Here is a 57,264-nt window from a genome sequence, read left to right on the forward strand (position 1 = left end):
TCCGTTGTGACAATCAAACTGACAATGGCCTTATCGGAGTAGGCGGTTTCTTCCGCGCTGCCACGGATGGTAACAATACTCTCCGTCGGGTGGAGGAGTCCACGTAGGTCCTGGGGTGTACCTCTAATTTCTGGAGCTGCCAGGCAAGCACTAGATAAGAGCAAGCTGATAATTAGTAGTGGTAGTTTCATTTCACTATATCCTTATTAGGTTTTTACAGGTGTACTACTTATGCGGTGAAATATCGATTTATTTCATAGGTGTATATTGTTGCCAGGCCCTAATAGCTTGAAGAATGATAATTTTTGTTAAAAGCTGTATAACCTAGCAGCTTTCTATCTCAATCAAAGTATATAGCTTGCTTACTGAACATTAATAAGAAATACCTTGATTATTTGTTTGTCTACACTTTTATTGAATTGTATCTATGATCTTTTAATAAGTTCTCTTTTGGTGACTGCTCGCATCAATGTTCAATGCTTTGCATAGTATTTTTGTTCTCATGTTGCTTTATCAAGACCTTTTGTCTTTTGCAGTTTGATCTATGTCACGGTTTTTGCGGTGGATGCATCACGGAAAATCGATTGCATAGCTAATAAGGTCGCGTTGGCTTACGTGTATCTCAAACCAAATAATAACTATATTTGTAGCGACTTACGGGATGAAGAAAAATCATGGGAATTCTTTTTGACAAAAAAATATTGGCCCTGGCTCTTACTACTCTGCGGGCTTAACAATCATTAATAGAAATGATTGGTCTTTGAAAGTGAGTGGCTCAGATAACCGTGGCTGGGACTGGGCTTGCGGCAATGGTCACGTGGTCAGTTGGGCACAATTGCGATAAAAATTGAGTGGAGTGATTCATTCGAAGGCTATTTTAATCATTTTGTATCCTCTAATTCATCGATAGTATCCAATGGAGGAGGCCACACGGTGGTACCTCTAGATGAGGAGACCAACCTATCAGTTATTATTTCTCCTAAATACATAGAAGATTCAGATATGGAGCGCTACCTTCGTGATGAGGTTGGTGCTGATCTTAATGATGTAGATGCTTTTGATGAGGGATGTAGTTCAAATTGGGAGGTTAATTGTTTTCTCTCTTATAGGGCCCATAAGAGTGAATATGATAATGATGATTATCCCATTATAGAGCGCCAGGCTCTTTATTCCGGTAACGGACTGGATTCCTCTTTTTTAACTCGTGTGGGCATTACCAAGGTTAATGGTAGTGGCAGCATTGATGGTGAGGGCTTTAAATGGTTGGTTGAGGATAATAATTGCCAAATTAGTGATCCTCAGTTGATTGGCTTAAGAAATGGTCGTTATTTACTCGGTTATGCTAAATTTCAATGTATTTCGGATAATCTGAAATTTGATCGAATTAATATCCCTAACTCTCTGCGGTTATTAGTCCCAAAAGCGTATTATGTTTTAGATATCGATTCGGATTTGAATATTCTTGAGGGCCCAGTTCAACTTCCTAACCATGGTTGGGGAGGGCTAGATGAACCGATGTATTTAGGTGATGGTGAGGTAGCTTGGAGCTACATTAAGAACCCGAAAATTGAAAATTATGGTGGTGGTCAGCAGAATGTGTGGCAGGGAATAATTTATCATTCCAAGAGTACCAATTAAGCCCCTCCGTCAAAAAGGATAGTAAGTTTGTGCTCAGTAATGTTGCTGGGTCATTTTCTATAAATGGTGGAATAAGTTTCATATTTCTGCTTGAACTCTGCGAAACTAATTTTTTTGTTTAATAGGTAAGCAAAGTTTCAAGGTATATTTTCTAAATTAGACTGGCCTTCCTTTGCCAAAGCGGTGCCTGCTGAATATCTACTGTATTAGCCCGTGAAGCTCCAATCCTTTCCTTTCTGGAACTGCTGGTATCATTAAGTTAAAGCGGCAGGCGGGTAGTACCTCCTGGAACAAAATAGACTCCAGCTATGGAATCGAATACTTCGATTTTGCACAGACGTCTGCGAAGTAATTCATCTCATATTTTGGGTTTATATCCATATAGAGCGTTTGCCTAACACCCCATACCTTTACCCCGTCTTGAATATCTTCCTCAGGGGAATGCATAGTTGCCCTAATTTCTATAGCGTTTTTTTGAGAAGTCTAAGGATGTAAATGACTTGATGATACCTCGTAATCTTTACTAAATGGGCCTGGTGGAGGGTGAGCCTCAATAGGCTTGGGCAGACTTTCTTTCTTGAGAGAGGGGGGGGAATAGAGGGGAATAGTAACTTCAATATTCCTTGCATTGGGTTTATGGATCAGTACCGATCAAGGCAATTTTGATTTGAGTTAATTCGATTAGCAGCTGGTAGTCAAATGTATGTGACTGGCTAGTCCGCAAGCCTGTCGCCCCCGGTTCTCGTTTGGCGCCCTAAGTCCTATATCCGTTGAGCATCCCCGGATAACTTTCCCTGTCCAAAAATGACTCCGGCCAATAAAAATAATTTTTTGGGAAGTGTGATATAGAGCCGGGAAATAAATATAAGGAAACAACAATGACTCTTTGTAAACGACTAGGTGCGAGTCTCTCACTCGCACTGGCTGGCCTATTTGCTTCCGTATCTGCTGCGGCAGATAACTGCTATATCCTGGTTCACGGACATGGTACCGAAGGGCATATAAAACAGCGCACCAACTCCCAGGGTAAGTTAGAGCAACCAGCCCTAGATTATTGGAGTGAAGCTTTCTTTGATAAATATAACGGCAGTAATTTTATTGAGCAGCTGCGAATCAATGGCGGCAACTATGGAGTTGTAGGTTATAACTCCACCGATGAAGGTGAAATGCCTTACTGGCATGATGGCACAGCTGGCGAAATTGCCAGACAGATTATCGATATTCGCAGCGGTAAGGGAGATGGCTATCAACATGAGAATCAATGTAAATCCGATGATACTTTTTGGGTGGTTGCCCATAGCCAGGGCGCTGCACAAATGATGTACTTATCTGGTAACGCAGTGCCTGGGTCTCCTTATTACAATCGTGCTTATAATCAGTTTGATAGTAATACTATTACTGAGAGCAATAAGGTTTGTACTGGTCGCTGGTTTTGGAAGAGATGTAAAACGGAAACCAAAACCAGAAATGTTGCCGGTTTAGATGATCGCTATGCTGTAGAGGTCGACTTCGACAAAGCTATGAATGGTATTGCTGCGATTTTTACCACTGGAGGGGCTATTACAGGCACCGAGTTCGTCGATCGCCTGTGTAATGGTAGCTGGATCGAAAGCGTGGTTAACGACCTATTTATCGGTCGTGAATGCTCAGCGGTACGTTATCTGCAAACTAATGATGTGTACTCCGTGCGCAACTATGTGGGCACTAACTTGGCATCGCCCGTATATACCATTGGTGGTTATGCTGGTTTCCCTGGTGTTGCAACCGCAAGTTCTATATTGCTTGCTGGTGAGGACGATGGTTATATTAATCTCGCATCCCAGATGAACTGCTCCGGTTCTGCCAAGCGTAATCTCTATTCAGACCTGAAGGAATACAAAACCTTCCTGGGCATTGCCTATGGCAGCGCTATCTTCTCCTGTGACAACGATCACAAGGGCACAGCGCGTTCATATAACCTGGCAAGCCTCTATACTGACCACGATGCACAGCGTAATGGTGGCATTATGTCCCCAGATTATACCGGCATTCCTAATGGTCTGAACTGCGGTATTGGTAAGAACAGCGCTGGTCGTATTGCTGCCTGTACTCAGTAATTTTTAGATTTATTTTTGTGCCTTTTTTGGCTCATTAGGGGGCTTAATCGCTTCCTGCTTCCTCACAGGATAAAGCCCGCTTATTTATAGCGGGCTTTTTTTAGGGAAAGTTCAAGGTGGGTGGTATCAACCGCTGTTACTTGCCAGTGCCATTCGGTCATCTTTTCCTTGGAAATGGTGCGTATTCCAAAACGTTAGCTATCTATATTGTTTATTGTATGGGGCTTATCGGAATAGTTCGAAGAACTCATTCCTGGGAAATATATATCTGGCAGTGCCAGTCAGTAATCTCTCCAGATAGTCTCGCTCAGTGCAAATATATCCTTTAAAGAGTATCAAATAGAATAAAATTGATAAGAGTTACTTCATATACTCACCTGTTTTTAATATTTGATTTTTTTTGTCCGATTAGTCATAACTATAACTTCTATCATTGGAGAGTGGGCGATGTAGTCCTCCTTACATTTGGCTTCTCAAGTCAGTCGTGTTCTAAAGGGCTAGTCTTGATAGAGTGTCTTTGGCAGTAGTCTTATGGAGCGGCTTTATGGGCAATCTTAAGTTGGCAGCGGGTGTTGAAATCCCTGCTATTGAAGTGGCCAAGCTGGGTGGTGGGAAAATTCAGCTGGGTAAAACGGAAGGGAGCTTCCCCTGGCAAATGGTAGTGGTTTATCGAGGTAAGCACTGTCCGCTCTGTACCAAGTATTTACGGGAATTGAATGTGCTGCTGCCGAGATATCATGAAGAGGGCGTTTATGTGACAGCTGTGTCAGCGGATAGCGCCGAGAAAGCGTCTGAACAAATGAAGGAGGTCAAGCCAGATTTTCCGATAGGTTACAACTTATCCATCCCTCAGATGCAGCAACTGGGTGTCTATATCTCCAATCCCAGGTCTCCAGAGGAAACTGATAAGCCTTTTGCCGAACCCGGGATTTTTGTGATTAATGAGGCTGGTAAGCTGCAAATCGTTGATATTTCTAATGCGCCTTTCGCCAGACCAGACTTGCAGATTTTGTTGATGGGGATCGAGTTTATTCGAAATCCGGAGAATAACTATCCAATTCGGGGAACCTACTAAAGTCCCTAAGCTGGGGCCGAGTTTCCCAGAAAAACGCAATAAAAACCCCATTGGGATGTGAGATTTTTATTGCGAGTTAACGGTTAACTTTGTAGCTATTTATCAATTCTTTTTAGAGTGTCAGAGGTTTGCCATAGAACCCAGTTTGAGGCCAGTGACATTAGAAATTATTCAACTCTTCACGTAGGTCGTGTTCCAGCTCCTCAGTGCCAGTAATCCATACGCTTTTATCTGGTGCGGGGAATACACCAACTTCAATATTATCTTTTCTCAAGCCGGGGAGCCATTTCTTCAGAAACTGTGGGAGGGGAATACTTTTAGGCGTGAGTTCGGTTTCATCTTTAGCATAAGCGCTAGCAAATTCTGACGTAGGCCATACGGGTAAATATTCAAAACCTCCGTCCTCATCGGTATGTATTTTGAGGAAGCAGTTTTGGTTATCGACTAATATCCAAATTTCCCGCTCTTCACCGATTGCACTCAAGAAATATTCGTATCGGTCTTCACAACTCTGGTTAATTACTTCATTTAGATTGGGAGTACTCATATATAAATTCGCAATGGCTGATTGGTAGGAGGCTGACATTTACAGGCCTGCTCGAATAAGTGTGTAACAGTAACACAGTCAATGCGAGGCATTATGCGCGAATACAAGATACTGTCCAGATGGTTTGATGTGTTGCCCGGTAGTAGAGAGGAGCGGGAGGGATTCTGTGGAATATAAGTCTATGACTGGTTTGGAGAGTAAATCGAAGTACTCTCAATAAAAATCGGCTTGAAGGCTTGTTTCCAGTACCTCTCTCTATGAGCGACAACTTTTCTTTTTGTGGTAATTCATTAGCCCGAAACCTTTTGCGAACTCTACCATATTATACATTATAAAAATTCAATAAAATCAATTGGTTACGGGTTGGTTTTTATAGCAGATAACGCTCATATTTACTCTATCAAACGACGTTTATATTAGATAGATACTTTATCTGGTGGCTTAGCCTGTTTTTGGCCTAGAGTCTCTAGTTGCTATTAGAGAAGCTTTGTCAATATTGGAGCTTGTTTATGCAAACTTGGGGCAGTTTATCATTGTGCAATTTAAGTCCTGAGTTGATAAAGCTTCAGTTTCCACTGTTACTGCTCTTGTCATAAAGCTGTGATCAAGAAAGGTATAGAAAAGGGCTTTAGCCCGTAACTCTGAAATTCGGGGCAGCCAGCAGAACATCGAGACCAGTGCCGAGTATTTCCTCGGCAAAGTTCTTATGATGGCCGGGTAACCGCGAAAGCGGTTACCGAAAAGATCGCGCCTACCGGCGATCGTTTGGCCATGTTCTGCAGCTACTCCTGGTTTCTTTAAAGATATGGCGGACCAGTTTCGCTTGTGGGAGTTCGGCAAAGTTGAATTACTATCGAGGAACTGCAGTTCCTTTAAGCCGCTCAAACTCTTTCTTCGACATATACTTCGCAGTAGGGTAGTAGGGCCCCATGACCAGGCTGTCCATAGGCGCGGGATTTTCCTCAGTAGGTACCGGAATATTGAGGGGGGAGTTCGGCCAGTCGTAGTTGCTCAGTGACGCCTGGTAGCGTATGTAGACGCAGTTGACCCAGCTGCGAGCGCCGATATAGTGCCCCTCGCCGGCTCCGAACTCTATCCATTTGACGCCGTGCTCGCGGTCTGCATTTTTGGGTCGATCAATCGCCCGGCTCATGACGATAGTGAACTTACGATCCTCAACCAGTGGTATCTCTTCATCGAAGATTGTTGACCAGCCCAGACCTGACGGCGCCGTGCCCCCAGTGGTAAGAGACCAGTAGCGTACCTGGGTTTGCTCTTCGGGCCAGCTCACCTGACCATGCTTGGTTTTAGGAAAAGTCGGCATCTTACCTTCGATCACCACGACCTCGCCAAAAGCTAGCGAGAACAGTCCAACCATGTATACAGTGTCGGGGTTGTTCAGCCATGCACCGTCATTGCTTGCAGGGCAACGGATAACCCGCTTGATCGGATCGGGGGTGAAGGCGCCTTTGACACTGTAATCCATATTCCAGAATCGCTGGAACATGGGGGCGGGCATGGCAGGTGCATTGACCCGGTCCCAGGAATCCTCGATTAATTGAAGCCACTCTTTAGTCGGGAATTCCTGCTTCTGCCCCTCCTTAGAAGCCAATAATGCACGGCACATTCTCTCGCCTGTTAGCACCACATCGTCGCTGTTATATAAACCCTCTTCGCCCTGGATCGGGGTCTCCGGAAGGTGCAGCGTGACTGTTGGTAGCCCCAGCTCAACTGGCAATCCACCCTCCTTAAGTGGCGGCATGCGCACGTTGCCTGTGCCATCATAGCCGTTGTCGGGCATATAGTTACGAAACGCGAGGTGGATGCCGGCTCGCTCAGAGTTGGTACCGGTATAAAGTGTATTGGGGCGCGGCTTGCGAGGAGCCTGCCCCGAGCGGATATATACGGTGTAGCGTCGGCGTTCTGTCGGTACATCGCGTCTATTGGGCGACATAAAAGGGTTGATTGAGCCCTCATCGGGCACGATTTGGTCGTCACGCAGGTAACTACCGTTCCCCTTTACTCCGCCCGGCAAATTGTTTGCGATGGTGAGTGAGAAATAACGCAGGTGACCGTAATGTCCCCGCAGCTTCAGGTAAGCGCCTTTTGGCAATTTGAACTGACCGACGAAATAAGTGGAATTTTGATCCGGGTAGGCATTCGCGACTTGAATATCCTGATGCCCACGCAATAGACCGTAATCGAGCCCCTTCGGCCCTCCCCAGAAGCAGCTTAAGCGCTGGTATCGCCAATTAGTGACCTCGACAACAGTCATGGGTACCGGCGTGAGTGCAGTCGTGTCGCCAGGCAAGGTAGTTGGCTCAACCTCTTCCGTGCGTTCGGGTGTCACTTCATCGTTCTTCATGGGAAGTCTCCAAGTGATGCTGCGCCTCGGCCAGTAGCCTAGGGCCCCTGGGGAGAGCGTTTGTGTGTGAATTTTATTCGTGTCATTTTGTTATCAGGGGGGACATCAAGTGAATTGGGCTCACTTACAGAGTGAGAACCTATAGCATAGAAATTTAGATTTATGCTTGCTTTACGCGACATTTTTCATGCGATGACATGGCAGGCTTGAGCGCACCTTTTCATCGCCATTTTATTTGCAAGAAACTATGAGATTTTGTCGAAAGCTAGCCCTCCTCTACGAGTACGCTGGATTCCAACAGGATAGAGTCGTACAAGTCATTGCTACTCCCCCAGTTCAAGTAGCTTCACGAAGAGCGCTCCCTGAGGTTTGACCACTAAAACGAAAGCGAATTTAGCTGATTTCGTACTCAGCGACATTGTTCTTTTCTCTAAGGCTGTTAAATCACGAGATAAATTATATATTTAGTAAATAAATGCAGATCTTCGATAGCTGTTTTGTCAGACTGGCCTATGGATAAAGGACGTTTAGGGGGGGAGCGATGCTGGATAGCTCCCTTGAAATTGCAAAATTCCTTATCCCTTTGATAGGCATTGATTATGTTTAGGAATGTTTACCAAGGTCATTTCTTGCAGAAGATGATGAATATTAAAGATTGTCGTCTCGCTAGAGGTATTTTCAGTAAGTGTCAGCCTAGCAAAATTATTTGAAGAAGAATTTTACAGAGTGTTTTTCCGTTGCTGTATCATTAAGGTTGAAAATTTTTTTAGATGGTGAGTGTACGTTGTTAGATTAAGTGATCGAGGCTTTCTACCATGGTTATATTTTAGCTGTAAAGTGTGTTATGGGCGAGAAAATAATCTAGGGTAAGATCTTTTCCATTTTAGCTAGAAACCTTTCATTGTGGCGTTGATAAACTTGTCAAGATATTCGGCCTCGTGAAAAAAACTTTATGCAAGTTTGGATGTGTTCTTGATTGGTTGGTTATTTTGCTCAACAGAATTGGAGTTGTTTGGAAAATATTCTGATATTCCGTGTAATATTTTATATTACAAAAGCCACTTAAGCTTCGAGGTTTAAGAGTGTTTTGACAACTTTTCGGCCTGATGCAAAAAATAGGGTCTAACGTTCATTTTAATGCATCACTTCCTGTAGGTGACTTTTTGCGCAATTCCATTTCTATCGTCTATTGGGGAGGTTCTGTTAGAGTAAGCCGCGCTATTAGTAATTATATAATTTCTTTATATATTTTTTTGTGCTTAACTAAGCAAACAAGAAAGACTCTTGAGGTCACCGATGGTGTGATATGAGTCACTTAATGCTGTGACTCATATCTCTTACCACCGCAATGCACCACCGGTTTGATATTCGCTAACACGGGTTTCAAAGCAGTTTTTCTTTTTGTGCTGGTCCGTTAATCAAGGGGCTGGATTCTGTGAACTCTGGAATTGCTATTTCGGGCCCAGCTGGCCGAGGTGGTGGACCATGAGCAGAATCTGAATGAAGTTGTAGAAGGAAAGATACCTTCACCTAAATTTCCCTAAATAAAATCAAGGTGTTTTATGTCAACTCTATCCGCAAAAGCATGTTTTGGGTTGCTGTAATTTTGCCAGTTTTTCGCATCTTCAAGTAGGTTTCCAATTGTAACGCTACCTCCTTTAAGATCCTTAAATATCTTGCTCTTAAATCGTATTGACTCAGAAAGAAAAATTGCCATTTTCCCAAATGAGCTAGCAATAGTCATATGGTCGTCGTTCTTTCCGTCAATGTTTGAGTTCTTGTAAATATGTTCAACAGTGTTATATGCATAATAAATGCTAGTTTCTTCATTGGAGTTGGTTGAAAAACCCATTGACGGATAGCTGCCATCAAAAGGTAATTCCATTTTTTGGGAAGCTGTGACGACACCACTCATACTAGGTAAATGGAAGTAGTTTTTTGCTGGTGTTTCCATTGAGCCGATAGAGTAGCCGGTTAACCAAACATCACTATTTCTAATGTAAAAAGTTACTCCGAGGCCTTCTGATAGATTGATCGGTATAAAGATGCGAGCCGGATCTCCATCAGTTCGGTTGATTCTAAAGCGTTCCTTTAAGTGATCAATTGCTTCGGAATATGCGCCGAGGTGAATCTCATGAAGGTTTAATTTTATCACTTGTGCCTCACAGTAAAAAATATTTTGTGTAATTTATCATTTAGGTAAAGGCTTGTGATTACGTGATATTGCAAGTTAGTACCTTTGTGCACTAAAAAAGGAGAGGGGAAGAATAATCTTTGCTTGGGAGCATATGAGGTATGGGTGTCGATTACGGGCTTATAGGGATGTTCACAGCGTTTTTCGAGTGCAGAGTCTTCTTTTCTTTTGATCCAGTAATATGTGCTGGGTAGGCCTGTGAATAGTATGGGGTGCCTGAATCTGGTGTCCGATGTTGAAGGTTTTAAAATTAAATATATTCTCTACTATAGTGGATAAATCAGTCGAAAGGTTGATTTAGGTTTTTCTCATGTGGTCTTAAATCTAGATCTGGCAGCAGCGAAAAATTAATTTATCAATAAATCTAATTCACAACGATCTTGGTTTTAAATGATTTGTAAATTTACATGGTCGAATAAAGGAAGCTAAGTTTTTGGGGTGTGTGGCCAAGTGAGAGGGTGATGAGCCCTCGTAGATAGTATGCTACCAAAAACATAAGCTGAAACTCAGTCCCTTTTCCTACTTGCGCGGAAAATAGGGTTAAGCAAGTTCTTAAATTAATTAATGCATAGATAAACCATCGCCTCTGGCGGTGAGGGTGCCGTTCAGGCGTCTAGGGTAGAGAATGTGGACTCTCATGAACAGGCAAGCTCTTTTAAGGAGAATATATTCGAGACGATAGTGCCAGGATTGCGTCAAGTATTATTGTGGATACTATGTAGTATTTGTGCCTAAATATCGAAAGAAGATGCTATTTTGTGTGTTACGTCGAGAAATTGGAGCGATATTCTGAAGTTGTGTATTTAAAGGAAAGTAGAGTTGGTTGAAGTGTATTCAATTGAGGGGCATATCCATATGCAATTGACACTTCTTCTAAAGCTCAGTGTGTCAAATCCGATTGGATTTGTGAAAGAAAAATCAGAAATTTAGATTTTTAGAAACTACAAGTAAGTACAGCAGGGCTTTACCGAAAGATATTTTGAGGCTTGCTGTTACTGTATGAATACGGAGGATTTTTCCTCATGCCTCCGGCTTGGTAGCTGGCTGCTGAGTAGCTCTCAATAAGAGAATAAAAAAAACGGGCTGAAAGCCCGTTTTCAATACTTCTCTTCCTGTGAGCGACTACTTTTTCCTTTTGTAGTAATTCACTGGCCGGAAGCCTCTCTTACCACTGCAGTGCGCCGCCGGTTTGATATTCGATAACGCGGGTTTCAAAGAAGTTTTTCTCTTTGCGCAGGTCCATAATCTCAGACATCCACGGGAATGGGTTCTGTGCACCAGGGAATTGCTCTTTCAGGCCCAGCTGGCTGAGGCGGCGGTTGGCGATAAACTGGAGGTATTCCTCCATCATATTTGCATTCATGCCGAGTACGCCGCGGGGCATGGTGTCGCGGGCGTAGGCCACTTCGAGTTCCATACCTTCGAGAATCATCTGGGTCACTTCCTGCTGGAATTCCGCCGTCCACAGGTGTGGGTTTTCCAGTTTGATCTGGTTGATCACGTCGATGCCGAAGTTCAGGTGCATAGACTCGTCGCGCAGGATGTACTGGAACTGCTCGGCAACACCGGTCATTTTGTTGCGGCGGCCCATGGACAGGATCTGGCTGAAACCACAGTAGAAGAAGATACCCTCGGTAACGGCATAGAAGGCGATCAGGTTGCGCAGCAGCTCCTGGTCGGATTCAACGGTGCCGGTTTTGAAGTTGGGATCGCCAATGGCCTGGGTGTGGGACAGGCTCCAGGCCGCCTTTTTGGCAACGGCGGGCACTTCGCGGTACATATTGAAGACTTCGCCTTCATCCATGCCCAGGGATTCTACACAGTACTGGTAGGCGTGGGTGTGGATCGCTTCTTCGAAAGACTGGCGCAGCAGGTACTGGCGGCACTCTGGGTTGGTGATATGGCGGTAAATAGCCAGTACCAGATTGTTGGCAACCAGGGAGTCTGCGGTGGAGAAATAACCCAGGGAGTATTCCACGATGCGACGCTCGTCCTCGGTCAGACCGTTGGGGTCTTTCCACATGGACACGTCTTTGTTCATATTGATTTCCTGGGGCATCCAGTGGTTGGCGCAGCCGTCCAGGTATTTTTGCCAGGCCCAGTCGTATTTAAAGGGCACCAGCTGGTTGAGGTCCGCACGGCAGTTGATAATACGCTTTTCATCCACCTGGATGCGGGCTGCACCCATTTCCAGTTCTTCCAGGCCGGGCGCCGGGTCCAGGCTGGCAACGGCTGCACGTGCAGCCTCAACAGCGGCGGAGCCATTTTTTGTGGTGGAGCTCGCTGGAGTTTCCGCAGAGTAAGAAGCGCTGGGCTCTTGTACGGATTTCGCCTGGGGCTCCGCTGCGGTCTGCGCCTTAACGGCTTTTTCGGGTTGTTGGGGCTTTGTCTCGAAATCGTCCCAGCTCAGCATAGTCGGCCCTTTTAATCGGTCTCGTTATCGAAAATTCGATATTAATTTCTGTGTTCTTCCTGGCGCTACATTCGCAGAGCGAGGCCAGGGGTGCTATTCCGGAATTTTCCGGCAGTGGTCAATCGCTGCAGGTATTTTTAACCCAGCGGGGCACAAAGTTTCTGTGCCAGATCAATTATCACTTTGCTTTTAGCCAAAATTTATTTTTGGGTTTTTGCCGCACGGCTGTGAGGTTTATGGCAAAGTTTTTTTCGTGGTTTTCATGCGCCGCACCTTTGTGCGGGTTACTGAAAACGCAGTTGGGAAAAAACGCAGACGATCCCCGGCCCGAAAATTCCTCCCGGTATTTGCATACCGGGTGGGCCGGGGTCGTTGCGCATGGTCATGCCCGCACTTGCGGTTACGACGCTCTCCCCCGAGAGTGAGTACAGGCCCCAGAAGGGGCCAAATTTTTACTGACAGGCTTCGCAGTCTGGGTCGTCCAGAGAGCAAGCCTGCGGCACTGCAGCCGGTGCGGGTGCAGCCTGTTCTACAGGCGCTGCTGCGGCGGCACCATTGCTGCTGCCGTGTGCGCTTACCGCGTTCAGGGTGCCGCTGTTTACAGTGGATTTCTCTGTGGTAGTGGCAGCCAGGGCGCGCAGGTAGTAAGTGGTCTTCAGGCCGCGGAACCAAGCCATGCGATAGGTCAGGTCCAGCTTCTTGCCATCAGCGCCGGCAATATACAGGTTCAGGGATTGGGCCTGGTCGATCCACTTCTGGCGACGGCTGGCGGCATCCACAATCCAACGCGGTTCCACTTCAAACGCGGTGCGGTATTTTGCTTTCAGGTCTTCCGGTACGCGATCGATTTTCTGTACAGAACCCTCGTAGTATTTCAGGTCGTTAACCATGACCTGATCCCACAGGCCGCGATCTTTCAGGTCGTGTACCAGGTAGGGGTTTACTACGGTGAATTCGCCGGACAGGTTCGATTTCACATACAGATTTTGATAAGTCGGTTCGATCGACTGGGAAACCCCGGTGATATTGGCAATGGTCGCGGTAGGGGCGATCGCCATCACGTTGGAGTTGCGCATACCCTGAGCTTTTACTTTTTCGCGCAGGCCGTTCCAGTCCAGAGTGGAGCTGGTGTCCTGATCGATAAATTGCTGGCCGCGCTGCTCAGCCAGGATCTGGATGGAATCCAGTGGCAGAACACCTTTGCTCCACAGGGAGCCTTCATAGGTCTGGTACTTGCCGCGCTCGGCAGCCAGGTCGCTAGAAGCGGAGATGGCTTCGAAGCTAATCGCTTCCATGGTGTTGTCGGCGAAGGCTACGGCTTCATCGCTGGCGTAGGCGATGCCGGCTTTGTACAGCGCGTCCTGGAAGCCCATCAGGCCCATGCCCACAGGGCGGTGACGCATGTTGGACTGACGTGCACTTTCAACCGCGTAGTAATTAATGTCGATAACGTTATCGAGCATACGTACCGCGGTTTTTACGGTATTAGCCAGTTTGGTGCGGTCGAGTTCACCGTTTTCACCAATGTGTTGAGCCAGGTTGACAGAGCCCAGGTTACATACGGCGATTTCGTCGTCGGCCTTGGTGTTGAGCGTGATCTCGGTGCACAGGTTGGAGCTGTGTACCACACCGGCGTGCTGTTGTGGGCTGCGCAGGTTGCAGCTGTCTTTAAAGGTGATCCAGGGGTGGCCGGTTTCGAACAGCATGCCCAGCATCTTGCGCCACAGGTCGAGAGCGCGGATTTTCTTAAACAGACGCAGCTTGCCTTCGGCAGCCAGTTGCTCGTAGTGGTTGTAGCGCTCTTCAAAGGCGGTGCCGAACAGGTCGTGCAGGTCTGGGCAATCGGCCGGGGAGAAGAGGGTCCACTCTTTGTCTTCGAACACGCGCTTCATAAACAGGTCGGGGACCCAGTTGGCGGTGTTCATATCGTGGGTACGGCGGCGGTCGTCACCGGTGTTTTTGCGCAGCTCGAGGAATTCCTCGATATCCAGGTGCCAGGTTTCCAGGTAGGCACACACAGCGCCTTTGCGCTTACCGCCCTGGTTGACGGCTACTGCGGTGTCATTGGCCACTTTCAGGAAGGGCACAACACCTTGGGACTTGCCATTGGTGCCTTTGATATAGGAACCCAGGGAGCGCACCGGCGTCCAGTCGTTGCCGAGGCCGCCGGCCCACTTGGACAACATGGCGTTGTCGCGGATAGCACCGTAAATACCGTGCAGGTCGTCCGGTACTGTAGTCAGGTAGCAGGAGGACAGCTGCGGGCGCAGGGTGCCGGCGTTGAACAGGGTCGGGGTGGAGCTCATGTAGTCGAAAGAGCTCAACAGGTTGTAGAACTCTACCGCGCGCTCGTTCTTGTTTTCTTCGTTAATGCTGAGGCCCATAGCGACACGCATAAAGAAAATCTGCGGCAGCTCGAAACGAATATCGTCACTGTGCAGGAAGTAGCGGTCGTACAGGGTCTGCAGGCCCAGGTAGGTAAACTGGTGATCGCGCTCGCCTTTTAAAGCTCCGCCGAGTTTTTCCAGGTCGAAGGTGGCCAGGGCGGGGTCCAGCAGGTCCAGCTCGATACCCTTCTTCACGTAAGCGGGCAGAGTGGAAGCGTAGAGTTTTTCCATCTCATGCTGGGTGGCGCGCTCGGCGATATCGAGGAAGCGCAGGGCTTCGGAGCGCAGCTTGTCCAGCAGCAGGCTGGCTGTGGCGTAAGTGTAATTTGGCTCTTTTTCAACCAGAGTACGCGCAGTAATTACCAGGGCGGTATTGATATCGTTTTCGGAGACGCCGTCGTAAAGGTTCTTCAGGGCCTCGCTGAGGATGGCCTCGGCGTTGACGTCTTTCAGACCTTCACAGGCTTCGCTGACAACAGTGCGCAGGCGCTCCATATCCAGGGGAACAAGGCTGTCGTCGTCGAGTTTAACGCGGATGCTGGGGTGCGCATCGACAGCCTGTTCAGTTTGACTGGCACTTTTTTCTTTTTCCGCACGCAGGCGTGCGTGCTCTTCGCGGTAGAGTACGTAGTCGCGGGCAACCTTGTGTTCACCGGCGCGCATCAGGGCCAGTTCCACCTGGTCCTGAATTTCCTCGATATGGATAGTGCCGCCAGAGGGCATGCGACGCTTAAAGGTGGCGCTGATCTGGCCAACCAGCTCCTCGACTTGCTCGTGTACACGGCTGGACGCAGCGGCGGTGCCGCCTTCAACAGCGAGAAAGGCCTTGGTAACGGCAACGGAAATTTTGCCATCGTCGTAGGGGACAACGGTACCATTGCGCTTGATGACGCGGATCTGGCCCGGTGCGGTGGCGGCCAGAGTGGTGCCGTCAGTAGCCTGGTCGCTGGTTGTGCCTGATTTTGCCGCAGGCACGGTTTGAGAGCGCCCTGTCTCTGTGTGCATGTAAATCTCCGAAAGGTTTGTATTGTTGTCTGTCCGCGTGTGTTCACCAGAACAGCGCCACTGGACTGCGTGGCATATGCGGAGCGAGTCCATCGCTTGGCCAGTGATTCCTCCCACACCGTGAAGGCACTGGAAACAGGCGGCTCGGTGGCCGGCATTCAGTTAAGCTTTGCCGGCTGCTGCCTGTGGCGGATCATTCCTTTCCGCCCGCTTACCTCTGATTCTGCTTTGAAAAAAGCAGCGTCTGGCACCGGCCGCCAAAAAGTGTGGCGGAGTGCCGGGATTCGCCCCTAGATTTGGGGATGCTCAAGGTCCCTTACCCCAATATATAGGGGGTATGCCTCGAGCGCGCTACAAGATAATGCGGTAGGCGGGTCAGTTCAAGCCGAATAACTTTGTGGTTGTTTGTGGATAAATTGTGGGTAGGCGTGTTGAGTCAGTAGCCACTTCTGCGGCAGGTCCCGCCACAGCTGGGCTGCATGGCATTTGTCAGTGAAGGGAGAAGGGTAATACAAGCTCTTACAATTTTTTTTAATAGCCGGGGCGTTCTAAATTAACAACGGCAATAACCATTTGCGAATGTGCGCAATTTGAGCAAGTTGGTACTAAGATGATCAGTTTTGTGGCGTGATTTTTTTGTTGCAACATGGCTGGTTATTATTTGTTCACCCGCATTATTTCGCTTGAACCTGTATTTTGATGTCACGAAAAAAGTGCGTGGTCGTTTTTTAAACGGGTATCAGATGGTGGGGGGGGGTAGGTCGGAGGATGGGCCGGTCGACAGGTTGTAAATAACGCTATCGACCGACGCATAATAAAACCTTACTGGCTGTGCTCCTGTAAAAACTCCATGAGTGCTTTCTGTGCATGTAGGCGATTTTCCGCCTCGTCCCACACCTTGGAAATACACTCGTCCTCCAGTAATTCGGCGCTGACTTCCTCACCGCGGTGCGCTGGCAGACAATGCATGAAAATTGCGTTTTCGTTGGCGTGGCTCATCAGCTCGTGATTCACTTGGTAGCGGTCGAAGGCTTTTCTGCGGGCTTGTTGTTCTGCCTCCTGGCCCATAGAAGCCCACACATCGGTACTGACCCAGTCGGCATCGCGCACGGCCTCCACAGGGTTATGCACAACTTTTACCCGATCGCCGGCGGCAGCGACAATATCGGCATCTGGAGCATATCCTTGGGGGCAAGAGATACGTAGTTCAAAGTCGCAAAGCCGCGCCGCATTGATATAGGAGTGGCACATATTGTTGCCGTCGCCCACCCAGGCCACCACTTTGCCCGCGGGGCTGCCGCGGTGTTCGACGAAAGTCTGGATATCGGCGAGTAACTGGCAGGGGTGGTAACTGTCAGATAAAGCATTGATTACGGGCACCCGTGAGTGGGCTGCGAAGCGCTCCACATTTTGATGGCCGAAGGTGCGGATCATTACTATGTCGACCATGCGTGAGATCACCCGAGCGCTGTCTTCGATAGGTTCGCCGCGCCCTAGTTGGGTGTCGCGCGGTGACAGAAACAGGGCGCTGCCACCCATCTGCGCCATGCCAGCTTCAAAAGAGACACGGGTGCGGGTGGAAGACTTTTCAAAAATCATTCCCAGCACTTTGCCGCGAAAGAGGTCGGTAGTAATGCCCTGATTGCGCAGGGTTTTTAATTCGATAGCGCGCTCGATAATTTGTTTTAGCTCCTCTGCGGAGAGATCCATTAAGGTGAGGAAATGCCTGGTCGCCATAAATTGTTCTCCTTTGAGTGCTTCAGACTGCCTGCGGGGTAAATTGTTGAATCAGAGTGCTGACATCGTCAGCCAGTTGCTGGCACTCCTCGTCAGTAAGGGTGAGTGGAGGCAGTAGCCGCACCACATTGCCGGCGGTGACGTTGATCAGCAACGCCTGCTCCCTAGCCCGTTCGACGAGCTCAGCGCAAGGGTGGTTGAGCTCAATACCGATCATCAGACCCTGTCCGCGAATATCCACTACCCCTGGGCAATCGCCCAGTCGCATGCGCAGGGAGTGTAGTAACTGTTCGCCCAATTTTTCTGCGCGCTCGATTAACCACTCGCCCTGAAGAGCCTCCAGCACGGCAAGACCGGCACGGCAAGCGAGAGGATTGCCGCCGAAGGTCGAACCGTGGCTGCCAGCGGTGAAAAGGCTGGCAGCCTTGCCGCGGGCGAGACAGGCGCCGATAGGGACACCATTGCCGAGCCCTTTGGCGGTGGTTAATACATCCGGCACTATGTCGGCGTGCTGGTAGGCAAACATTCTGCCGCTGCGACCGTTGCCGGTCTGGATCTCATCCAACATTAACAGCCAGTCGTGTCGATCGCAGAGTGTACGAAGTTGTTTTAGGTAGTCGGTATCTGGTACGCGGACACCGCCTTCCCCTTGTATTGGTTCCACCAGTATGGCGACGATATCGCTGTGCTGTTGTGCAAGGTTTTCAATGGCTTGCACATCGTTGAAAGGCACCCGCAAAAAACCCTCGGGTAAGGGGGCGAAGCCCTGTTGTGCCTTTTCATTGCCTGTTGCCGTAAGCGTGGCGAGGGTTCGCCCATGGAAAGCGCCTTCCATAACCACAATTTGCGGTGTCACCAGCCGGCGCTCATTACCGAGTTTACGCGCTAGCTTGATAGCGGCCTCATTGGCCTCAGCACCGGAGTTGGAGAAAAATACATTATCCATACCCGATAGGAATACGAGCCGGTCGGCCAACTGCTGTTGGGGAGGAATGTTGTACAGGTTGGATACATGCAGCAGGGTGTTGGCCTGCTCCTGTAGGGCTTCGGTGACTTTTGGATGGCAGTGGCCAAGACCGCAGACGGCGATACCGGAAATAGCGTCCAGGTAGCGGTGGCCGCGATCATCCCACACGTAGTTTCCCTCGCCGCGGACCAGGGTCAGGGTCCTTTCGCCATAGTTGTGCATCAGTGTGTGGGGGGGCACTGAGACGCCTCCTTATTTAATCATTGGGTTTGTTTAATAGAAGTCGTTTCCGCAGATAATTCTGTTTGATGTATTTTAATCTGCAAATTATATTGTTGAACTAATGCTAACACAGCCTTTGCGGCGTGTGGGCCATCTATTTGATTTCTCTTTGTAAAGGATGGGGCCATTGGGGAGTGGTGCGCATTTTTTGGCTATGCACTGCTGCGGGTACTTATTCCCCCCTGCGCTGAGGTACAATGGCCGACCGTGCGCAATGGCTGGGTGCCGATGCGATACACGTTAATAAATTTGCTTCCACCACCTGAGGTTTCTCACGCTTATGGATACACTGGAGAACATCAAACAGCAGATTGCTGACAACGACATTCTGCTCTACATGAAAGGTAGCCCCAACGCGCCCCAGTGCGGCTTTTCCATGCGCGCCTCCCAGGCGATGATGGCCTGCGGTAAGCGCTTTGCTTATGTGGATATCCTGGCTAATCCAGATATTCGCGCTGAATTGCCCAAGTACGCCAATTGGCCGACTTTCCCTCAGCTTTGGGTGAAGGGTGAGTTGGTCGGCGGTTGCGACATCATTATGGAAATGTATGAAAATGGTGAGCTGAAAACCCTGATCGATGAGGCATCGGCGGAGAGTGAAGGCGAAGGTTAATTTTCGTTTTTGCTTCGATGTATCTGCCTGGTGAAAGCGGCAGTACATGGTTGAGAATAAAAAAACCGCAGTTGAAACTGCGGTTTTTTTATACCTGTTAAGGTTGTTCTAATTATTTGCCAGAGTGGCCGGCTGCAGTTTCCATTTGAGTTTGCAGGTAGTTTTGAATGCCCACTTTGTCAATCAGTTCGAGCTGAGTCTCCAGCCAGTCGACATGCTCTTCTTCGGAGTCGAGAATTTTTTCCAGTAATTCACGGCTGCCGTAATCGCGTACCGATTCACAGTAGGCGATGGCTTCGCGCAGATCGGGAATTGCTTTGGATTCAATCTTCAAGTCGCACTTGAGCATTTCCTCGGTATTCTCACCGATCATCAATTTGCCCAGGTGCTGCAGATTGGGGATACCCTCAAGGAACAGGATACGCTCAATCAGCCAATCGGCGTGTTTCATTTCATCGATGGATTCGTGGTATTCCTGTTTGCCCAGCTCTTTTAAACCCCAGTTGTCGTACATGCGCGCATGCAGAAAATACTGGTTGATAGCTACCAGCTCATTGCCCAGTACTTTATTTAAATGTTCGATAACCTTGGGATCGCCTTTCATAGCTTTTGCTCCTGTGGCCCTGCGAGCTAGATAACACCCTCAGAGAATTCCTATTTGTTGGTTACTTGAAATAAGTAGCAATAAAAAGTCACTAAATTGTGTTAGTCACTTATGTCTGCAGCTGACCGATTTCCCACAATTTATTTTAGGGTGATAGCTGCAATCCGGGCCGAGTTTGCGTTGCGATTTGCGGCAAGTCAAGAAGAAGTTGTTAGCTGCGGAATGCAGAAAAAACACGGTTTTTAACACGAATTTGGCCGAAAATAGCAACGAAAATGATTCTTGTTTAGGTTGCAGTGTCAGCTGGCGAGCTTTTTTTGAATAGCGGATATTATTTGCTGAATTTCAGTGGAATCGGTTTCACTCCTAATAAAGTTTTTATTGTCGTTGGCCAGACGTTGCAGATAATTAAATAGTGCAGCCTTGTCTTTTTCCCTTTGGCAAACTTCGGCGAGATGTTCCAATGCGTTGAGTAAGTGGCGCATAAAAACGCCATTGGCGCGGCCGTGTTCGACGATTTCATCCAGTGAAGCATCAAGCAGCTGAGTAAATTCCAATTTGCAGCTGATTAGGCGTAAAGCTCCGCTGGAGTCAGTAAAACAATTCGCAGGTTCCGGTCTTTGCAGCACAGTACCGAGACCCTCAATGAGGCGGTCAACACAGGAATAGGCTGTGAAAGGATCATTAATACCGGGGGATAGTGCACGTACTGCAATCTGTGATAACTGGCGCACAGAAAAAACAATGTCCTGCTCGGCAGTGGGCAATGCGCCAATTTGTAGGGCGGACTGCAGTGGTGGAATTATCTTTTCAGGGTTGTCGCCCTGATAAATTCTACCGATGTGCCCCCAGTGATGCACATAGGAGCCGGGGTGACAATGGACCTGCACACAGCAATTAAATTTTTCCGCAATGGCAATTATTTTTTCCCGGTCGATGATCTGTATATAGCCCCCGCGAGGAGTGGGTAAGGGGATCCACCCAGGCCCCAATGCCAGGCGCTCAGTATCGAAGTGCTCGCCGCGTTTGGGCTCTGTTGAGCTTGGGTATTCACGGTTTATTGCCTGGTGGAATTCCAGGTTGATCTGGTGGGCGATGTTATCCACTTGGATGGATTGCGCCACGTTGTGGATGAAATAAACGAGGTAGCCGACGCTGATTAGAGTGAGCAGTAAAGCGACTTGGATAGCAAAGCCATAGGTAGTGATTTCCCCAGTGCTACCCTCAATACCGCGCATTGTGACCAGTGCATAGACATAAGTTGAGAGAAAGATCCCGAGGGACCCCTGGGTACTGCGATCGCGGATAAAATTTCTTACCAGGTGAGGGCCAAACTGGTTGGAGGCAAGGGTTAGGGCCACCACAGTAATTGAGAATACAGTACCGGCAACTGTAATAGTTGAACCGGCAATTACCGAGAGCAAGGCGCGTGCGCTGTTAACGTCGGTCATATGCAGCCAGTCGAGAGTGGCGATATGGCCTGTTTCAAATAGAGGCAGCGCGCTTAAAAGGGCGTCCAGCTGACGCATCAGGTAGGCGAGCAGCAACGCCGACAGAATCATCACGAGTGGCACACTCCAAAAGCTGGAGCGAAGCCGTTCATAGAAGTGTAAGAGGTGCTTCTTCATGGGCAAAGCTGAGCACATTCATGTGCACCCAGCTTAGCGCACCGAGTGTGATTGCCAGAAGTCTAGGGAAAGCTGCAGGGGTAGGGCTTTAAGTATAACTGGCCGCCATTCATGGCAATCTATTCGTGCGCGGCGGCCAAAAAGAGAGCTTAGCTGGCGGAGTAAAACAGTCCGCTGGTGGCAGAGGAAATCATTCCGGTACCCAGGGTTTCACTGATAATTTCCTTGGTCTGCTCGGCGCAGCGACCGCACTGGGAAGAAACCCCGAGCTGGCGTCTTAAGGCCTTCACTGATGTGGAGCCATCGTAGACAGCCTCTTTGATTTGGCGGTCGGTTATACCTTTACAGATACATACATACATCGTGGTGGGCTCTGCTCGATTTCTGTTCAATACTAGACTGATGTGAATCCTATTGCAATTGAGAATGAGTGTCAATAAGATTCCAGAAAGATTAAAAAACGACCCCTGTGTTTCTTTTTTATGCGAATTATCGGTTGTTTTTTCCTAATTTGAGGCCTGGTTCACGCATAGCTTTTCCGCTATCAGGCCCATTAAAAAAATTTATGGGCCTGCAATTAGTGGATGTGTATCATAGCTGCCCACTATCAATTCCTATTCAATTTATAGCTGTTGCGTATAAATTGAACACTTCACTCTCTTTATCAACAACCCATCATTGGATTGAGGAGGTTTTCATGGCAGTACTGGTAGGCAAGCCGGCTCCGGACTTCACCGCTGCAGCGGTATTGGGTAATGGCGAAATCGTCGATACCTTTAACCTGAAAGAAGCGATTAAAGGTAAGAAAGCAGTAGTTTTCTTCTATCCGCTGGACTTCACCTTCGTATGTCCCTCTGAGCTGATCGCTTTCGACCACCGCTTTGCCGAGTTCGAAAAGCGTGGTGTTGAGGTAATCGGTGTTTCCATCGACTCTCAGTTCTCTCACAACGCATGGCGTAACACCCCGGTCAACGACGGTGGTATTGGTCCAGTAAAATACACTCTGGTTGCCGATGTTAAGCACGAAATCTGCCAGGCGTACGACGTAGAAGCTGACGCTGGCGTCGCTTTCCGTGGCTCTTTCCTGATCGATGAGGAAGGTTTGGTTCGTCACCAGGTTGTGAACGATCTGCCACTGGGCCGCAACGTTGACGAAATGCTGCGTATGGTTGATGCTCTGGCGTTCCACCAGGAGCATGGCGAAGTTTGCCCGGCCGGTTGGCAGGAAGGCGACAAAGGTATGAACGCTTCTCCGGAAGGCGTAGCGGCTTACCTGAGCGAGAACGCTGAGAAGCTGTAAGCTCAAGGTCGCTGGGCTAGCTCGAAGCTAGTCCCGATGCAGAAAAAACCGCCGAAAGGCGGTTTTTTCGTTTTAATGAGTGCCAATACGCAGATCTATGCGGGTGGCATGGGGATTCACACAGGACTAATGGCAAGCGACTAGAATTCAGCAGTCAGTCCTGCGTGGCGCCTAAATAGAGTTTTTGCCCGTTGGCTGCTAGTCTTATCTGCATGTACCGGATTGCTTTGGCGGCTCGATTTGCTTATGAGACCTGCAATTCTTTCAAATATCGTCTACCACCTACGCGCCTGGAAGGCGTGTACCATTCTTTCACTACTGCTCCTATGCGCTGTGGCGCTACCTGTGCGGGCGATGGATATAGACGCCAGGGCCAAGGAGTTCGATCGATACTTCCGCAAGATGATGGCTGGCAAGTCGATCCCCGGTGGTGCCTATGTCATTGTTGATGGCAACCGGGTGGTGGCCATGGACACTTACGGTGTGCGCACACGCGGAAAGAAAGGTAAGGTGGATTCGGATACCGTTTTTCGCCTGGCCTCGGTCTCAAAGACCTTTGCCGCCAGTATGGCCACTCTGTTGGAGCATGAGGAGCGCTTTAATTGGGATGACAAGGTAGTCAATTATGTGCCGGATCTCAGCTTCAAGACGCCGTCCCTGTCTCGCCAGCTGCAGGTAGAGCATTTACTCAGTCACTCCTCCGGCTTAACGCCCAATGCCTACGATGATTATCTGGAGGACAACAAACCGCTCAGCAAAATATTGCCGAAATTCGCGAATATTGACCCACGCTGTACTCCGGGAAAATGCTATGGCTACCAGAATGTGCTGTTCAGCCTGATTGAAGATGTGATTCTTGAGGCGACAGGTACCACCTTTGCCAAACAACTCAAGACGCGAATCTTTGTACCGCTGAAAATGCAGAATGCCTCAGTAGGTTGGGAAAGCTTTATGGCCTCGGACAACCGCGCCGCGCCGCATGTGCAAACAGGCAGTGGCTGGCGTCCGGTGAAAGTGGAAAAAGAGTACTATTTCGCCGCCCCAGCAGCGGGTGTCAACGCCAGTATTTCGGATATGGCCCAGTGGTTGAAAGCACAAATGGGTTACTACCCCAAGGTACTTTCTCCCGCAATGATCGAGGATATGACCACCGAGCGAGTGTCCACTCAGCGCCATATGCGCCACCGTATCTGGCGGGATTACCTATCTCATGCCGGTTATGGCCTCGGCTGGCGTCTCTACACCATTGGTGATGACCGCATTATCTATCACGGTGGCTGGGTGGCAGGCTTCCGTGCGGCAGTAGCCTACTCGGAGAAACTGAAAATCGGTATCGCCATCTTGTTGAATGCCGAATCCCGGGTGATCTCCGATATGACCGCTAACTTTGTGATCGACGTGACCGGCAGCAAGGGCAAAGCCGCTACGCTCAAGGCTAAGGCCAGTCGCAAGCGTTAGTTGATTGTGTAATAGTCAATAATGCACTCCCCTTAAAGCCCCAGTTGGTGGGGCTTTAAGGGGAAATCCCAACCCTATAATGTCTTCTTGAAACCCCACCGTTTCCCGTAAAGTCTTGGCTGAATAGCGAATTACTGTCAGCGCCGTTTGCGTTACGGCATCATGCAGATATCCTCTATTTCCAGCTTTGCCCTTGAAACCTGTCAGCAGGTCCCAATATTTGCTCCCTGTTCCGATTGACGTGTATGGGGAGACCTACAGATGACCGTTGAGGCCCACAAAGAGAGCCACGGGTTCCAGACAGAAGCCAAGCAACTGCTGCACCTGATGATCCACTCGCTCTACTCCAATAAGGAGATTTTCCTGCGCGAGCTGGTATCCAATGCCTCTGATGCCGCTGACAAACTGCGCTTTGAGGCGCTGTCGAAGCCAGAATTATTTGCCGATGATACGGACCTGCGTATTCGTATCGAGTTCGATAAAGATGCGGGCACCCTGACCATTACCGATAACGGTATTGGTATGAGCCGTGACGAAGTGATCGAAAACCTCGGTACCATCGCTCGCTCCGGTACCTCCGCCTTTATGCAGCAACTCACCGGTGACCAGAAAAAAGACGCGCACCTAATCGGTCAGTTTGGTGTTGGTTTTTACTCAGCATTTATTGTTGCCGATAAAGTGGATGTGTTTACCCGTCGCGCAGGTGCAGAAGCCGGTCAGGGTGTGCACTGGGAGTGTCACGGCGAAGCGGAATATTCCGTAGAAAATGCAGAGTTGCCCCAGCGCGGTACCCGTGTCGTTCTGCATCTGAAAGAAGATGCCAAAGAGTTTGCCGATGGTTGGCGCCTGCGCTCCATTATTAAAAAGTACTCCGACCACATCGCTATTCCGGTAGAGATGCTGAAAGAGGAAATGCCGGCGGCAGAGGGTGAGGAAGAAAAAGAAGAGAAGGCGCCCGAGTTTGAAGCGGTCAATGCGGCCCAGGCGTTGTGGACCCGCCCGCGCTCCGAAGTGAAAGCCGAGGAGTACAAAGAATTTTATAAGCATATTTCCCACGATTTTGATGATCCACTCAGCTGGAGCCACAATCGTGTTGAGGGCAAGCAGGATTACACCAGCCTGCTGTATATTCCGGCGCGTGCACCCTTTGACTTGTACCAGCGCGATGCCGCCCGCGGCCTCAAGCTTTATGTACAGCGCACTTTTATCATGGACGACGCCGAGCAGTTCCTGCCGCTGTACCTGCGTTTCGTGAAGGGTGTACTGGACTCCAACGATCTGCCGCTAAACGTTTCCCGTGAAATCCTGCAAAAAGACCGCAATACCGATGCGATCAAAAGCGCACTGACTAAGCGTGTGCTGGATATGCTGGATAAGCTGGCGAAGAAGGACGGTGACGAGTACCAGAAATTCTGGGACCTGTTTGGCAATGTGCTGAAAGAGGGGCCGGCCGAGGATTTCTCCAATAAAGAGAAAGTGGCCAAGCTGCTGCGCTTCGCCACCACGCATACCGATACCGACAAACAAGATCAGTCCCTGGAAGACTACGTCAGCCGTATGAAAGATGGCCAAAAGGCGATCTACTACGTGTGCGCAGACAACTTCGCGACAGCGAAATCCAGCCCTTACCTGGAAGTATTCCGCAAGAAGGGTATCGAGGTGCTGCTGCTCACCGATCAGGTGGACGAGTGGTTCGTGGGCCATATGAACGAGTTTGATGGCAAGCCGTTCCAGGACGTGGCCAAAGGCGCGCTGGATTTGGGTGAAGCCGAGAGCGAAGAGGATAAAGCCGAACGCGAGAAAGTTGAGAATGAGTCCGGTGCGCTGGTTGAGCGCGTGCAGTCTGTTCTGGATAGCCGTGTGGAATCTGTTCGCGCTACCACTCGCCTGGTGGACTCGCCGGCGTGTCTGGTGGTGAGCGAACAGGATATGGGTCCGCAGATGCGCCGCATCCTCGAACAGGCCGGACAGGCGGTACCTGAAGCCAAGCCGATTTTTGAAATTAACCCATCGCACCCGCTGGTACAGCGCCTGGATCAGGAGCAGGATGAGGATCGCTTTGCCGATCTCACCAATATTCTGATGGATCAGGCCAACTTGGCGGCGGGCAACCAGCTAACAGATCCGGCCGACTATGTGCGTCGCCTGAATACACTGCTGCTGGAAATGCACGACTAAGTTTTAATCAGTTGTTATTGGCTTTCAGGAGCCTGGCGCAGTGATTTCTTCGGAAGTTCTTGCGCCTTATTTCTGCGGCCTCAGCGGAACAGCCCGGTTGTGCAACCGGTAGCTTGTCCCGCTGGGGCCGTTTTCCGTTTTTGGCGTGTTAATTTGTAACTTTACGCGCAAGATCCTGATAGTTGAACCCTTTGGGATGAGCGGGTCATACCTCTATAATCCCTGCCCTCGAGAAGCTTTATCGGTATCAATATGCAAAAGGAAACTTCCAACCCTCTCTCCATCGCTGTATTGGGCGGCGGTAGTTTCGGTACGGCCATTGCTAATATTATTGCGGGTAATGGTCACGATACCCGCCAGTGGATGCGGGATTCGGAGAGCGCGGAAGCCTGTCGGGAAACCCGTGAGAACAGCAAGTATTTGCCCGGAGTGGCCCTGCACCCAGAGCTTTGTATCAGCAGCGACCTGCAGGAAGTGGTACGGAACTGCAATATTGTATTTGTCGCTATCCCCAGTAAATCTTTCCGTGAAGTGGTCCGCCGGGTGGCCCCGCTGCTAAAACCGGGCACCATGTTGATTTCCACCACTAAGGGAATAGAGCACGATAGTTTTCATTTGATGAGCGATATCCTGCGCGAGGAGACCCAGGGTATGCGCGTGGGGGTGCTGAGCGGGCCCAACTTCGCTAAGGAAATTGTCGCAGGTCACTACACAGCAACCGTGGTTGCCAGTGAAGATGAAGCGCTGTGCAAGGATATCCAATCCGCACTGCATTCCGAGACTTTCCGCGTTTACTCCAGTAACGATGTGTTTGGTGTGGAACTGGCGGGGGCGCTGAAAAATATCTATGCCATTGTCACCGGTATGGCGGCGGCCTTGGACCGGGGGCAAAATACCATCAGCCTGCTGATTACCCGTTCGCTCGCAGAGATGATGCGCTTTGCCGAGGCTATGGGTGCAGATCCTATGACTTTTATCGGCCTCGCCGGCGTTGGCGATTTAATCCTGACCTGTTCCTCCGACCTCAGCCGTAACTACCGGGTAGGTTATTTGGTGGGCAAGGGCAAGCCTTTGGATCGTGCTGTCGCGGAAATCGGTCAGGTCGCCGAAGGGGTGAATACGGTTCGTCTGATTAAAAAGAAAGCCGATGAAATGGGCGTCTACATGCCCTTGGTTTCCGCAATTCACGCCATATTATTTGAAGAGCGACCGATTCCTGAGGTAATTCGCAATTTAATGTCGGGCGCGCAAACTTTTGATGTGGCCTACTCGGCCAAGCCTTGATGGAAGCCTCTTATGAAAAATGATGATTTAAAGCGCAACCTGACTTCCGGGAACCAGTGGGTGCGGCTGATCTATATGGTGCTGTTTGCGATCTGCCTGCAGATTGCCAGCTGGGTGCTGCTCGCGGTGGTTGTGCTGCAGTTCCTGTTCTCGATTATTGGTGGCAGTGCCAATGATAATTTGCGCCGTTTTGGCGACCAACTCGCCTCCTATATTTATCAGGCGATACAGTTTTTAATTTACAACTCTGAGGAAAAGCCTTTTCCTTTTGCAGAGTGGCCGGAATCTGAAGTGGACGATCTCTCCGGTTACGAGGGCGCGCAAGAGGTTAGTGCAGAAGTTATGGCTTCCGATGATGAAGCCGAGGCCGAGAAAAAAACTGAGTCCAAAAAGGAAGAAGAAGCCGAGGAGGCCATTATCCTCGGTAGTGATGACGGTAAGCCCGAGCTGGTAGAGGAGAGTGCAGAGGAGTCCTCAACGCCCTTCAGTGAGCAGAAGGGTGAGTCTGACAAGCGCGGCGACACACACTAAACCGATTGAGGCGAAGTCAATGCAGCTGTTTATCCTGCGTCATGGTAAGGCCGAACCCATGTACGGTAACGATGCCGGCCGTGCGCTTACGGAGCGCGGTCGTAAGCAGGTGGCGCAGGTATGCAAAGAGCGCGCTGAGGAGTTGTCCTCCGTGCGCGCTATTTGGGCGAGCCCCTTTGTGCGCACTCAGCAGACAGCTGATATTGTCTCCGCCCACTTGGGGTTGCCTGTTGTTACCGAGTCATTGCTGATTGGCGATACCGATCCACAGCAGCTACTCGACAAGTTACAGGAACAGCAAGCCGATCATTTCCCTCTTCTCCTGGTGAGCCATCAACCACTGGTGGGTAGCCTGTTGAACGGTCTCTGCGGTAGTGGCAATCAACACCCGATGGGGACCTCCAGCCTCGCCTGTGTCAGCGCGGAGGTCTGGGCCAATGGTTGTGCTGAGTTGCAGTGGTTACAGCACCCCAGCTAGCCATTTTTCCCTCCGGTTTTTACCCTTTGCCTTCAAATCCCTAGGTTGCTGGCGCTAACTGTCATTGCCTGCGGGCCTTTGGACCTGCACCATCTGGCTCTTTAATATTCACTTTCTTCTGGAATCTGCGCGCATGAAGCAAGCCGCCCCCCGTGAGATCAGCCTGGAATTCGACAGCAAGACCATTGCCGCAAAGCAGTGGGGGGATGGCACAGGGGAGCCGGTATTGGCGCTGCACGGATGGCTGGATAATTGCGCCAGCTTTGATCGTCTGGCCCCACTCTTGAAAGGCGTTAATTTGGTCGCCGTGGATATGGCAGGCCATGGGCGCAGCTACCATCGGTCTCCCCATGCTAATTACAATATTTGGGAAGAAGCTGAGGATATTATTGGTACCTCCGAAGCACTGGGCTGGCGCAGTTTTTCTTTACTGGCCCATTCCCGCGGCGCTATTGCCAGTGTGATAACGGCAGGCACCTTTCCCAAACGCATCAAACGCCTGGCCCTGATTGATGGCCTGGTACCTCCTGCTACCAAGGATAGCGAGGCGCCGGATATTCTCGCTAAGGCTATCGCCCAGCGTGCCCGTTACAGCCAGCGCAGGGCAAAGATTTACCCCACTTTTGAGGGAGCGGTAGAAGCGCGTATGAACGGCATGTTCCCGCTGACAGAATGGGCGGCGCGCGCGCTGGCCGAGCGGGGGACCCTGCCACTAGAAGGTGGCTTCACCTGGAGTAATGATCCGCGCCTGATGGCGGCGTCCTCTGCCAAGCTTAACGAGGCGCAGGTGCGCGCTTTTCTATCCCGCCTGAGCATGCCGGTGCGCCTGGTGCTGGCGAAGGAGGGGATTGCGAATATGATCGAGCGGCTGCGCCCGGTGTTGGAGAGCTATAAAACGATCGAGGTTAGGGAAATACCCGGCAGCCATCACCTGCATATGGAAGAGGGCGCCGAGGGCATTGCCGAGTGGTTTGGTCCCTTCCTGCGTGGAGAAGCTTAGAAGGGCACCCGCTTTGAGTAACTGCCGGGGTCCATTTCACGCACTTCTACCGAGACCGCTGGTACCCCATCGGCAAATTGGCACAGGCAGTTAAAAACCGCTGAACTCAACGCTTCCCGCTCGCGGTTGTTGCGGCCTGCCAGTAAGCGGATTTCCGCGTGAATAAAGCTATCGCCGTGCTCACCGGCAATAAATTGGTCGTAGGGCTTGGCGCGGGTCTTGATGGTATGGGAGGCGAATAAGCCGGAGCTATGCATTGCCTCTTGAGCCGAGCTGACCAGGGCGGCGACAGAAATACGTTCTTCCAGATTCTTGGCGTACTCAATAACCAGATGGGGCATGGTGGTTCACTCCGTGATTGCGGGCGGCCCAGGGGACCGCACGTTGCTAGCTCGCAGCCTTAAGGGCGGCTGATCAGGGAAAGAAACTCGTTGCGTGTGGCTTGGTTCTCGCGGAAGGTGCCCAGCATTGCCGAACTCTTCATCACGGAGTTCTGCTTCTCCACGCCGCGCATCATCATACACATATGCTTTGCTTCAATAATAACGCCAACACCGGCGGCATTAGTGACAGATTGCAGGGTTTTGGCGATCTGTGTGGTCAGCTGCTCCTGGATTTGCAGGCGGCGTGCGTACATATCGACAATACGCGCTACCTTGGATAGGCCCAGCACCTTGCCTTGGGGGATATAGGCCACGTGGGCGCGACCGATAAATGGCAGCATATGGTGCTCGCACAGGGAGTAGAGCTCGATATCCTTGACCAATACCATGTCGGTGCAGTCACTGGGGAAGAGTGCGTCGCTGACAACCTCTTGAACGGTCTGCTGATAGCCGCGGGTCAGGTATTCCATGGCCTTGGCAGCGCGCTTCGGAGTATCTTTGAGTCCGGGGCGCTGCAGGTCTTCGCCGATTGCTTCAATAATTCGTGCGTAGTGTTCGTTCATGCTGCTCTTTCCAACATCTCAGCCCGAGGGGGCGGGTGCGCTACCCTAAGCGTTTGTAACCCGAGAGTAAAGATCCGCGCGGACCTAGGGGCCTATTGGTACCAATTTGATCGCTACTGTCGGGGCCATTGCGAGCTCGGGGAGGCAAAAGGAGTGAATCCACATAAACGACCGACAATGCAGCTGGGTGAAAAATAGCCTAGGCCCTTCGGGTTACAGCTGTTAAACCGTCACTCAGCGTTACTCGTCGCTTATTTGGAACAACCAAACTACACTCCTCGTGCCTTGATTGGCGCTTCTATAGCCACAGCAGAGGCTACTTAATGAGTGACAATAGGCCTTGATGAGATACATAGCACTTAAGGATAGATTCAATGATAGAAAGGCGTGAATCCAGCCTGCACGAGCTGACCACGGTTTTGGACTATATCCGCTGGGGAGCCAGCCGTTTTAGCGAAGCGGGCCTTTGGTATGGTCACGGCACGGACAATGCCTGGGACGAGGCGGTACTGCTGGTAACCCACGCACTGCACCTGCCGCCCTACAGTAAGCAGGAAATCCTGCATGCACGTTTGACCATGGAGGAGAGACGGGACGTGCTTACTCTCCTAGAGCGGCGCTTTATCGAGCGTTTGCCAGCGGCTTATCTGACCAACGAAGCACATTTTTGCGATATGACTTTTTATGTGGATGAGCGGGTGTTGGTGCCGCGTTCCCCTATAGGTGAAATGATCCGCCACAATTTTGAGCCTTGGCTTAATGTAGAACCGTTGGCAATCCTCGACCTCTGTTGTGGCAGTGGCTGTATCGGCCTCGCCTGTGCAGAGGCCTTCCCTGAAGCGAGAGTCGACCTGAGTGATATTTCTGAAGGCGCTATTGAAGTGGCACAGCTGAATATCAATCGCCACCAGCTCAATGAGCGTGTGCGCGCAGTGCAGTCGGATCTTTTCAGTGGTTTGCAAGGCATGAGTTACGAGTTGATCGTGTGTAACCCTCCCTATGTGGATGCACGCGATCTGGCAGAGATGCCGCAAGAATACCTGGCCGAGCCGGAGATTGCCTTGGGTTCCGGTGATGATGGTCTTGATTTTACCCGCCGTTTGCTGCGTGAGGCTGCCAATCACCTTCAGCCAGAAGGCTTACTGGTCTGTGAGGTGGGCAACAGTTGGGAAGCTCTGGAACAGGCTTTCCCGGAAGTGCCATTTATGTGGCCCGAATTTGAGGATGGTGGCCACGGTGTGTTTGTGATTAGTCGCGAAGAGCTGCTCGCCTACCAAAGCCACTTTGAAAAAGAGTAATTCTTTTTCTGAACCCGGCAAAAGCTATTGCCGGGTTCTCTGGTAAAGCCACATAGCTGCAGCAATTGTGCTTTTTACCTTGAACGCCGCGCGCGGCGGCTAGATCCTTTATAATGCGCGGCTCTGCATAAAGCCAACCGCTGTTAATTTATCAACTGTTATCTGGAAAAGTCGCATATGTCGGGCAATACCTTTGGCAAGCTGTTTTGCGTCACCACCTTTGGCGAGAGCCATGGTCCAGCCTTGGGCTGTATCGTCGATGGCTGCCCCCCGGGGTTGGAGATCAGTGAAGAGGAGATCCAGCTGGAGCTGGACCGCCGAAAGCCGGGTACTTCTCGCTATACCACACAGCGCCGTGAACCGGATCAAGTGAAAATTCTATCCGGTGTGTTTGAAGGAAAAACTACCGGTACTCCTATTGGCCTGTTGATTGAAAATACGGATCAGCGCTCTAAAGACTATGGCAATATCGCTGAGCAGGTACGCCCGGCGCACGCCGATTACACCTACTGGCAAAAATACGGTATTCGTGACTACCGCGGTGGAGGTCGCTCTTCTGCAAGGGAGACCGCCATGCGTGTTGCGGCCGGGGCCATCGCCAAGAAATGGCTTAAGCAGAAATACGGTATTGAAGTACGCGGTTACCTGTCCCAGCTGGGACCAATTAAAGTGCAAAAACTGGATTGGGAGCAGGTCGAGCAGAATCCATTCTTTTGCCCGGATGCCGAACGAGTACCCGAGATGGAAGCTTATATGCAAGCCTTGATCAAAGAGGGTAACTCCATCGGTGCAAGGATCTCAGTACACGCCAGCGGCGTCCCTGCAGGGCTGGGCGAGCCGATTTTTGATCGCCTGGATGCAGACTTGGCCCATGGCCTGATGAGTATCAACGCGGTGAAAGGGGTGGAGATTGGAGCCGGCTTTGATTGTGTGGAGCAAAAGGGCACCGAGCATCGCGATGAAATTACTCCCGAGGAGGGTTTCCTCTCCAATAATGCCGGTGGCATTCTCGGCGGTATTTCCAGTGGCCAGGATCTTGTTGCCCATATTGCACTGAAACCCACTTCCAGCTTGCGTATCCCCGGCCGAAGTATCGATCGCTCAGGCAATGCTATTGAGGTGGTCACCAAAGGTCGCCACGATCCCTGCGTAGGTATCCGCGCAACGCCAATTGCTGAAGCAATGATGGCTCTTGTTTTGATCGACCATGCTCTGCGCCACCGAGCACAGAATGGTGACGTAACACCGGGATAATTTGATCGGCCTTTTTCTATTGCGATACCGGCGAAAGCCGGTATCCGGTCTTCTCGCTGCTAAGATGCAGCCAATAAGCTAAGCCCCTGTACTTCCTCTACTTTACCCCCAAAAAATAGTTAGCTCCAGCTTCCTCAATTTTATTAATGTTGCGCAGTCGATCTGAGGGGCTTAAAACGCCTTTATTTCCCCGGTTTACGACATGGGTATAAATTTCAGTAGTACTAACATCCGAATGCCCTAGCAGCTCCTGAATCGTACGCAAGTCATAACCCGCTTCGAGCAAGTGAGTCGCAAAACTATGGCGAAATGCATGGCAACGAGCCGGTTTGTTGACTCCCGCTAGCTTGACAGCTATACGAACCTGGCGCGCTAAAGTTGTTGCGTGCATATGGTGCCTTCTGTTTTCACCGGAGCGAGGACATTGGCCGATGGTGCTGGAAGGGAAAAGGTATTGCCAGGCGAGTTGTCGGCTTGCACTTGGATACTTTCTTTCCAAAGCGTTAGGTAAATAAACCGAACCAAAACCGGCCAAAAGATCTTGTTGGTGCAATAGGGAAACCGTCTCTATTTGCCTATGTAACTGCACAATTAGCCCGTTAGGTAATATTGTAGTGCGATCCTTATCCCCCTTGCCACCTCGAACAAAAATATTATTGCTGTCGAAGTCTATATCCTTTACCCATAAAGAAAGCAGTTCGGCACTGCGAAGGCCGCTACCGTACATTAGCTCAACTTGTAATCTGTAAGTGCCTTCAAGATGATCCAAAATTGCTGATATTTCTCTACGGCTATAAACCACAGGTAAGTACTTTTGTTGTTTTGCCAGTTTAAGGTCCAATGCTTGAATATCCCTACCTAAGAATCTCTTGTACAGATATATCAAAGCGTTCAGAGCTATTCGTTGTGTATTCGCGGAGCAGAGACCTTGAACTGCAAGGTGAGAGAGAAACGTCTCAATCTCAACAGCTCCCATATCAGCAGGGTGCTTCTTTTTATTGAAATGAATGAAGCGTTTAACCCAATGCGTGTAAGTTTGTTCTGTTCGGTACGACAGTCCTTGTTTTCGAATATGAAATCGCAGATTGTCCATAAAGCGTTCAGGCTTACTTGGAATTTTGTGGCGAATCTCATCCATGATATTGGCCTTTATCTGTTTTTATATACAGTATTTACTATTTTGTTCTGCTGTCAATATCAGAATTCAAGAGAAGCTCCTTCTATTTCTGGGGGTGACGATCTATATCTTTGATTTTTATGGAGAAGGTAATGTTATAAAGAGCAGAAAAGGCAGATAGATATATAGCGTCTGCTATATATCTATCTGTTGAAAATTATGCCAAAGATCTTAACTTTTTGATATTATTAGGTTTTTGAGATTATCTTGAAAGAAATGAGTCGAATTATATAGGAGGGTGATATAAAGACGCTTCTTTTGAATTAACTGTTATGTGCAAGGAAATTAAAATCGGATTATTTTATAAAATATTTATCTTTATCATTGGAGTAGCCCCTGCAACATGTTGGTTCTTGCTTGGGTCATATTGGTCTTTTGGCTTATTTAATAATATTGTCAATATCCCGTTATGGTTATTGTTTTATAGTTTTGCTCTATTTGGAGTCTTAGGCTTCTGGCTTGAGTTGCTAAAGCCAGATAAATATAAAGCACTTATTTCTATTGGGATGATCCTTGGTTGTCTTGTTACTTGTGTAATATATTTTACAGAACCTAATATGTTTAGAGAGCTATTTTTAGCAGTTTTCTCACCTGTTGTAGCTGGCATTGTAATATTAATAAAAAATGCACATAACAAGTTTGTGCACAGGACTTAATTTCCGTTACACCTTTTGCCATTGCTTCGCAATTATACGGCAAAAGGTTCCACTACAATCAAGCCTGTGACAAAGGCGTTAGGCATCAAGGAGTAGATAGTGTCTTTGAAAGTTGGAGACTGGGTTAGAAGTTACAGCTCAGGAATATGGCAGGTGTATCGAATAATTGACTATAAATGCCTAGATCCTGTCACAGGAGAAGAGCAGAATAAAACTACTGTATTCTCTAAACGCTTTGTATCTAATTCGTGCAAAGGTTCTTTCAAAGAGGAATGTTGCGATTCTTCATTGGTCGAGAAATTGAGCAAAGATGAAAGAGCGGAGCTACAAATTTTCATCGGAGAAAATAAAAATCTGTATGAGAAATATTTGGCTTATGAGCCTAAAGGTATCGATTGTATCTACAACGCAAGAATAGGAGTGCCTGAGTCGAGAGATTTGTCAGAAATTAACGATTCACTATCTGGCGCAGAAGCAATGAGAGACATAGATATAAGCCGCTATTTAACCGAACTAGGCTACAACACGAAGGCAATGCCGTCTTGGACAGTGCAATTTGTTTCTAAGAATTTCAGCGTGGTGGGTGATTACCTAATGTTTAGATTCAACAGGGTCTTGGAGTATTGAATGCCTAACAAATCAATCAACTACGCGCCTTCGGCGCCGGACAGCTTACACTGCGCTTCGCTTCGTTCCAGCTGTCGGTTATTGAGGCGTTATGTATCTGCTGCGCTATGAAACTTTAAAGGATCAAAAATGAATAAAATTAAATTTGTTGTGATTTTAATGTCAGTACTTGTCTCAAATAGCTCTTTAGCTTGCGATTTGTTTAGCAAAATTATTGACGGCAACCCTATAGATGTAGAGCTGTGTCTGAAAGCAGGTGCTGATGTCAATAAAAAATCAGCTATGGCGAATGCAAGTCCTTTAGTCATTGCTGTTAATCACTCCGGTAGAATTTCACCCAAAATAGTAAAGTCGCTTATAGACGCGGGGGCTAAAGTAAACTACATGGATGACCATGGAGTAATCCCGCTTATTACAGCATCAAAGAAAGGCTATATTGAGGTGGTAAAGTTGCTAATTAGTGGCGGAGCAAACGTAGACATTAAGGATAAAAAGGGAAGAACACCATTAATTATGGCGGCTATTAATAATCAACTAGAAGCAGTAAAAATGCTTGTTGCACATGGTGCTGATCCAAGAATCAAAGATAACTCAGGTCAGGATGCAATAGCCAGAGCGAAAAGCTGGAAAAGAAACGATATTGTTGCTTATTTAGAGTCTCTCAAAAATACATAACAAAAGGTTGCAGTACGTTCCGGCCTTTGGCCTCCACCGGACTCGTCAAGCCTCGCTTGCTGAGCCACTGAACCAGGCGTTAAGCGCATAGGGATAGATTGTGCTGCCAAATCATCATAAAGAAATTGCCGTTTTCCTGAAGGAACGTCTACAAGGCAGTGCATCAGTTACAGCCTTCCGAGACAACCACGGCTCCAGGCCTATTCCTATTGGGCAATTCGGTGGTTCCTTTTTTTCAACCATCGGTGCGTTTGATATGCAGCTGAAGCTGCCAAACGGTAACTTTGAGCTTGCGGCATCTGGCACCCCTGAATGGCTTCCAAACGCCGTTGCATCATCGATCTACTGGCTTACTGGGCGAGAGTGCAGTGAATGGCCACTCGTGTGTGAAGATGTCGTCAGAGACAATACCAGAAGCACGTATCGCCACATGGCATACGTCCCTTCGATATTTGGTCTGACCGTGTCGTCTGGCCAAACTATTCAATGGTTACTGGGCGTCCCCCTAGTCGACCGCGACATAGGCATTACAGCTTCACAGGTTTTAGAGAGAGCGCAGAAATTGTACCCAGACTGGTTGTTCAGTGCTGGCGCTTAACAAACAGGTCAAGTTCGCCCTTCGGGCGGGACGCTCCGCAGCTTCGCTGCTACGCGCCCCTTACCTGAGGCGTTAGCCGTAAGAAGTAGCTCATGGATAAATACGAGATTAAAGAATTAATAGGCGATTACGTAGAAGGAATTGTATCCCTGGATAGTCTAGACGGGTTGATTCAAGCGGTATTACTTGGTCCCGTTGAAACTAGTCAAGGACTACAACGCTATTACATTGATATAGATGCTTTACTGCTTGATAATATCGATACTTCAGAGTCAATTTGGAGTCTTGGGGAGGATGAAACCTATAAAGGCAAAGAATCAGAAATTGTCTTTTTCGAAGAGTTAAACCACCTTCGGGGAGTAAGAAAAAGAATATTGTCTCAAGAGGATGGTATTGCTAAATGGCAGCGTATCGAGTTAAAAGTATTAAATAGAATCGGCGAATTACATGGCTAACAAGTCACTCCAGCTGACGTTTTTTCCGTCGGTCCTTTTTGTGCTTATAGCACAAACGGACTCCTCCAAAAACGCAGCTGAGTGAAGCGTTATGTTTCAGAGAGTCATGAATAAAGTAGTAAATATTAGTGAGGTATTTAGCTGGCTGTTTCTACTTGTCTGGTTGTTATTGTCACTCAGGCAAGGCTGGGAAGGCATGCTTTTCGGCTTGCCGATCGCGTTTTATTTAGCAGCATTCTTACTATCTGTTGGCAGTGGGATGTATGAAGCTCTATCGGCACAAAGAGAAGTATCGTACAGTGTAGTGCTGCGGCGTTTTATACCAGGTATTTTTTGTGCCGTGTTCTTTGTTTGCATAATAGCTTTGGGCTTAAGCAAGTGAAAAAATATAACAGGCCTAGGCACGGGAAAATTTTCCGCTGCGCTCCAAATTTTCACGTGCTAAGGGCGTTATGCATCCAGTAGTTCAGAAAGGATTTAGAAGGAAACTAGACCGTGAAGAAAAAGCATTTTGAAAATTGGTCCAAGACAAGAGAAAAGGGAAGATCGAAATTTATTCTTATTAATGGATTGCTGGCTTGGGGGTTACCAATGTTTTTGGTCATGACATTCATAGCTAACAAGCCTGATGACGGACAGTGGTCGCCAACATTTATTGCTTTTAGCGCTGTTCTTTGGGCTCTGGGAGGTTTGGCTTTTGGCTATTTCGCATGGGGTTCAACTGAGCGCGCATACAAGAAGGAACTAGCAAAGCAGTAAAATGCATACAAGCGCAAGCAGTATGCTACGGCCCTTTGGGCCTCCACGGGACGCCCAATGCTATGCACGTTTTGTGCGGGTTGCTACGCTCCCACTTTTGCACAAGACGTGCATAGCATTGGTCGCCCCTGTTGCGGGCGTTATCATTTGTGGCTTTTGAAAATTTAGGGGCAGCTCATGTTTCATTTACTTGATCAAGCTCAATGGTTGTATGAAAAGCGTGCTGCGAATTGTCCTCACTGCGGAGCTGCACACGAGGAACGAAGATTTGATTGTCATCTTTGTCACATTGATTTCAGTAGCGATGAAATAGAAAAAATGGATGAGCAACGGATAATGAGTTTCAAGCGTTCCGCAATTTCTGGTTTGATATTTTTCCCTATATTTATCGCTCTCTTTATTTTGTTTCTAACTAATTACCGGTAGTACATGATAACAAGTTGCTGCATCCGACCACCTACACTCTGCTCGCTTTGTACTGTACGCTACGCTAGCACAAAGCGGCTCCATTCCGGTGGCGGCTGAGCAAGGCGTTATGCGTCTACTAGCTAGAACTTTCATTTGAACTATCGGACGATAGTAGAAGGTTGGGTTCGAATAAGTACTGAGAGTTTTTGGCTGTTTCACTCAGAAGAAGGCAACGATATTAGAAAAGGAAATTCTATGGATGTATCAACAATGTTCTCATTGTGGATCGTTGGGTCAATAATTTCTCTCTTGGTTGCAGCATTTATTTTGGAGCTGCTTTGGAACACTACAATCCCGGGAATATTCAATGTTCGTGAAATAGGATATTGGGTGGCTATAAAGTTGATCCTGATTTGCACAATTTTGTTCGGAGCGCCATATTTTAATGTGCAATCAAATACAGTACTTTAGGCAAGGTGGATCTGCCGTAGCTCCATACGCATAACAAGGCCGGGCAATTCGCTCCAGGCCTTCGGCCCTCCGCGGGACAGCTTACCTTGTGCACGTTTTGCGCAGGTCGCTGCGCTCCCATTTTTGCGCAAAACGCGCACAAGGTAAGCTGCCCCTGCCGGCGGCGTTATGCGTCTTAGAGGTATAAGTTGAGCATTGTAGAGTTATGCCGTTGGATAATCGGATGCAGCTGGATCTATCACGGGCTTATGCCGAAGCTCGTTCATATCGCTCCGTTAGAACAAAAAATGACAAATGGGTTTGGCTTTGGAGTAGAGGCGTCTCAGGTACTTACCAGAGTTGCAGGAGCAGGTGAAATACTGTTTGGCATAGTCTTTATTGTTTTTTATCGATCGCTTGCTATCAATGTGCTCAATATCTCTGCCTTACTTGCACTAATGATTTTTGTTGCTGTAATTTCACCCATATTATTGATTGAAGCGTTCAATCCGGTTACAACAAATATTCCAATTATTGCTTTAAGTGCAATTCTTATAATGGAGCTCCGTAGTGAGCGAAACGCATAACAAACGCAGGCAGTTTGCTACGGCCCTTCGGGCCTCCGCGGGGCGTTATGTGGAAATTGACCCAAAACACATTTAGAGGTGAGAGAATGTCCTATTTTGTCATGACAGAAGGGATTTATAAAATTGATGAGATATTCTTTGGTGCGACCAAAGATGAGTTGGTAGAAAAAGCCAGAGACATGATTGATCAGTGGCCAGAGTATATTGAAATGGAGACTGATGAAATTATAGAGATGGCAGAGGCCGGCAATGCAGAATTTGATCTGGTCGAAATGTCTGGCCCCATGCCCTCGCAAGATATATCCAAAGCTGAGCTTATTTCTTTATATGAGAGCCAGCATTCATAAAAGGTAAGGCCACATAACAAGTGGGTGATGTTCGTTCCAGCCACTGCGTGGCTTCCACCGGACCTCCGCTTCGCTTTGGCCGCATACCCAGGGCGTTACATATGAAGTACCAATTATCTATACAAGGATAGTCCATGAAAGAATTAGTAGTTCCAGCAATTGTTTTTTTATAGCATCTTGTGGCAGTACGTTCACAAAAACCGGTGATGTATCTCATAATGCATTTAGTAAAAATTGTGAAGTTACTGTTTTCACAATACCGCCTAAGATAGATTTTGATGAACTGGGTGTTGTTGAGTTTAAACTTATCCCATTTGTTGGTTATCCAAGAACCATTTCATCAGCTAAATCTCAAGCAAGCCCGCTAGTGTGCGCAAATGGTGGTAATGCCTTGCTATTATGGGAAGAAAATGGTATTGGGCAGTATTTGAAAGGTACTGTTATTCGAGTTAAGTAAGTTATATAACAAGTCGATGCTGTTCGTTACGGCCCTGCGGGCCTCTACCGGACAGCCTACGCTTTGCTTCGGCTGTCCTTGCTGGCAACGTTATGTATTTTAGTTTGTGGTAATTATGTTAGAAGAATTTAAAAAAATAATCTATGAAGGGCTTAGGAAGGCCAAAGCGCGTGAATTAGATATATATACCTTTGCCTTGTATCATGACCATGAGTCGCATGTGGCAACGGTATGTATTGACACAGTTGAGTCTTCATTACGAGCTGTTATATCAAGTAATAAATTTTCAAATGAGCGATTTATGAGGGCGGTAGATAATGGAGATATAGAAGCTGCAGCATCATGGAATGCCATCAGTGGTAGGAGCTTAATGCTTGGTGATTTTGCACTTGCTAATGCATAAGAAGTAGATGTTCCTCGTAAGCCAAAGAAACCTGAGTTTTATCAAGAAATGGTTAAAGCTATCGAAGAGATGCGAGATTTAATAAAGCAACAGAGTAGCCATGGTTGTAACTTAATGTTTTGCTGCTCAACTGAGGCATCTGAGGTGGGGTTGGTTTGGTCATAAACATAACAAGCCGCTCAAGCACTATTCCGGCCGCGAAAAGCGCAGCCTCCACTGGACTTGCTACGCGTTGCTTCGCTCGCCGCTTAGCGGGGCGTTAATGGGCGCGGGTACAATCGAAAACAATGAATAACAAACTAAATATAAATACGTTGGTAATGCTTCTTGTGAGCTTGGCATTCAATTATTTTACTGCCAGCCTAATTGCAACTAACGAAGGACCTTCAGCATATGACATAGGATTTGTTTTTGGCCGTGCCATAATCAGTGTTCTAATTGCTTTTGCAATAGTAGGTATACCTTTTGCCATTTTTCGCCGCGGGAAAAAGAAATTTACTAGAGGGGCTTACATAGTCTGGTGGGTTATCTTTGTTGTGCTAAGTTTAATGGCTTTGTTTGGTAATATGTTGCCGCCGGAGGGTTAAGCCATTAACAAGTTACTCAAGTTCACTCCGGGCCTTCGGCCCTCCGCGGGACAGCTTACCTTGTGCACGTTTTGCACAGGTCGCTGCGCTCCCATTGTCGCGCAAAATGTGCACAAGGTAAGCTGCCCCTGCCGGCGGCGTTAGCTGCTCCGAATCATTTACACTCAATATCAAGGAACGATGATGAAAGATATAACCAGAATTAATCATGTAGGATTGAGGGTTAGAGATTTGGATGTCTCTCGTGAATTCTATGGCAAGCTAGGTTTTGAGTTTATAGTTGGCCCAGTAGGCCCTGAGCCAGTAGCTATAGTTGAGCATCCATCAGGAGTTAACATCAACTTGATCCTTAATGCTTCAAAGGATGCACCAAGGAAAAATGTGCTAATGGAAGGTGATATGAAATATCCAGGCTATACGCACATCGCTTTAGAAATAACAGACTATGACTCAGCCAAAAGTAACGTCGAAGCTCTGGGTTTTACTATAACAGGTGAAGCCGAATACAACGGTGCTCAGTTTTTCTTTATAAGAGATCCAGATGACAATGTTATAGAGTTCCACCAACCAGCACGCAGCTAACAAAGCATTCCAGGTGACGCCTACGGTGTACCTGAATGCGGCGTTAAGTGAAAACGTAGTTCCAGAGTATGAGTATTGAATTCCCCAAAATTGAAAAGTACATAATAGCTAGTGATGTCGGTGGTGATAGGGATGGCATTGGCGTAGAGGTATACACCGGAAAGGATATGGTGTTGGAGGTTTTTCGTGATGACTCCAAAAAAACTAGAGAAGTTACTCTTTACAAAAAGGATCTCGATTTAGAGCTAGTAGAGCAAACTATTGCTCTATTTAAAAAGGAAATTCCATGGGATTTTCAAGATTAGCCTTAATCTCACATAACAAGGCGGTGTTGTCGCCTTCGGCTGGGACTGCCATTCCGTTGGCGCTCCATGTCAGCCCCAAACCACGGCTTATGAATTCATGAGAAATACTAAATCAATACTACTTCTAGTTCTCTTGGGGCTGACCGCTTGTAGTAATAAGCCGTCCGGCGGGTTCATGTGAGGAGATGTGCCTATGGTTGTCGGTATGTTTGAAAGTTACTATGGCAATCATGTTCAAGTTGTCGGTTATATGTACAAACCACCCAGAGGCAATGTTTTAGTATTAATTCCATCAAAAGATCATGTTAATTTACAGACACGGCCTCCAGCTAACGTATTGAGTTTACTGTTATTCTCCGACACAGCAATTAGAAATGGCAGGATTCACTCCGAGATGGAAGGGGGTATTGGTAAGACTACCTATGTGTTTGGGCTAGTCGGCATTTTTTCTGGGTTACCTGCAATTGAAGAGATTCGTGAAGTGGCGTGCTAAATTCATACCAAACGCAAGCAGGATGCTCCGCCCCTTCGGGCTTCCGCGGGACGCCCAACGCTGTGCACATTTTGTGCGGATCGCTGCGCTCCCAGTTTCGCACAAAATGTGCACAGCATTGGCCGCCCCTGTTTCGGGCGTTGTGTTTTTATTGATTCTTAGATTCAATTTTAAATTTGTAATGACTAAAGGGATTTAGTGTGAAAGAAGATATAGCCGAGTTAAAAAGTGAATTTAAGGCTAAGTTATTATTCTGGAATAACATCAAAAGTAAAAAACTTAAAGTAGCCTTAATAGTTCTGTTTGTTGGCCTCGTAGGTTTGAAAATTCTTACAAGCATTTTTACGTTCGATTGGCTAGTAAGTTTTTTCAATTGATAAAACAGTGTAGTAAAACATAACAAAGCACTCAAGAACGGACAAAAAACAGTTGGCTGTTGTTCACTACGTTCACTATTTTAGCCAACAATGTTTTGCCGCTTAGTGCGGCGTTAAGCAGCAAAGGAGAAAAGTAGATGATTGTTGATGCTTGGGCACAGCACCCAACATTACGGCACTCACAAGATCCAGTCTTCAAGTCGCTACGCAGGTGGACGAAGATGCCTATGCCGACAACAGAAATCCCGATAGAGATGACTCTCGGAATGATGGATCAAGGTGGTGTGGATCGCAGTCTGATATCGGCTTGGGTTGCTCCCCGAAATGTCATGATCTCCAATGATGAAGTCGCAGGTTTCGTGGCTAAGGCACCTGACAGGTTGGTTGGCGTGGGGTCAGTGGACATCTCGAAGCCGATGGAGGCTGTTCGAGAGATCCGACGTTGCGTAAACGAACTAGGTTTCAAAGCGATTCGGGTTTTGCCCTGGATTTGGGAGGTGCCGCCGATCGATCGCCGGTTTTATCCCGTATACACAGCATGCTGTGATCTTGGTGTTCCGTTCTGCACCCAGATTGGTCACACCGGGCCGCTCATGCCGTCGGAGGTTGGTCGACCTATCTACCTTGATCAGGTGGCCCTTGATTTTCCTGAGCTAAAAATCGTCGGTGGTCACATTGGCTACCCTTGGACAGATGAGGCTATTGCGGTGGCTACAAAGCACGAAAACGTATACATCGACACGTCAGCGTACACCGCTAAGAGATACCCACAGCCTCTAGTCGAGTTTATGCGAGGACATGGCCGCAACAAAGTTCTCTTCGGCACAAATTACCCAATGATCATGCCCGCCAAAGCGCTCGAGAATCTTCCAGAGCTGGCGTTGGGAGAAGATGTGGAGGAGCTTTTCTTGAGTGGTAACGCATGCCGAGTATTCAATTTATAGTCAGAGCGGTGTGGCCTAACAGGCACTGCCAGGGACAAACCTACGCTGCGCTTCGGTTTGCCCCAGAGCGCATCGTTAGGTGTAAGACTTACCCACGTTTAGTAGACACCCCGTATAGTTAGGTTTTGGCCTAATACGAAATTTAACATGGGTTTGGTTATTCACGCGGGTTCAAATGTAAAGCTCTTCTGTTGCAGCTCAACCATTTTTTCAAATGGCGCTAACAATTTTAAAAAATTGTTATTCCCCTCTAGCAATTGCATTGCCATGGCGATACTTTCAATTGTAGATAGCCCGTCTGCTACAGAAGTTTTACGGATTTCATAATTTGATTTTAGGTCCCCACCAAGATTGATCCGTGGAAGACGTTGCAATTGAGGATTGAGGTGGAGAATTTTTTTGGATTTCTTCCAGGTTGCATCTAGCACGATCAGCTGCTTAACAGGTGCTTGTTTACTTGAAGTTTTATTAGATTGGTGATTATTAGAGTTCAGCTCGCCACTGTCAGGTAACCATTCCAGGGATGGGTAGAGTAGGGCGGAGGGCGTGCAAAGCAAAGTATTTAGCTGATGGGTCGATAGGCTCTCGGCTATCATCATTTCGCTGTTACTCAGGCATAGGTGTGCCATACGTCCTGTATTGAATGGGTGCTTCTCCTCCTGCGGGTGCTGTATGATCACCACTTTTATGGTGCTTGTTAGGCTAACCAATGCGCTGCAATAGCAAACATTGGGTGGGCGCAGGCAAGTATTGCAGGTTTCTCTGGGCATTTTTCGACTACTGAGTACAGGCAGGTTTATGGGAGTTACGCAGCCTTCTTATAAGGTTCAATGGCTGGCAGATATTGAGATTCCGCTAGCGAACAAATTCTATCGCATACATGGATTTCGTGGCAAAGCCAAGCGGCACGAAGATTGTGCAGTTGTGCGTAGCGAACGGGGTGAGGTTATCGGCTGTGGCTACCTGCGTAGGTATGAATCTTTTAAATTACTTGCAGGGGTTGCGGTGGCCCCTGAGTACCAGGGGCTAGGGGTCGCGCGTTTATTGCTAACACTCCTAGCTAAGAGGTTTGACAGGAATACCTATACCTTTCCCTATATCCACTTAGAGTCTTTTTATTTGTCGCTGGGCTTCGAGGTAGTAGAGGCCGAATTGCTGCCAGCCCCTGTAGCTGAACTGTATAGTATCTACCTGAATCAAGGGCGCTCCATATCGGCAATGGGTTATCGATAGCTGTTTTTTTGGTTTATATTTTTCTAAACGGTTGAATGCAGAGCATATATGCCCTTTTGTGCGAATTAATTGAAATTTTAGAATTTTCCTCACAATCAGATAGTAAACTGGGCATCATCATTAAGATGCTGCCCAGGCCGTCCAGAAGGCGTTGATTTCTCAAATAGGTAATCTGTACGCTGTGCTCCGTTTGGTACAAGTAATTTTTAGGTAGGGTAGTTGCAGTTTACACTGATTGAGTGTTGACTTTCGCGGGTACTTAATCCGTACAGGGACTGGATATTGTCCAGTGGCTGTCATCGTTATTCTCCAGCAGAGTCTAGACAGCGGTGTTGGTGACCTCCCAGTTGATAGTTACAGAGCTGATCATTGCTGAAGTCACTTAGGGGGCTGCAGGGCTTGCACTTTCTTTTAGGGTGCTCCTGTCGCCCGTGATGTGGATGGCACTTGTGGGGTGGGTGCTGACAGTGAGATCCAGAGGCTTCACTGGAAAAATAGATGTTATCGATCTCAATATTAGTGATATCTCCTTCTACACCTAATATTTCAAATAACTGAATCAGGTTGGACATATCCACTTCATCGCTGAAGTCGCTGACTGGAATGGATATTTGATGCCATTGGCCGTCACGGACAAATTCATAGGGATCAGGGTTTTTATTAAATTCGATCCACTTTTGTTCAATATTAGTGATGCTGCCACTCTTCATGCCGACTTTAAAAGGGGTGTCACTGCTGGTTTTAAGGAAAAAATTTAGTGTGGCTCTATCGTTATCGTAAGCGGATAGGTCGTGGTAGCTGTTGGCGGTAAACGCCATGCCAAACCAGCCGGCTCCAGAGGATTGGTAGGAGAGGGACTTTTCGCCTTCGAATGGTGATTGAGAGACTTCCAGCAGGGTGTATTCCCACACGAATAAATTGCCATCGCTACCCAGCTAAAAAGTCGAATCGGCTTCGAGCGTTTCACTGTATACGGAAAAAATGCCAGCGGGGATATTCTTTGCCTCTCCCTCACTGAAGTAAATGTCATCAATGGCCAAGGTGAACCCCTCTGCAGGTGCGTCACCACGAACCATTATGGCCTGGCTAATGGTGTGGAAGTCCACAGCATATTTGCTTAGCGGAATGCTGACCAAGTGCCATTGTCCATCTCGTTTTAACCCATAGTCTTCACCGCCATCGACTAAATCAACCCAACTATCGCTACCACTGCCAGTGCTGGCGATACCAATACCAATCGTTTCAGTGCTGCTGGTCTTGATACGTAAGTTTAAGTGACCATTTTGATAGTGCATCATATTTAGGTCGTAGTGCATCCAAAAACCCATGCCAAACCAATCGCCAGCGTCAATATTAAATTCCAAGGCCTCATTGTCATCAACACTTGCGGTGGATTCCATATTGTTCCAGATATAGAGTTCGGTATCGGTGCCAAGCTGCAAAGACTCAGAGATATCTTCACCGTCACCGTATATGCTTAGGTTGCCGAATTTTGCCTTGTCTTCGGCCAGGGTAATTTCTGTGTTGTAGTTATTATCGTCGTTATCATAGATGCGAATATAATCCACGTACATTTTGGCGGGCATCGGTGCGGTGATTTCTTCATTGCTAAAAACCTGTGGGAAAATACCGCCCACAGCGAGGTTGAGTATCAGGAAGTGTTCTTGACGAAACTCATCAAATGCCGGGTCTTCACTGTCAATGTTGATAATTTCGTTGGCTTCATCGTCCACCCACATCGTAATATGGTCGGGTGTCCAAGTCATACCAAAGATATGGTAATCCTCGGTTAAATCCCTACTGTAGCCAAAATCTTTGATGAGGTTTTTACTTTGACCGTAATCCGCTTGTCCTGTGTATTCATCGGACTCGTGATGCCAGTGGAAGGCACTGGAAATCGCTGAATTGACACTGCCGCTTTCGAGCGCCTCGGCCATGCCGGCTTCGAGAATATCCAGTTCACCGCATGCGGGCCAGCCGACCTGCCCATAGTTATTACCGAGCTGCCAAAAAGCCGGCCAGAGACCGGCGTTGAGATCAGGTAGTTTGATGCGGGCCTCAATCGTACCGTATCGATAAGAGAGTCGACCAATCGTTTTCAGGCGGGCAGATGTAAAACTGCCATCAGAATTGCGTTGTGCCTGAATAACCAGATTACCCTCTTCAATATAGGCGTTATTACTATTGCCCGTGTAGTCTTGTAGTTCGTTATTGCCCCAGCCCCAGCTGCCTACATCGTAAGTCCAGACGGATTTATTAATACTGTTTCCATCAAAATTATCTTCCCAGATTAAAGTTTTTGCGTTGATTAATGGAGAAGCGCAGCTTCCCAGGATAGTCATAACCATCACTGATTGTTTTATTAGCATAGCTTTTTATTCTTTTTTGGCTATCAAAGGGGTATCGATGATTTTTTATCGACGAATAAAGCCTAACAAATAGCGGGTTATTCTTGGGTGAGTGCTTTCCCCTTTATCGCGTGCTCAGTCCTGCTTATCGCACGAGGTTAGTGCCATGCATTTTTCTTTGTCCTGTAGCTATATTTCCGCACTTTTAAAACCTATGAGGTTGTTTATGTGTTGGGCGTGCCCGACTAGAAGAGCTGCATCTTTTTTGTGGGTAGTTATGTCTTGATTAAAGGGAGGTAGTTTTTTGAATCTACAGAGGCTGTAGTACCGCTTCAGTAATTTTAAGGCTGGCACGGTAACGTTATTTTCGTTTGCTGCTTGTAGGTCTATGGATGGCTATACACCATTGCTTGGTGCAGCGGATGGCGGTCTTGTTAGTGGAGGTTGCGTTCAGTTGGCATAATATAAGGTGATGTGCGGGTTGCTCCTGGGGAGTGAGTACCTTGAGAAATGATAAGCGGGTAGAAAAATGGCTGATCATGGCGAGATATTAAGTTTGGCACAACAGCTTGGTGAGGAATTGATAAAGCGCTGTTGGTTTGTAACCTCTGCGGAGTCCTGTACTGGTGGTGCGATTGCCGCGGCGATCACTTCTATTCCCAATGCGTCTAATTGGTTTGATGGTTCAGTCGTTAGTTATGCCAATCGCATCAAGCACAGTGTGTTAGGGGTGGATGCGAAGGACCTAAAACAGTTTGGTGCGGTCAGCGAACCAGTTGTCCGGCAAATGGCTTGTGGAGTGCTGGCTATGATGGATGCCAACCTGTCCGTGGCGGTAAGCGGTATTGCTGGTCCCAGTGGCGGTACCGAAGAGAAACCAGTCGGAACTGTGTGGATTGCCTGGGCTCATGCGGAAGGGCAGGAACCGGTTCAGATTGATGCTCGGTGTTTCCACTTTAAAGGGGATCGGGCCACAGTTCAGGCACAAACGGTGCTGGAGGCTCTCAAAGGGATGCTGAAGATCCTGGAGGAGCACCCTGTTTAAGGTGAGCTACCTGGTCAGTTTACTGGTGTGATAGCGGGGTTGTGCTGAATTTAGAGCGGTGTAACCGTGTTGGGAAGATTGGTACTGATTGCGCTGGAATTACTGGTTGCCTATACAGTAATCCTTCGATAAGCTTGCCCCACTCAACACAGCTCAGATATACGGGAACGGTCATGGATTCCAATAAAGACAAGGCATTGAAAGCGGCGCTGTCGCAGATCGAACGCCAGTTTGGCAAGGGCACAGTGATGCGTATGGGGGATAAGGAGCGCGAGCGTATCCCCGCAATCTCCACTGGCTCTCTCGGCCTGGATGTGGCGCTGGGTATAGGCGGCCTGCCCCGCGGTCGTATCGTTGAGATCTATGGCCCGGAATCCTCTGGTAAAACCACTCTAACCCTGCAAGTGATCGCCGAGGCCCAGCGCAAAGGCGGCACCTGTGCTTTCGTGGATGCAGAACACGCCCTAGATCCCATTTATGCCGAAAAGCTCGGTGTAAATGTTGATGAGTTAATCGTCTCCCAGCCAGATACCGGCGAGCAGGCCTTGGAAGTGGCAGATATGCTGGTGCGTTCCGGTGCTGTAGATGTATTGGTTGTGGACTCCGTCGCGGCTCTGACTCCGCGTGCTGAGATCGAAGGGGAGATGGGTGACACTCATGTTGGCCTGCAGGCTCGACTAATGTCCCAGGCGCTGCGAAAGCTGACCGGTAACATCAAGAGCACTAATACCCTGGCGATCTTTATTAACCAGATTCGTATGAAGATCGGTGTAATGTTCGGCTCCCCGGAAACCACAACTGGCGGTAATGCCCTTAAATTCTACTCTTCTGTGCGCCTGGATATCCGCCGCATCGGCTCGGTAAAAGATGGCGATGAAGTAGTGGGTAACGAGACCCGCGTGAAGGTGGTTAAGAACAAGGTGGCCCCACCTTTCAAACAGACAGACTTTCAGATCATGTATGGCGAAGGCATCAACATGATTGGTGAGGTTGTCGACTACGGTGTGAAGCTGGGCTTGGTTGATAAGGCGGGCGCCTGGTATAGCTACAAGGGCGATAAGATTGGTCAGGGTAAGGCCAATGCTACCAAGTTCCTGCGTGATAACCCCGATATCCGCAATGAAATTGAGGCTCAGCTGCGCGCACAGCTGTTGGGCGATCTGGTCCCGGCCAGCCCCGAAGAGGCCGCGGAACTGCCGGAAGAGTAAGTGTCTTTTTCCTCCAAGGCGGCTTTCACCGCCGACCCCGCTCAAGCGCTTTTCGGCGCGGCGCTTGAGCTGCTTACCCGCCGCGAGCACTCCCGTTTGGAATTGAGGCGGAAGCTGGTGGGTAAGTTCCCCGGTGCCGACTTCGATGCGCTATTCGCGCGCTTGCAAGAACTCAACTACCAGTCTGATCAGCGCTTTGCCGAAGTTTTTGCCCGTTCTCGTGTTCAGCGTGGTCAGGGGCCCCTGCGTATCCGCCTGGAATTACAACAGCGCGGCATTTCCGCTGAGCTTTTATCCCAGGTCTTAGAGCAGTTAGAGGTGGACTGGTTTTCCCTGGCCCATGAGCAGCTGCAGCGCAAATATCGCTCGCCAATTGATTTGGCGTTGCCGCGGGAGCAGCAACTGAAGGAGCGCGCACGTCGCCAACGCTACCTGTCTTACCGCGGTTTCTCTTCAGATGCTATTAGCTGGGCGCTGGACGAAGAGTAATCACGCTTATACTCTCATGCTTGCTTGAGGCGCGAAGGTAATGCTTTCCCTCAGGCTTAGGGTAATGAGAGAAAGAATAATAAGCGCGAGAGACTTTATGATCCTGTCTATTGATCAGGGCACTACAGGCACCACGGCTTTCGTTTTTGATAGTAGCGGCACCCTGGTGGGGCGCAGTTACTCAGAGATCCCCAATTACTATCCAGAGCCTGGATGGGTCGAGCAGGATGCCGAGGAGATCTGGCAAGTCACCCAACGTATCTGTATGGCTGCTCTGCAGCGTGCTGGTGTTTGCGCATCCGAAATCAAATCGGTTGGTATCACTAACCAAAGAGAGACCACGATCCTGTGGGATCGTCACACAGGTGAGCCAGTACATAGGGCAATTGTCTGGCAGTGTCGGCGCTCAGCGAATATTTGTGCGCAGTTTGCCACAGAAGGAAAGTCCGAATGGCTGCGCGCGCGCAGCGGACTACTATTGGACGCGTACTTTTCTGCCAGTAAGCTGTTGTGGCTATTTCGAGAACAGCCGGATCTACAGGCGCGTGCTCGCAAGGGGGAGCTGTGTTTTGGCACGGTAGACAGCTGGTTGATCTGGAAGATGAGCGGTGCCAGCGCGCACATGACTGATCATACTAATGCCAGTCGCACCCTACTTTATAACTTGGAGCAGAAAAGCTGGGATCCAGAGCTATTGGCGCTTTTTGAGTGCCCTGAATCGATTCTGCCAGAAATCAGGCCGTCTGCCGGATATTTTGTCGATACGGATCCAGCAGCTTTTGCTGGCGTCAGTGCACCTATTTGTGGGGTGGCTGGGGATCAGCAGGCGGCGCTGTTTGGGCAAGGCTGTACGAACCCAGGAGATCTCAAAAACACCTATGGCACTGGCTGCTTTATGCTGGCCTATGCCGGGGAAAAACGCCCTGAACCGCCTCGCGGCCTGCTGGCCACAATCGCCTGTGATCCCCATGGGTTACCAGGCTATGCAGTTGAGGGCTCAGTTTTTACCGCGGGTTCTGCAATACAGTGGCTGCGTGATGAAATGGGATTGATTCAGCGGGCTGTCGATAGCGAGATTATTGCGCAGAGCATTCCCAATACCCGCGGAGTGTATTTGGTGCCGGCGTTTAGCGGCCTGGGTGCACCACACTGGGATTCGTCGGCGCGGGGAACCTTGTGTGGCCTGAGCCGGGGCGCGGGGCGGGCTGAAGTGGTTCGCGCCACTCTTGAGTCCATCGCCTACCAGAGTGATGAGCTGGCACGGCTTATGGAAGAGGCTCTAAAGGTCGATATCAGCCATATGCGTGTCGATGGCGGGGCAAGTGCGAACAATTTCTTGATGCAGTTTCAGGCCGACATTTCCGATCTGCGTGTAGAGCGCCCCAGACAGATTGAGTCCACGGCAATCGGCGCGGCGCTATTGGCGGGGATCGGCAGTGGTCTCTGGCATTTTCACCAGCTACCGGAGCGTCTGCTGGAGATTGAGCGCGATTTTCTGCCGGGAATGCCAGCAGAGAAAAGGGATTTCTTACTGACGGGTTGGAAGCGAGCAGTTGCAGCCTGCAAAGCATTCTAATTTAAGCGTCTATCCTTGACTGGGTTTTGGCACATGGAGGTGTTTCTATGACAGTTCACGATGAGTTAAAAGCAACGATAGATTCTCTGGTCGATGGTCGCCGGGGAATCCTGGCTGCAGATGAGAGCAGCGGAACTATCGCCAAGCGCTTTTCTGCTGTAGGGGTGGAATCAACCGAAGCAAACCGCCGAGATTACCGTGCGGCCCTGCTGTCGAGTGAGGGGCTTGGGGACTTTATTTGTGGTGTCATTCTGTTTGAGGAAACGCTCGGTCAGAGTGATAGAGGTGGTACGCCTTTGCCTGAGGTGGCGGCGGCACAGGGGATTCTACCGGGTATTAAAGTTGATAAAGGCAAGGGGCCTCTTCCCGGCGCGGAGGGGGACATGATCACCTATGGGCTCGATGGCCTTATCGAACGCTTGCGGGAATATAAGGCGCAGGGAGCGCGATTTGCCAAGTGGCGGGAAGTGTATCCCGTGAGTGCTCACAACCCGACTGAGTTGGGGCTTACGGCTAACGCGGAAATGTTGGCTCGGTATGCCGCCGCTTGCCAGTCTGAGGGGGTGGTACCCATTGTTGAGCCGGAAGTGCTAATGGACGGCAATCACAGTCTCGAACGCTCCGCGACTGTTAACGAACAGGTTTGGAGCAGTGTTTTTCATGCCTTGAATCGTCATGGTGTTATTTTGGAATTGATGTTGCTCAAGCCGAGCATGGTCACTCCCGGAGCAGAGTTGCCTAGTGCGGAGCCACAGGAGGTGGCTGAGTACACTTTGCGCAGCCTGCGTCGCAGTGTGCCTGCCGCAGTGCCCAGTATCAATTTTCTTTCTGGTGGCCAGGGCCCGGAAGAGGCTACAGAAAACCTTAATGCCCTTAGTCAGCTTAACAATGCTCCATGGCAGTTGAGTTTCTCCTATGGGCGGGCATTACAGCAGCCGGCGTTAACGGCCTGGCACGGTAGGGCGGAAAACGTCGAAATGGCGCAGAGGGCGTTGGTCAAACGGGCGTGTATGAATCACCTGGCCATGCTGGGTAAGTATCGCGATAGCCTTGAAGGGGAGGGCTAGGGGGAGCTAGCCACGATAAAACAATAATGAAAATGGACAGTGACAATGGAATTTGTAACAAGAAACATCAGTTTGCATTACCGCCGCTGGTGGGTTGAAGGTGCGCAGGGAACTGTGGTGATTTCTCATGGGCTGGGTGAGCACAGCGGCCGTTACGTTAATTTAGCAGCACATCTTAATCGGGCAGGTTTCAGTGTATATGCGCCGGACCATTATGGTCATGGTTTGTCCCAGGGGAAGAGGGGGCACATAGAGGATTTCTCGCTCTATAGCGAGGACCTCTATGAATTTATCTGCCTGGTCAAAAGTGGTAACCCCGGTACAGGGCTGCATCTGTTAGGGCATAGTATGGGGGCGGTGGTCGCATGTGGCAGTGCCATTCGCTATGGGGCTGTAGATAGCCTCATCCTATCAGCACCGGGTTTCCGCGGGGCTAAGGAGCCTTCGGGACTCGAGTTGAGGCTGGTACTGATGCTGGCAAAGATGTTCCCAGGGCTAGTGCTTTCCAGCAGGATAGATAGCCAGTGGTTGAGCCGGGACTCTGCGGTAATTGAAGCTTACCGAGAGGATGAGCTAACGCATCGAGGGGTTTCACTGCGCTGGTTTGAGACATTTCTTCGCGAGCGGGAGTTTCTCTCCGCTAATCTGGAGCGATTACTGGTGCCTTGTCTGATGTTGCTGCCGGAATCCGATCGGCTGGTGGATGTTGGAGTGAGTCGTGAGTGGTTTGGGCGGATGGGCTCGGCCGGCAAAATGCTGCACTGCTTTCCCAAGGCTTATCACGAGCTTTTTAATGAGGTCGAAGAGGGGCGTTTAGCACGTGATCTGCTGCTTGGTCATTTAAAATCCTACGAACCGCAGGCGGGGCCTGTCGTCTCTTGATAAAAATAAGGGGCAGTCAACCATGCTGGTTGTCACCCTTGGCGAATGCCGTGAAAAACCCTATGAAGCATTGTATGATACGCGGTCATTTTTGCCCCCTGCTTGTTACGCCAGGGGGAAATAGTGGGGTGGAACATGGATAAGAAGTTACTGAGCCTGTTAGTGTGTCCGGTAAGCAAGGCGCCGCTTGAGTACCGTGAGGAGACCCAGGAGCTGGTGTGTAAAGCTAGCGGTCTGGCCTATCCAATAAAAGACGGCATTCCGGTGATGCTGGAATCCGAGGCGCGTCAGCTGACTGCTGAGGAAAAGCTGGAAAAATAAACCAATGGGTGAACCCAGCGTTTTCAGTCGAATTATCTCGGGCGAAATAGCGAACGAGAAAATCTACGAGGACGATCTTTGTATCGTTATTGAGGATCGGGCGCCACAAGCCCCGACCCATCTCCTCATTATCCCGCGTAAACCCCTGGTTAACTTGTTCGACGCCAAAATCGATGACAAGGCTCTGCTCGGCCATCTGATGTGGGTGGCCGCTGAACTTGGCAGAAAGCTGGGATTAGAGGGATTTCGACTTGTGGTCAACAATGGTCGAAGCGCGGGACAGACCGTATTTCACCTGCATGTCCATCTACTGGCTCAACAAACAATGCCCGAGCAGGGGCTTGCACAGTAGCGGGACAGACGAGACACCGCGTCACCGGTGTCATTCAATAACTCTCAACTAACGAAGTGGAATTACGCCGGATGAAAAGCGCACAGATTCGCGACGCCTTTCTGAATTACTTTGCCGAACAGGGCCACACTGTGGTGCCGTCAAGCTCCTTGATTCCGGGCAATGACCCGACCCTGCTATTCACCAACGCCGGCATGGTGCAGTTTAAGGACACCTTCCTCGGCCAGGAAAAGCGTCCCTACAACCGGGCCACTAGTTCGCAGCGCTGCGTGCGTGCTGGGGGTAAGCATAATGACCTGGAAAATGTAGGTTATACCGCGCGCCACCACACCTTCTTCGAGATGCTGGGTAATTTCAGCTTCGGTGATTACTTTAAGCGCGATGCCATCCGTTTTGCCTGGGACTTCCTCACCAAGGTGCTGAACTTGCCAGAAGAGCGCCTGTGGGTAACCGTGCATATCAGCGATGATGAAGCAGCCGATATTTGGCAAAAGGAAGTTGGGGTGAGCCCTGAGCGCTTCTCCCGTCTTGATGAGGATAATTTCTGGCAAATGGGTGATACCGGCCCCTGTGGTCCCAGTTCAGAAATTTTCTTTGACCACGGCGAAGATGTACCCGGTGGCCCTCCCGGCTCCGACAACGACGATCTCGATCGCTATATCGAGATTTGGAACCTGGTATTTATGCAGTACGAACGCACGGCGGACGGTGAGCTGCACCCGCTGCCTAAACCCTCTGTCGATACCGGAATGGGGCTGGAGCGTATCGCCGCTGTTATGCAGGGCGTGCACTCAAATTATGAAATTGACCTGTTCCAGGCGTTGTTACGAGCGGCTAATAGCATTGTTGGTTGCGATAACCTAGAGGAAAAGTCTCTGCGTGTGATCGCTGATCATATTCGCTCTTGCTCCTTCTTAATCGCCGATGGTGTTATGCCTTCCAATGAAGGTCGTGGCTTTGTATTGCGTCGTATTATTCGCCGGGCAGTGCGTCATGGACACAAGTTGGGCCACAAAGAAGTCTTCTTCTTCAAGTTAGTGAGCGCTCTAGTAGAGCAGATGGGAGAGGCCTACCCAGAATTGCGTGAGAAACAGTCGCTGATTGAGCAGGCGCTGCGCAAAGAGGAGGAGCAATTCGCCAAGACCCTGGATAAAGGCATGGCTTTACTTGAGAGTGCATTGAGCACTCTCGAAGGGAGTGAGGTGCCGGGTGAGTTGGTATTCACCTTGCACGATACCTACGGTTTTCCTACAGATCTAACCCAGGACATCGCCCGCGAGCGTGGCCTATCTCTGGATATGGCGGGTTATGAAGCCGCTATGGAAGCTCAACGTGAGCGGGCCCGTGCCGCCGGTAAATTTAAGCAGGATTATACCGAGGCGTTGGATCTGCAAGGTGCCACGGAGTTCCTTGGATACGAAACCACCGAAGCTGAAGGCACAGTAACCGCGATTCTCAAAGGCGGAGAGCAGGTTGAGCGTCTGGAGAATGGGGAAGAAGGCGTGGTAATCCTCGATCGGACACCATTTTACGCTGAATCAGGTGGCCAGGTAGGCGATAGCGGTTATCTGAAGGCCGCATCGGGCCGTTTTGAGGTGCGAGATTGCACCAAGCAGGGCAGTCATCATTTACATGCCGGCAAGCTGCTGCAGGGAACAGTAGTTGTTGGTGAGCAGCTCACTGCTGAGGTGTCAGCGGATGTGCGCCAGGCAACGGCATTGAATCATTCTGCGACTCACTTGCTACACGCCGCTCTGCGCAAAGTGCTCGGCGAGCACGTAACCCAGAAGGGCTCATTGGTGGATTCCGAGCGCTTGCGTTTTGACTTCTCCCACCCGGAAGCGGTCACTGCAAAGCAATTACACGCGATCGAATCCCTGGTGAACACGCAGATCCGCGCGAACACACTGGTTGATACCTGCGAGACAGATATTGAGTCAGCCAAAGAAATGGGTGCCATGGCACTGTTCGGTGAAAAGTATGGCGATACAGTGCGCGTTCTCTCTATGGGCGCTGTAGAGGGCAGGACTTTTTCTGTAGAGCTGTGTGGTGGCACCCACGTAAATCGCACGGGGGATATTGGTCTTTTGCGTATTGTCAGCGAGAGTGGCATCGCCTCTGGCCAGCGACGTATTGAGGCGGTCACCGGTGCGCATGCGCTGTCACAATTTGATCGAGCTGAGCAGCGGCTAGAACATGTTGCGGCTCTCCTTAAGGCGCGCCCGGACACTCTTGCAGATAAGGTAGAGCAGATACTACTCAATAACCGCAAGCTGGAAAAGGAAGTTGCGCAACTCAAGACTAAGCTGGCCAGTGGTGCTGGTGGAGACCTCAGTGCCCAGGCAATAGAGATTGCGGGCTTTAAATTGTTGGCCACATCAATCGACGGCGCCGACCCTAAATCTTTGCGTGACCTGGCTGACCAAATGAAGAGTAAATTGGGCAGCGGAGTTGTATTGCTGGCGGCGCCGGGAGAGGAAAAGGTTGCCCTGGTTGCGGCAGTGACTAAAGACCTCACCGACCGCCTATCGGCGGGAGACCTGATGCGTTTTGCTGCTGGCAAGATTGGCGGCAAGGG

Annotated in this window: 56 protein-coding genes (2 of these 56 cut by a window edge); 39 read left to right on the plus strand and 17 right to left on the minus strand. The window is 49.1% G+C overall.

Going from position 1 to position 57,264, the window contains the following annotated elements; genetic code table 11:
* Positions 1-191: the 5' end (the start) of an SIMPL domain-containing protein gene (locus tag ACJJIC_RS08510; protein ID WP_445356772.1), read on the minus strand. It extends 580 nt beyond the left edge of the window; 191 of the gene's 771 nt are visible here — the first part of the coding sequence; its start codon is at positions 189-191; its stop codon lies beyond the left edge, outside the window.
* A 742-nt stretch (positions 192-933) separates the two neighbouring features.
* On the opposite strand from ACJJIC_RS08510, the gene ACJJIC_RS08515 reads away from it, so the two are divergent.
* From ACJJIC_RS08515 to ACJJIC_RS08525, 3 genes are all read left to right on the plus strand, one after another.
* Positions 934-1,638 carry a hypothetical protein gene (locus ACJJIC_RS08515; protein ID WP_445356773.1) on the plus strand — a complete coding sequence of 235 codons (705 nt, stop codon included), beginning with the start codon at positions 934-936 and terminating at the stop codon, positions 1,636-1,638.
* Between the two features lie 878 nt (positions 1,639-2,516).
* Positions 2,517-3,734 (plus strand): hypothetical protein, encoded by a 1,218-nt coding sequence (locus ACJJIC_RS08520; protein WP_444910242.1) that lies wholly within the window; start codon positions 2,517-2,519, stop codon positions 3,732-3,734.
* Positions 3,735-4,278: 544 nt separating this feature from the next.
* Positions 4,279-4,809, plus strand: coding sequence for a redoxin domain-containing protein (locus ACJJIC_RS08525; protein WP_445356774.1), 531 nt, complete (start codon positions 4,279-4,281; stop codon positions 4,807-4,809).
* Positions 4,810-4,969: 160 nt separating this feature from the next.
* Here the strand turns inward: ACJJIC_RS08525 and ACJJIC_RS08530 are convergent, their stop codons facing one another.
* The 5 genes from ACJJIC_RS08530 to ACJJIC_RS08550 form a co-directional block, all read right to left on the minus strand.
* The gene (locus ACJJIC_RS08530; RefSeq protein ID WP_444910241.1) at positions 4,970-5,395 is read right to left on the minus strand and encodes a DUF2750 domain-containing protein; all 426 of its coding nucleotides are present in this window, start codon (positions 5,393-5,395) and stop codon (positions 4,970-4,972) included.
* An 811-nt stretch (positions 5,396-6,206) separates the two neighbouring features.
* The gene (locus tag ACJJIC_RS08535) at positions 6,207-7,721 is read right to left on the minus strand and encodes a hypothetical protein (RefSeq protein WP_444910240.1); all 1,515 of its coding nucleotides are present in this window, start codon (positions 7,719-7,721) and stop codon (positions 6,207-6,209) included.
* Positions 7,722-9,261: 1,540 nt separating this feature from the next.
* Positions 9,262-9,876: a ribosome-inactivating family protein gene (locus ACJJIC_RS08540; protein WP_444910239.1), complete on the minus strand. Its 615-nt coding sequence runs from the start codon at positions 9,874-9,876 to the stop codon at positions 9,262-9,264.
* A 1,204-nt stretch (positions 9,877-11,080) separates the two neighbouring features.
* The gene (locus tag ACJJIC_RS08545) at positions 11,081-12,328 is read right to left on the minus strand and encodes a ribonucleotide-diphosphate reductase subunit beta (protein WP_252082869.1); all 1,248 of its coding nucleotides are present in this window, start codon (positions 12,326-12,328) and stop codon (positions 11,081-11,083) included.
* A 452-nt stretch (positions 12,329-12,780) separates the two neighbouring features.
* Entirely contained in the window at positions 12,781-15,720 is a 2,940-nt protein-coding gene (locus tag ACJJIC_RS08550; RefSeq protein WP_444910238.1) for a ribonucleoside-diphosphate reductase subunit alpha, read from the minus strand.
* Positions 15,721-15,759: 39 nt separating this feature from the next.
* Between ACJJIC_RS08550 and ACJJIC_RS08555 the strand changes: the two genes are divergently transcribed.
* Positions 15,760-16,014 (plus strand): hypothetical protein, encoded by a 255-nt coding sequence (locus ACJJIC_RS08555; RefSeq protein ID WP_444910237.1) that lies wholly within the window; start codon positions 15,760-15,762, stop codon positions 16,012-16,014.
* A 528-nt stretch (positions 16,015-16,542) separates the two neighbouring features.
* On the opposite strand, the gene argF is transcribed toward ACJJIC_RS08555, so the two are convergent.
* Both argF and ACJJIC_RS08565 read right to left on the minus strand, forming a co-directional pair.
* Positions 16,543-17,457 (minus strand): ornithine carbamoyltransferase, encoded by a 915-nt coding sequence (argF, locus tag ACJJIC_RS08560; RefSeq protein ID WP_444910236.1) that lies wholly within the window; start codon positions 17,455-17,457, stop codon positions 16,543-16,545.
* Between the two features lie 22 nt (positions 17,458-17,479).
* Positions 17,480-18,664 (minus strand): acetylornithine transaminase, encoded by a 1,185-nt coding sequence (locus ACJJIC_RS08565; protein WP_444910235.1) that lies wholly within the window; start codon positions 18,662-18,664, stop codon positions 17,480-17,482.
* A gap of 322 nt (positions 18,665-18,986) precedes the next feature.
* On the opposite strand from ACJJIC_RS08565, the gene grxD reads away from it, so the two are divergent.
* Positions 18,987-19,319, plus strand: coding sequence for a Grx4 family monothiol glutaredoxin (grxD, locus tag ACJJIC_RS08570; protein ID WP_444884108.1), 333 nt, complete (start codon positions 18,987-18,989; stop codon positions 19,317-19,319).
* Between the two features lie 112 nt (positions 19,320-19,431).
* On the opposite strand, the gene bfr is transcribed toward grxD, so the two are convergent.
* The 3 genes from bfr to ACJJIC_RS08585 form a co-directional block, all read right to left on the minus strand.
* Positions 19,432-19,923, minus strand: coding sequence for a bacterioferritin (bfr, locus tag ACJJIC_RS08575; RefSeq protein WP_252082861.1), 492 nt, complete (start codon positions 19,921-19,923; stop codon positions 19,432-19,434).
* 299 nt (positions 19,924-20,222) lie between these two features.
* Positions 20,223-21,551 carry a DUF2254 domain-containing protein gene (locus ACJJIC_RS08580; protein ID WP_444910234.1) on the minus strand — a complete coding sequence of 443 codons (1,329 nt, stop codon included), beginning with the start codon at positions 21,549-21,551 and terminating at the stop codon, positions 20,223-20,225.
* A gap of 149 nt (positions 21,552-21,700) precedes the next feature.
* A complete protein-coding gene (locus ACJJIC_RS08585) occupies positions 21,701-21,943 on the minus strand; it encodes a bacterioferritin-associated ferredoxin (protein WP_435583619.1) in 243 nt (80 codons plus the stop codon).
* 305 nt (positions 21,944-22,248) lie between these two features.
* Here ACJJIC_RS08585 and ACJJIC_RS08590 point away from each other — a divergent pair, with 305 nt between their 5' ends.
* From ACJJIC_RS08590 to ACJJIC_RS08620, 7 genes are all read left to right on the plus strand, one after another.
* Positions 22,249-22,851, plus strand: coding sequence for a peroxiredoxin (locus ACJJIC_RS08590; RefSeq protein WP_252082857.1), 603 nt, complete (start codon positions 22,249-22,251; stop codon positions 22,849-22,851).
* A gap of 246 nt (positions 22,852-23,097) precedes the next feature.
* The gene (locus tag ACJJIC_RS08595; RefSeq protein WP_252082855.1) at positions 23,098-24,309 is read left to right on the plus strand and encodes a serine hydrolase domain-containing protein; all 1,212 of its coding nucleotides are present in this window, start codon (positions 23,098-23,100) and stop codon (positions 24,307-24,309) included.
* Positions 24,310-24,570: 261 nt separating this feature from the next.
* A complete protein-coding gene (gene htpG, locus ACJJIC_RS08600) occupies positions 24,571-26,487 on the plus strand; it encodes a molecular chaperone HtpG (protein ID WP_445356775.1) in 1,917 nt (638 codons plus the stop codon).
* Between the two features lie 252 nt (positions 26,488-26,739).
* Positions 26,740-27,771 carry an NAD(P)H-dependent glycerol-3-phosphate dehydrogenase gene (locus ACJJIC_RS08605; protein WP_252082853.1) on the plus strand — a complete coding sequence of 344 codons (1,032 nt, stop codon included), beginning with the start codon at positions 26,740-26,742 and terminating at the stop codon, positions 27,769-27,771.
* Positions 27,772-27,783: 12 nt separating this feature from the next.
* Positions 27,784-28,302 carry a DUF4389 domain-containing protein gene (locus tag ACJJIC_RS08610; RefSeq protein WP_444910231.1) on the plus strand — a complete coding sequence of 173 codons (519 nt, stop codon included), beginning with the start codon at positions 27,784-27,786 and terminating at the stop codon, positions 28,300-28,302.
* A gap of 19 nt (positions 28,303-28,321) precedes the next feature.
* Positions 28,322-28,780, plus strand: coding sequence for a phosphohistidine phosphatase SixA (sixA, locus tag ACJJIC_RS08615; protein ID WP_444910230.1), 459 nt, complete (start codon positions 28,322-28,324; stop codon positions 28,778-28,780).
* A 133-nt stretch (positions 28,781-28,913) separates the two neighbouring features.
* Positions 28,914-29,780, plus strand: a complete 867-nt coding sequence (locus tag ACJJIC_RS08620; protein ID WP_444910229.1) for an alpha/beta fold hydrolase — start codon at positions 28,914-28,916, stop codon at positions 29,778-29,780.
* On the opposite strand, the gene ACJJIC_RS08625 is transcribed toward ACJJIC_RS08620, so the two are convergent.
* Both ACJJIC_RS08625 and folE read right to left on the minus strand, forming a co-directional pair.
* Complete coding sequence (locus tag ACJJIC_RS08625) at positions 29,777-30,121, minus strand: 5-carboxymethyl-2-hydroxymuconate Delta-isomerase (RefSeq protein WP_252082845.1); 345 nt, start codon at positions 30,119-30,121, stop codon at positions 29,777-29,779. The two genes, ACJJIC_RS08620 and ACJJIC_RS08625, sit on opposite strands and share 4 nt — an antisense overlap.
* 59 nt (positions 30,122-30,180) lie before the next feature.
* Entirely contained in the window at positions 30,181-30,726 is a 546-nt protein-coding gene (folE, locus tag ACJJIC_RS08630) for a GTP cyclohydrolase I FolE (protein ID WP_252082843.1), read from the minus strand.
* A 374-nt stretch (positions 30,727-31,100) separates the two neighbouring features.
* Between folE and prmB the strand changes: the two genes are divergently transcribed.
* Together prmB and aroC are read left to right on the plus strand one after the other, a co-directional pair.
* A complete protein-coding gene (prmB, locus tag ACJJIC_RS08635) occupies positions 31,101-32,024 on the plus strand; it encodes a 50S ribosomal protein L3 N(5)-glutamine methyltransferase (RefSeq protein WP_444884114.1) in 924 nt (307 codons plus the stop codon).
* Between the two features lie 177 nt (positions 32,025-32,201).
* A complete protein-coding gene (gene aroC / locus ACJJIC_RS08640) occupies positions 32,202-33,278 on the plus strand; it encodes a chorismate synthase (protein ID WP_444910228.1) in 1,077 nt (358 codons plus the stop codon).
* Positions 33,279-33,375: 97 nt separating this feature from the next.
* On the opposite strand, the gene ACJJIC_RS08645 is transcribed toward aroC, so the two are convergent.
* Positions 33,376-34,416, minus strand: coding sequence for an integron integrase (locus ACJJIC_RS08645; protein WP_444910227.1), 1,041 nt, complete (start codon positions 34,414-34,416; stop codon positions 33,376-33,378).
* A gap of 311 nt (positions 34,417-34,727) precedes the next feature.
* On the opposite strand from ACJJIC_RS08645, the gene ACJJIC_RS08650 reads away from it, so the two are divergent.
* The 15 genes from ACJJIC_RS08650 (at position 34,728) to ACJJIC_RS08720 (ending at position 44,165) form a co-directional block, all read left to right on the plus strand.
* On the plus strand, positions 34,728-35,111 hold the full coding sequence (locus tag ACJJIC_RS08650) for a hypothetical protein (RefSeq protein ID WP_445356776.1): 384 nt from the start codon (positions 34,728-34,730) through the stop codon (positions 35,109-35,111).
* 99 nt (positions 35,112-35,210) lie between these two features.
* A complete protein-coding gene (locus tag ACJJIC_RS08655) occupies positions 35,211-35,738 on the plus strand; it encodes a hypothetical protein (protein WP_445356777.1) in 528 nt (175 codons plus the stop codon).
* Positions 35,739-35,867: 129 nt separating this feature from the next.
* Positions 35,868-36,413: an ankyrin repeat domain-containing protein gene (locus ACJJIC_RS08660; protein WP_444910224.1), complete on the plus strand. Its 546-nt coding sequence runs from the start codon at positions 35,868-35,870 to the stop codon at positions 36,411-36,413.
* Positions 36,414-36,513: 100 nt separating this feature from the next.
* Positions 36,514-37,011: a hypothetical protein gene (locus ACJJIC_RS08665; protein ID WP_444910223.1), complete on the plus strand. Its 498-nt coding sequence runs from the start codon at positions 36,514-36,516 to the stop codon at positions 37,009-37,011.
* 92 nt (positions 37,012-37,103) lie between these two features.
* Entirely contained in the window at positions 37,104-37,466 is a 363-nt protein-coding gene (locus ACJJIC_RS08670; protein WP_444910222.1) for a hypothetical protein, read from the plus strand.
* Positions 37,467-37,572: 106 nt separating this feature from the next.
* Positions 37,573-37,848, plus strand: coding sequence for a hypothetical protein (locus tag ACJJIC_RS08675; RefSeq protein WP_444910221.1), 276 nt, complete (start codon positions 37,573-37,575; stop codon positions 37,846-37,848).
* A 113-nt stretch (positions 37,849-37,961) separates the two neighbouring features.
* Positions 37,962-38,225, plus strand: a complete 264-nt coding sequence (locus tag ACJJIC_RS08680; RefSeq protein ID WP_444910220.1) for a hypothetical protein — start codon at positions 37,962-37,964, stop codon at positions 38,223-38,225.
* Positions 38,226-39,292: 1,067 nt separating this feature from the next.
* On the plus strand, positions 39,293-39,670 hold the full coding sequence (locus tag ACJJIC_RS08685; protein WP_444910218.1) for a DoxX-like family protein: 378 nt from the start codon (positions 39,293-39,295) through the stop codon (positions 39,668-39,670).
* 86 nt (positions 39,671-39,756) lie between these two features.
* Positions 39,757-40,017 (plus strand): hypothetical protein, encoded by a 261-nt coding sequence (locus ACJJIC_RS08690; RefSeq protein ID WP_444910217.1) that lies wholly within the window; start codon positions 39,757-39,759, stop codon positions 40,015-40,017.
* A gap of 572 nt (positions 40,018-40,589) precedes the next feature.
* Complete coding sequence (locus ACJJIC_RS08695; RefSeq protein ID WP_444910216.1) at positions 40,590-40,877, plus strand: hypothetical protein; 288 nt, start codon at positions 40,590-40,592, stop codon at positions 40,875-40,877.
* 287 nt (positions 40,878-41,164) lie between these two features.
* Entirely contained in the window at positions 41,165-41,464 is a 300-nt protein-coding gene (locus tag ACJJIC_RS08700) for a hypothetical protein (RefSeq protein ID WP_444910215.1), read from the plus strand.
* Between the two features lie 183 nt (positions 41,465-41,647).
* A complete protein-coding gene (locus tag ACJJIC_RS08705; protein WP_444900143.1) occupies positions 41,648-42,046 on the plus strand; it encodes a VOC family protein in 399 nt (132 codons plus the stop codon).
* A gap of 68 nt (positions 42,047-42,114) precedes the next feature.
* Entirely contained in the window at positions 42,115-42,351 is a 237-nt protein-coding gene (locus ACJJIC_RS08710; RefSeq protein WP_444900144.1) for a hypothetical protein, read from the plus strand.
* A 193-nt stretch (positions 42,352-42,544) separates the two neighbouring features.
* Complete coding sequence (locus tag ACJJIC_RS08715; protein WP_445356778.1) at positions 42,545-42,844, plus strand: hypothetical protein; 300 nt, start codon at positions 42,545-42,547, stop codon at positions 42,842-42,844.
* 514 nt (positions 42,845-43,358) lie between these two features.
* On the plus strand, positions 43,359-44,165 hold the full coding sequence (locus tag ACJJIC_RS08720) for an amidohydrolase family protein (protein ID WP_444923131.1): 807 nt from the start codon (positions 43,359-43,361) through the stop codon (positions 44,163-44,165).
* A 161-nt stretch (positions 44,166-44,326) separates the two neighbouring features.
* Here the strand turns inward: ACJJIC_RS08720 and ACJJIC_RS08725 are convergent, their stop codons facing one another.
* On the minus strand, positions 44,327-44,935 hold the full coding sequence (locus tag ACJJIC_RS08725) for a tRNA-uridine aminocarboxypropyltransferase (protein ID WP_445356779.1): 609 nt from the start codon (positions 44,933-44,935) through the stop codon (positions 44,327-44,329).
* 28 nt (positions 44,936-44,963) lie between these two features.
* Here ACJJIC_RS08725 and ACJJIC_RS08730 point away from each other — a divergent pair, with 28 nt between their 5' ends.
* Positions 44,964-45,398: a GNAT family N-acetyltransferase gene (locus tag ACJJIC_RS08730; protein ID WP_445356780.1), complete on the plus strand. Its 435-nt coding sequence runs from the start codon at positions 44,964-44,966 to the stop codon at positions 45,396-45,398.
* Positions 45,399-45,700: 302 nt separating this feature from the next.
* Here the strand turns inward: ACJJIC_RS08730 and ACJJIC_RS08735 are convergent, their stop codons facing one another.
* Entirely contained in the window at positions 45,701-46,309 is a 609-nt protein-coding gene (locus tag ACJJIC_RS08735; RefSeq protein WP_445356781.1) for a hypothetical protein, read from the minus strand.
* 24 nt (positions 46,310-46,333) lie between these two features.
* Positions 46,334-47,767, minus strand: coding sequence for a glycoside hydrolase family 16 protein (locus ACJJIC_RS08740; RefSeq protein ID WP_445356782.1), 1,434 nt, complete (start codon positions 47,765-47,767; stop codon positions 46,334-46,336).
* A gap of 508 nt (positions 47,768-48,275) precedes the next feature.
* Here ACJJIC_RS08740 and ACJJIC_RS08745 point away from each other — a divergent pair.
* The 9 genes from ACJJIC_RS08745 to alaS all read left to right on the plus strand — a co-directional run.
* Entirely contained in the window at positions 48,276-48,791 is a 516-nt protein-coding gene (locus tag ACJJIC_RS08745) for a CinA family protein (RefSeq protein WP_444910208.1), read from the plus strand.
* Between the two features lie 173 nt (positions 48,792-48,964).
* On the plus strand, positions 48,965-49,999 hold the full coding sequence (gene recA, locus ACJJIC_RS08750) for a recombinase RecA (RefSeq protein ID WP_444910207.1): 1,035 nt from the start codon (positions 48,965-48,967) through the stop codon (positions 49,997-49,999).
* Positions 50,000-50,488: a regulatory protein RecX gene (locus ACJJIC_RS08755; RefSeq protein WP_445356783.1), complete on the plus strand. Its 489-nt coding sequence runs from the start codon at positions 50,000-50,002 to the stop codon at positions 50,486-50,488. It abuts the gene before it with no gap.
* A 97-nt stretch (positions 50,489-50,585) separates the two neighbouring features.
* Positions 50,586-52,064, plus strand: a complete 1,479-nt coding sequence (gene glpK, locus ACJJIC_RS08760; RefSeq protein ID WP_444910205.1) for a glycerol kinase GlpK — start codon at positions 50,586-50,588, stop codon at positions 52,062-52,064.
* Between the two features lie 47 nt (positions 52,065-52,111).
* A complete protein-coding gene (locus ACJJIC_RS08765) occupies positions 52,112-53,131 on the plus strand; it encodes a class I fructose-bisphosphate aldolase (protein WP_444910204.1) in 1,020 nt (339 codons plus the stop codon).
* A 45-nt stretch (positions 53,132-53,176) separates the two neighbouring features.
* Complete coding sequence (locus tag ACJJIC_RS08770; protein WP_444910203.1) at positions 53,177-54,013, plus strand: alpha/beta hydrolase; 837 nt, start codon at positions 53,177-53,179, stop codon at positions 54,011-54,013.
* Positions 54,014-54,148: 135 nt separating this feature from the next.
* Positions 54,149-54,334: a Trm112 family protein gene (locus tag ACJJIC_RS08775; protein WP_152452364.1), complete on the plus strand. Its 186-nt coding sequence runs from the start codon at positions 54,149-54,151 to the stop codon at positions 54,332-54,334.
* Between the two features lie 4 nt (positions 54,335-54,338).
* A complete protein-coding gene (locus ACJJIC_RS08780; protein WP_444884135.1) occupies positions 54,339-54,686 on the plus strand; it encodes a histidine triad nucleotide-binding protein in 348 nt (115 codons plus the stop codon).
* Positions 54,687-54,757: 71 nt separating this feature from the next.
* Positions 54,758-57,264, plus strand: the 5' portion of a protein-coding gene (gene alaS, locus ACJJIC_RS08785; RefSeq protein WP_445356784.1) for an alanine--tRNA ligase. Its footprint extends 106 nt past the window's final position; 2,507 of the gene's 2,613 nt are visible here — the first part of the coding sequence; it begins with the start codon at positions 54,758-54,760; its stop codon lies off the right edge, out of view.

Source organism: Microbulbifer mixtoriginis (SeqCode) (assembly GCF_052468275.1).

Coding starts and splice junctions, on each gene's coding strand:
- ACJJIC_RS08720 (WP_444923131.1), top strand. CDS start 43,359: ATGATTGTTGATGCTTGGGCACAGCACCCAACATTACGGCACTCACAA.
- ACJJIC_RS08770 (WP_444910203.1), top strand. CDS start 53,177: ATGGAATTTGTAACAAGAAACATCAGTTTGCATTACCGCCGCTGGTGG.
- ACJJIC_RS08645 (WP_444910227.1), bottom strand. CDS start 34,416: ATGGATGAGATTCGCCACAAAATTCCAAGTAAGCCTGAACGCTTTATG.
- ACJJIC_RS08670 (WP_444910222.1), top strand. CDS start 37,104: ATGGATAAATACGAGATTAAAGAATTAATAGGCGATTACGTAGAAGGA.
- ACJJIC_RS08550 (WP_444910238.1), bottom strand. CDS start 15,720: ATGCACACAGAGACAGGGCGCTCTCAAACCGTGCCTGCGGCAAAATCA.
- prmB (WP_444884114.1), top strand. CDS start 31,101: ATGATAGAAAGGCGTGAATCCAGCCTGCACGAGCTGACCACGGTTTTG.
- ACJJIC_RS08730 (WP_445356780.1), top strand. CDS start 44,964: ATGGGAGTTACGCAGCCTTCTTATAAGGTTCAATGGCTGGCAGATATT.
- ACJJIC_RS08695 (WP_444910216.1), top strand. CDS start 40,590: ATGTTAGAAGAATTTAAAAAAATAATCTATGAAGGGCTTAGGAAGGCC.
- ACJJIC_RS08660 (WP_444910224.1), top strand. CDS start 35,868: ATGAATAAAATTAAATTTGTTGTGATTTTAATGTCAGTACTTGTCTCA.
- ACJJIC_RS08625 (WP_252082845.1), bottom strand. CDS start 30,121: ATGCCCCATCTGGTTATTGAGTACGCCAAGAATCTGGAAGAACGTATT.
- ACJJIC_RS08520 (WP_444910242.1), top strand. CDS start 2,517: ATGACTCTTTGTAAACGACTAGGTGCGAGTCTCTCACTCGCACTGGCT.
- ACJJIC_RS08580 (WP_444910234.1), bottom strand. CDS start 21,551: ATGAAGAAGCACCTCTTACACTTCTATGAACGGCTTCGCTCCAGCTTT.
- ACJJIC_RS08590 (WP_252082857.1), top strand. CDS start 22,249: ATGGCAGTACTGGTAGGCAAGCCGGCTCCGGACTTCACCGCTGCAGCG.
- ACJJIC_RS08705 (WP_444900143.1), top strand. CDS start 41,648: ATGAAAGATATAACCAGAATTAATCATGTAGGATTGAGGGTTAGAGAT.
- ACJJIC_RS08775 (WP_152452364.1), top strand. CDS start 54,149: ATGGATAAGAAGTTACTGAGCCTGTTAGTGTGTCCGGTAAGCAAGGCG.
- grxD (WP_444884108.1), top strand. CDS start 18,987: ATGGATACACTGGAGAACATCAAACAGCAGATTGCTGACAACGACATT.
- ACJJIC_RS08740 (WP_445356782.1), bottom strand. CDS start 47,767: ATGCTAATAAAACAATCAGTGATGGTTATGACTATCCTGGGAAGCTGC.
- bfr (WP_252082861.1), bottom strand. CDS start 19,923: ATGAAAGGCGATCCCAAGGTTATCGAACATTTAAATAAAGTACTGGGC.
- ACJJIC_RS08780 (WP_444884135.1), top strand. CDS start 54,339: ATGGGTGAACCCAGCGTTTTCAGTCGAATTATCTCGGGCGAAATAGCG.
- ACJJIC_RS08745 (WP_444910208.1), top strand. CDS start 48,276: ATGGCTGATCATGGCGAGATATTAAGTTTGGCACAACAGCTTGGTGAG.
- recA (WP_444910207.1), top strand. CDS start 48,965: ATGGATTCCAATAAAGACAAGGCATTGAAAGCGGCGCTGTCGCAGATC.
- htpG (WP_445356775.1), top strand. CDS start 24,571: ATGACCGTTGAGGCCCACAAAGAGAGCCACGGGTTCCAGACAGAAGCC.
- sixA (WP_444910230.1), top strand. CDS start 28,322: ATGCAGCTGTTTATCCTGCGTCATGGTAAGGCCGAACCCATGTACGGT.
- ACJJIC_RS08605 (WP_252082853.1), top strand. CDS start 26,740: ATGCAAAAGGAAACTTCCAACCCTCTCTCCATCGCTGTATTGGGCGGC.
- glpK (WP_444910205.1), top strand. CDS start 50,586: ATGATCCTGTCTATTGATCAGGGCACTACAGGCACCACGGCTTTCGTT.
- ACJJIC_RS08545 (WP_252082869.1), bottom strand. CDS start 12,328: ATGCTGAGCTGGGACGATTTCGAGACAAAGCCCCAACAACCCGAAAAA.
- ACJJIC_RS08595 (WP_252082855.1), top strand. CDS start 23,098: ATGAGACCTGCAATTCTTTCAAATATCGTCTACCACCTACGCGCCTGG.
- ACJJIC_RS08725 (WP_445356779.1), bottom strand. CDS start 44,935: ATGCCCAGAGAAACCTGCAATACTTGCCTGCGCCCACCCAATGTTTGC.
- ACJJIC_RS08530 (WP_444910241.1), bottom strand. CDS start 5,395: ATGTCAGCCTCCTACCAATCAGCCATTGCGAATTTATATATGAGTACT.
- ACJJIC_RS08610 (WP_444910231.1), top strand. CDS start 27,784: ATGAAAAATGATGATTTAAAGCGCAACCTGACTTCCGGGAACCAGTGG.
- ACJJIC_RS08765 (WP_444910204.1), top strand. CDS start 52,112: ATGACAGTTCACGATGAGTTAAAAGCAACGATAGATTCTCTGGTCGAT.
- ACJJIC_RS08700 (WP_444910215.1), top strand. CDS start 41,165: ATGAATAACAAACTAAATATAAATACGTTGGTAATGCTTCTTGTGAGC.
- ACJJIC_RS08525 (WP_445356774.1), top strand. CDS start 4,279: ATGGGCAATCTTAAGTTGGCAGCGGGTGTTGAAATCCCTGCTATTGAA.
- ACJJIC_RS08690 (WP_444910217.1), top strand. CDS start 39,757: ATGTCCTATTTTGTCATGACAGAAGGGATTTATAAAATTGATGAGATA.
- folE (WP_252082843.1), bottom strand. CDS start 30,726: ATGAACGAACACTACGCACGAATTATTGAAGCAATCGGCGAAGACCTG.
- ACJJIC_RS08650 (WP_445356776.1), top strand. CDS start 34,728: ATGTGCAAGGAAATTAAAATCGGATTATTTTATAAAATATTTATCTTT.
- ACJJIC_RS08620 (WP_444910229.1), top strand. CDS start 28,914: ATGAAGCAAGCCGCCCCCCGTGAGATCAGCCTGGAATTCGACAGCAAG.
- ACJJIC_RS08715 (WP_445356778.1), top strand. CDS start 42,545: ATGGTTGTCGGTATGTTTGAAAGTTACTATGGCAATCATGTTCAAGTT.
- argF (WP_444910236.1), bottom strand. CDS start 17,457: ATGGCGACCAGGCATTTCCTCACCTTAATGGATCTCTCCGCAGAGGAG.
- ACJJIC_RS08710 (WP_444900144.1), top strand. CDS start 42,115: ATGAGTATTGAATTCCCCAAAATTGAAAAGTACATAATAGCTAGTGAT.
- aroC (WP_444910228.1), top strand. CDS start 32,202: ATGTCGGGCAATACCTTTGGCAAGCTGTTTTGCGTCACCACCTTTGGC.
- ACJJIC_RS08535 (WP_444910240.1), bottom strand. CDS start 7,721: ATGAAGAACGATGAAGTGACACCCGAACGCACGGAAGAGGTTGAGCCA.
- ACJJIC_RS08675 (WP_444910221.1), top strand. CDS start 37,573: ATGAATAAAGTAGTAAATATTAGTGAGGTATTTAGCTGGCTGTTTCTA.